Annotated in this window: 56 protein-coding genes and 1 pseudogene (1 of these 57 cut by a window edge); 35 read left to right on the top strand and 22 right to left on the bottom strand. The window is 63.0% G+C overall.

The features are described from left to right. Positions 1–345, top strand: partial view of an exopolysaccharide biosynthesis protein gene (locus CYJ07_RS12530; protein ID WP_104204046.1) — the 3' portion only. 279 nt of this gene lie to the left of the window's left edge; 345 of the gene's 624 nt are visible here — the last part of the coding sequence; its start codon lies off the left edge, out of view; the stop codon is at positions 343–345. A 10-nt stretch (positions 346–355) separates the two neighbouring features. Continuing rightward, a complete protein-coding gene (locus tag CYJ07_RS12525; protein ID WP_104204045.1) occupies positions 356–1,303 on the top strand; it encodes a threonine ammonia-lyase in 948 nt (315 codons plus the stop codon). Between the two features lie 13 nt (positions 1,304–1,316). Here CYJ07_RS12525 and CYJ07_RS12520 read toward each other — a convergent pair whose 3' ends face one another. After that, positions 1,317–1,919 (bottom strand): LysE family translocator, encoded by a 603-nt coding sequence (locus CYJ07_RS12520; protein ID WP_104204044.1) that lies wholly within the window; start codon positions 1,917–1,919, stop codon positions 1,317–1,319. Between the two features lie 98 nt (positions 1,920–2,017). Between CYJ07_RS12520 and CYJ07_RS12515 the strand changes: the two genes are divergently transcribed. Beyond that, positions 2,018–3,415 (top strand): aminotransferase-like domain-containing protein, encoded by a 1,398-nt coding sequence (locus tag CYJ07_RS12515; RefSeq protein ID WP_104204043.1) that lies wholly within the window; start codon positions 2,018–2,020, stop codon positions 3,413–3,415. A gap of 25 nt (positions 3,416–3,440) precedes the next feature. Here CYJ07_RS12515 and CYJ07_RS12510 read toward each other — a convergent pair whose 3' ends face one another. Continuing rightward, positions 3,441–4,487, bottom strand: a complete 1,047-nt coding sequence (locus tag CYJ07_RS12510; protein WP_104204042.1) for a GlxA family transcriptional regulator — start codon at positions 4,485–4,487, stop codon at positions 3,441–3,443. Positions 4,488–4,584: 97 nt separating this feature from the next. Between CYJ07_RS12510 and CYJ07_RS12505 the strand changes: the two genes are divergently transcribed. Continuing rightward, complete coding sequence (locus CYJ07_RS12505; protein ID WP_104204041.1) at positions 4,585–5,664, top strand: methyltransferase domain-containing protein; 1,080 nt, start codon at positions 4,585–4,587, stop codon at positions 5,662–5,664. 277 nt (positions 5,665–5,941) lie between these two features. Beyond that, a complete protein-coding gene (locus CYJ07_RS12500) occupies positions 5,942–6,391 on the top strand; it encodes a RidA family protein (protein ID WP_104204040.1) in 450 nt (149 codons plus the stop codon). A gap of 34 nt (positions 6,392–6,425) precedes the next feature. Here the strand turns inward: CYJ07_RS12500 and gntR are convergent, their stop codons facing one another. The 7 genes from gntR to CYJ07_RS12465 all read right to left on the bottom strand — a co-directional run bounded on the left by gntR (position 6,426) and on the right by CYJ07_RS12465 (position 13,538). Then, complete coding sequence (gene gntR / locus CYJ07_RS12495; protein WP_104204039.1) at positions 6,426–7,421, bottom strand: gluconate operon transcriptional repressor GntR; 996 nt, start codon at positions 7,419–7,421, stop codon at positions 6,426–6,428. Between the two features lie 115 nt (positions 7,422–7,536). Continuing rightward, the gene (locus CYJ07_RS12490) at positions 7,537–8,019 is read right to left on the bottom strand and encodes a gluconokinase (RefSeq protein ID WP_104204038.1); all 483 of its coding nucleotides are present in this window, start codon (positions 8,017–8,019) and stop codon (positions 7,537–7,539) included. A 44-nt stretch (positions 8,020–8,063) separates the two neighbouring features. Continuing rightward, the gene (locus CYJ07_RS12485) at positions 8,064–9,347 is read right to left on the bottom strand and encodes a TRAP transporter large permease (RefSeq protein ID WP_104204037.1); all 1,284 of its coding nucleotides are present in this window, start codon (positions 9,345–9,347) and stop codon (positions 8,064–8,066) included. A gap of 2 nt (positions 9,348–9,349) precedes the next feature. Continuing rightward, the gene (locus CYJ07_RS12480) at positions 9,350–9,940 is read right to left on the bottom strand and encodes a TRAP transporter small permease (protein ID WP_104204036.1); all 591 of its coding nucleotides are present in this window, start codon (positions 9,938–9,940) and stop codon (positions 9,350–9,352) included. A 61-nt stretch (positions 9,941–10,001) separates the two neighbouring features. Further along, positions 10,002–11,078, bottom strand: a complete 1,077-nt coding sequence (locus tag CYJ07_RS12475; protein WP_104204035.1) for a TRAP transporter substrate-binding protein — start codon at positions 11,076–11,078, stop codon at positions 10,002–10,004. A 190-nt stretch (positions 11,079–11,268) separates the two neighbouring features. Next, on the bottom strand, positions 11,269–12,282 hold the full coding sequence (locus CYJ07_RS12470; RefSeq protein ID WP_197038353.1) for a serine hydrolase: 1,014 nt from the start codon (positions 12,280–12,282) through the stop codon (positions 11,269–11,271). Positions 12,283–12,434: 152 nt separating this feature from the next. Next, the gene (locus CYJ07_RS12465; protein WP_104204033.1) at positions 12,435–13,538 is read right to left on the bottom strand and encodes a heparan-alpha-glucosaminide N-acetyltransferase domain-containing protein; all 1,104 of its coding nucleotides are present in this window, start codon (positions 13,536–13,538) and stop codon (positions 12,435–12,437) included. A gap of 214 nt (positions 13,539–13,752) precedes the next feature. Here CYJ07_RS12465 and CYJ07_RS12460 point away from each other — a divergent pair, with 214 nt between their 5' ends. Next, positions 13,753–14,823 (top strand): C45 family autoproteolytic acyltransferase/hydrolase, encoded by a 1,071-nt coding sequence (locus CYJ07_RS12460; protein ID WP_104204032.1) that lies wholly within the window; start codon positions 13,753–13,755, stop codon positions 14,821–14,823. On the opposite strand, the gene CYJ07_RS12455 is transcribed toward CYJ07_RS12460, so the two are convergent. Then, positions 14,820–15,350 carry a hypothetical protein gene (locus tag CYJ07_RS12455; RefSeq protein WP_156085501.1) on the bottom strand — a complete coding sequence of 177 codons (531 nt, stop codon included), beginning with the start codon at positions 15,348–15,350 and terminating at the stop codon, positions 14,820–14,822. The two genes, CYJ07_RS12460 and CYJ07_RS12455, sit on opposite strands and share 4 nt — an antisense overlap. Between CYJ07_RS12455 and CYJ07_RS12450 the strand changes: the two genes are divergently transcribed. Next, positions 15,328–16,452 (top strand): site-2 protease family protein, encoded by a 1,125-nt coding sequence (locus CYJ07_RS12450; protein WP_104204030.1) that lies wholly within the window; start codon positions 15,328–15,330, stop codon positions 16,450–16,452. The genes CYJ07_RS12455 and CYJ07_RS12450 overlap by 23 nt on opposite strands. Before the next feature lie 9 nt (positions 16,453–16,461). On the opposite strand, the gene CYJ07_RS12445 is transcribed toward CYJ07_RS12450, so the two are convergent. The 5 genes from CYJ07_RS12445 to trxC all read right to left on the bottom strand — a co-directional run bounded on the left by CYJ07_RS12445 (position 16,462) and on the right by trxC (position 21,470). Continuing rightward, a complete protein-coding gene (locus tag CYJ07_RS12445) occupies positions 16,462–18,375 on the bottom strand; it encodes a diguanylate cyclase (RefSeq protein ID WP_269320547.1) in 1,914 nt (637 codons plus the stop codon). A gap of 337 nt (positions 18,376–18,712) precedes the next feature. Further along, positions 18,713–19,924: a methyltransferase gene (locus CYJ07_RS12440; RefSeq protein ID WP_104204028.1), complete on the bottom strand. Its 1,212-nt coding sequence runs from the start codon at positions 19,922–19,924 to the stop codon at positions 18,713–18,715. Continuing rightward, the gene (locus CYJ07_RS12435) at positions 19,896–20,429 is read right to left on the bottom strand and encodes a hypothetical protein (RefSeq protein WP_104204027.1); all 534 of its coding nucleotides are present in this window, start codon (positions 20,427–20,429) and stop codon (positions 19,896–19,898) included. The genes CYJ07_RS12440 and CYJ07_RS12435 overlap by 29 nt, the downstream gene beginning before the upstream one ends. Before the next feature lie 65 nt (positions 20,430–20,494). Further along, positions 20,495–20,965 carry a GFA family protein gene (locus CYJ07_RS12430; RefSeq protein ID WP_104204026.1) on the bottom strand — a complete coding sequence of 157 codons (471 nt, stop codon included), beginning with the start codon at positions 20,963–20,965 and terminating at the stop codon, positions 20,495–20,497. Positions 20,966–21,029: 64 nt separating this feature from the next. Next, positions 21,030–21,470: a thioredoxin TrxC gene (trxC, locus tag CYJ07_RS12425; RefSeq protein ID WP_104204025.1), complete on the bottom strand. Its 441-nt coding sequence runs from the start codon at positions 21,468–21,470 to the stop codon at positions 21,030–21,032. Positions 21,471–21,648: 178 nt separating this feature from the next. On the opposite strand from trxC, the gene CYJ07_RS12420 reads away from it, so the two are divergent. The 9 genes from CYJ07_RS12420 (at position 21,649) to yejK (ending at position 29,492) form a co-directional block, all read left to right on the top strand. Continuing rightward, the gene (locus tag CYJ07_RS12420) at positions 21,649–22,281 is read left to right on the top strand and encodes a glutathione S-transferase N-terminal domain-containing protein (RefSeq protein ID WP_104204024.1); all 633 of its coding nucleotides are present in this window, start codon (positions 21,649–21,651) and stop codon (positions 22,279–22,281) included. A 23-nt stretch (positions 22,282–22,304) separates the two neighbouring features. Then, on the top strand, positions 22,305–22,718 hold the full coding sequence (locus tag CYJ07_RS12415; RefSeq protein ID WP_104204023.1) for a gamma-glutamylcyclotransferase family protein: 414 nt from the start codon (positions 22,305–22,307) through the stop codon (positions 22,716–22,718). 33 nt (positions 22,719–22,751) lie between these two features. Beyond that, positions 22,752–23,072, top strand: coding sequence for a hypothetical protein (locus CYJ07_RS12410; RefSeq protein WP_104204022.1), 321 nt, complete (start codon positions 22,752–22,754; stop codon positions 23,070–23,072). Positions 23,073–23,139: 67 nt separating this feature from the next. Next, on the top strand, positions 23,140–23,418 hold the full coding sequence (locus tag CYJ07_RS12405) for a peptidylprolyl isomerase (RefSeq protein WP_104204021.1): 279 nt from the start codon (positions 23,140–23,142) through the stop codon (positions 23,416–23,418). Positions 23,419–23,546: 128 nt separating this feature from the next. Next, positions 23,547–25,010, top strand: coding sequence for an Nramp family divalent metal transporter (locus CYJ07_RS12400; protein WP_197038351.1), 1,464 nt, complete (start codon positions 23,547–23,549; stop codon positions 25,008–25,010). Between the two features lie 73 nt (positions 25,011–25,083). After that, positions 25,084–26,085, top strand: coding sequence for an ABC transporter ATP-binding protein (locus CYJ07_RS12395; RefSeq protein ID WP_231489627.1), 1,002 nt, complete (start codon positions 25,084–25,086; stop codon positions 26,083–26,085). After that, positions 26,082–26,843: an ABC transporter permease gene (locus CYJ07_RS12390; RefSeq protein WP_104204020.1), complete on the top strand. Its 762-nt coding sequence runs from the start codon at positions 26,082–26,084 to the stop codon at positions 26,841–26,843. The genes CYJ07_RS12395 and CYJ07_RS12390 overlap by 4 nt, the downstream gene beginning before the upstream one ends. A gap of 328 nt (positions 26,844–27,171) precedes the next feature. Continuing rightward, positions 27,172–28,383: a GGDEF domain-containing protein gene (locus tag CYJ07_RS12385; RefSeq protein ID WP_104204019.1), complete on the top strand. Its 1,212-nt coding sequence runs from the start codon at positions 27,172–27,174 to the stop codon at positions 28,381–28,383. 98 nt (positions 28,384–28,481) lie between these two features. Further along, positions 28,482–29,492 (top strand): nucleoid-associated protein YejK, encoded by a 1,011-nt coding sequence (gene yejK, locus CYJ07_RS12380; RefSeq protein WP_104204018.1) that lies wholly within the window; start codon positions 28,482–28,484, stop codon positions 29,490–29,492. Positions 29,493–29,506: 14 nt separating this feature from the next. Here yejK and CYJ07_RS12375 read toward each other — a convergent pair whose 3' ends face one another. After that, entirely contained in the window at positions 29,507–30,232 is a 726-nt protein-coding gene (locus tag CYJ07_RS12375; RefSeq protein WP_104204017.1) for a glutamine amidotransferase, read from the bottom strand. A 220-nt stretch (positions 30,233–30,452) separates the two neighbouring features. Here CYJ07_RS12375 and CYJ07_RS12370 point away from each other — a divergent pair, with 220 nt between their 5' ends. Further along, entirely contained in the window at positions 30,453–32,927 is a 2,475-nt protein-coding gene (locus CYJ07_RS12370; protein WP_104204016.1) for an NAD-dependent epimerase/dehydratase family protein, read from the top strand. A 99-nt stretch (positions 32,928–33,026) separates the two neighbouring features. Further along, complete coding sequence (locus tag CYJ07_RS12365; protein WP_104204015.1) at positions 33,027–34,802, top strand: ABC transporter transmembrane domain-containing protein; 1,776 nt, start codon at positions 33,027–33,029, stop codon at positions 34,800–34,802. Positions 34,803–34,951: 149 nt separating this feature from the next. Here the strand turns inward: CYJ07_RS12365 and CYJ07_RS12360 are convergent, their stop codons facing one another. Beyond that, positions 34,952–35,923, bottom strand: a complete 972-nt coding sequence (locus CYJ07_RS12360) for a YbgA family protein (RefSeq protein WP_269320544.1) — start codon at positions 35,921–35,923, stop codon at positions 34,952–34,954. Between the two features lie 134 nt (positions 35,924–36,057). Next, entirely contained in the window at positions 36,058–37,077 is a 1,020-nt protein-coding gene (locus tag CYJ07_RS12355) for a potassium channel family protein (RefSeq protein ID WP_104204013.1), read from the bottom strand. A 303-nt stretch (positions 37,078–37,380) separates the two neighbouring features. On the opposite strand from CYJ07_RS12355, the gene CYJ07_RS20900 reads away from it, so the two are divergent. After that, positions 37,381–37,740, top strand: a complete 360-nt coding sequence (locus tag CYJ07_RS20900; protein WP_104204012.1) for a con-10 family general stress protein — start codon at positions 37,381–37,383, stop codon at positions 37,738–37,740. Positions 37,741–37,937: 197 nt separating this feature from the next. On the opposite strand, the gene CYJ07_RS12345 is transcribed toward CYJ07_RS20900, so the two are convergent. Together CYJ07_RS12345 and CYJ07_RS12340 are read right to left on the bottom strand one after the other, a co-directional pair. Then, positions 37,938–38,933 (bottom strand): patatin-like phospholipase family protein, encoded by a 996-nt coding sequence (locus tag CYJ07_RS12345; protein ID WP_104204011.1) that lies wholly within the window; start codon positions 38,931–38,933, stop codon positions 37,938–37,940. Between the two features lie 650 nt (positions 38,934–39,583). Further along, positions 39,584–39,865: a DUF503 domain-containing protein gene (locus CYJ07_RS12340; RefSeq protein WP_104204010.1), complete on the bottom strand. Its 282-nt coding sequence runs from the start codon at positions 39,863–39,865 to the stop codon at positions 39,584–39,586. Here CYJ07_RS12340 and CYJ07_RS20315 point away from each other — a divergent pair. Together CYJ07_RS20315 and nhaD are read left to right on the top strand one after the other, a co-directional pair. Further along, positions 39,860–40,033 carry a hypothetical protein gene (locus tag CYJ07_RS20315; protein ID WP_156085499.1) on the top strand — a complete coding sequence of 58 codons (174 nt, stop codon included), beginning with the start codon at positions 39,860–39,862 and terminating at the stop codon, positions 40,031–40,033. The genes CYJ07_RS12340 and CYJ07_RS20315 overlap by 6 nt on opposite strands. A gap of 74 nt (positions 40,034–40,107) precedes the next feature. Then, entirely contained in the window at positions 40,108–41,586 is a 1,479-nt protein-coding gene (gene nhaD / locus CYJ07_RS12335) for a sodium:proton antiporter NhaD (RefSeq protein ID WP_104204009.1), read from the top strand. Positions 41,587–41,751: 165 nt separating this feature from the next. Here nhaD and CYJ07_RS12330 read toward each other — a convergent pair whose 3' ends face one another. After that, positions 41,752–42,513 (bottom strand): metallophosphoesterase, encoded by a 762-nt coding sequence (locus CYJ07_RS12330; RefSeq protein ID WP_104204008.1) that lies wholly within the window; start codon positions 42,511–42,513, stop codon positions 41,752–41,754. A gap of 45 nt (positions 42,514–42,558) precedes the next feature. Further along, positions 42,559–43,029 carry an SRPBCC family protein gene (locus CYJ07_RS12325; RefSeq protein ID WP_104204007.1) on the bottom strand — a complete coding sequence of 157 codons (471 nt, stop codon included), beginning with the start codon at positions 43,027–43,029 and terminating at the stop codon, positions 42,559–42,561. 181 nt (positions 43,030–43,210) lie between these two features. On the opposite strand from CYJ07_RS12325, the gene CYJ07_RS12320 reads away from it, so the two are divergent. The 14 genes and pseudogenes from CYJ07_RS12320 to CYJ07_RS12250 form a co-directional block, all read left to right on the top strand. Beyond that, entirely contained in the window at positions 43,211–43,786 is a 576-nt protein-coding gene (locus CYJ07_RS12320; protein WP_104204006.1) for a hemerythrin domain-containing protein, read from the top strand. Positions 43,787–44,025: 239 nt separating this feature from the next. Then, positions 44,026–44,844 (top strand): DUF1206 domain-containing protein, encoded by an 819-nt coding sequence (locus CYJ07_RS12315; protein ID WP_104204005.1) that lies wholly within the window; start codon positions 44,026–44,028, stop codon positions 44,842–44,844. 125 nt (positions 44,845–44,969) lie between these two features. Then, positions 44,970–45,851 carry an NAD(P)-dependent oxidoreductase gene (locus tag CYJ07_RS12310; protein ID WP_104204004.1) on the top strand — a complete coding sequence of 294 codons (882 nt, stop codon included), beginning with the start codon at positions 44,970–44,972 and terminating at the stop codon, positions 45,849–45,851. 187 nt (positions 45,852–46,038) lie between these two features. Continuing rightward, positions 46,039–46,893, top strand: a complete 855-nt coding sequence (locus tag CYJ07_RS12300; protein ID WP_104204003.1) for an AAA family ATPase — start codon at positions 46,039–46,041, stop codon at positions 46,891–46,893. A 3-nt stretch (positions 46,894–46,896) separates the two neighbouring features. Further along, complete coding sequence (locus tag CYJ07_RS12295; RefSeq protein ID WP_104204002.1) at positions 46,897–48,078, top strand: vWA domain-containing protein; 1,182 nt, start codon at positions 46,897–46,899, stop codon at positions 48,076–48,078. A gap of 222 nt (positions 48,079–48,300) precedes the next feature. After that, the gene (locus tag CYJ07_RS12290; RefSeq protein WP_104204001.1) at positions 48,301–48,942 is read left to right on the top strand and encodes a hypothetical protein; all 642 of its coding nucleotides are present in this window, start codon (positions 48,301–48,303) and stop codon (positions 48,940–48,942) included. Then, positions 48,939–49,697: a DUF3307 domain-containing protein gene (locus tag CYJ07_RS12285; protein ID WP_104204000.1), complete on the top strand. Its 759-nt coding sequence runs from the start codon at positions 48,939–48,941 to the stop codon at positions 49,695–49,697. Before CYJ07_RS12290 ends, CYJ07_RS12285 begins: the two co-directional genes overlap by 4 nt. Before the next feature lie 2 nt (positions 49,698–49,699). Next, positions 49,700–50,614: an N-acetylmuramoyl-L-alanine amidase gene (locus CYJ07_RS12280; RefSeq protein ID WP_104203999.1), complete on the top strand. Its 915-nt coding sequence runs from the start codon at positions 49,700–49,702 to the stop codon at positions 50,612–50,614. Positions 50,615–50,814: 200 nt separating this feature from the next. After that, positions 50,815–51,732, top strand: coding sequence for a dihydrodipicolinate synthase family protein (locus CYJ07_RS12275; protein WP_104203998.1), 918 nt, complete (start codon positions 50,815–50,817; stop codon positions 51,730–51,732). Then, on the top strand, positions 51,714–52,742 hold the full coding sequence (locus tag CYJ07_RS12270; RefSeq protein WP_231489626.1) for a Bug family tripartite tricarboxylate transporter substrate binding protein: 1,029 nt from the start codon (positions 51,714–51,716) through the stop codon (positions 52,740–52,742). Before CYJ07_RS12275 ends, CYJ07_RS12270 begins: the two co-directional genes overlap by 19 nt. Positions 52,743–52,792: 50 nt before the next feature. Next, the gene (locus CYJ07_RS12265; RefSeq protein ID WP_104203996.1) at positions 52,793–53,269 is read left to right on the top strand and encodes a tripartite tricarboxylate transporter TctB family protein; all 477 of its coding nucleotides are present in this window, start codon (positions 52,793–52,795) and stop codon (positions 53,267–53,269) included. A gap of 2 nt (positions 53,270–53,271) precedes the next feature. Then, complete coding sequence (locus CYJ07_RS12260) at positions 53,272–54,813, top strand: tripartite tricarboxylate transporter permease (protein WP_104203995.1); 1,542 nt, start codon at positions 53,272–53,274, stop codon at positions 54,811–54,813. Then, positions 54,810–55,538 (top strand): FadR/GntR family transcriptional regulator, encoded by a 729-nt coding sequence (locus tag CYJ07_RS12255; protein ID WP_104203994.1) that lies wholly within the window; start codon positions 54,810–54,812, stop codon positions 55,536–55,538. Before CYJ07_RS12260 ends, CYJ07_RS12255 begins: the two co-directional genes overlap by 4 nt. A 35-nt stretch (positions 55,539–55,573) precedes the next feature. Then, positions 55,574–55,756, top strand: a pseudogene (locus CYJ07_RS12250) (aldehyde dehydrogenase (NADP(+))); the annotation flags it as partial.

Genomic DNA, 55,756 nt, shown 5'->3' with positions numbered 1-55,756 from the left:
ACCTTCTGGCTGCCGCGCTGGCTGTGCAATCGCACGCTGCCCAGCGACAAGGTACACAAGGGACTGAAGTGGATGTATCGGCCCGCCGAGTGGGTCGACCGCCTGCTGCATCCGCGCATCACCTTCATGACCGGCAACCTCGGCATGCAGCTCTCCGCCTTGGCCTGCGTGATCATTGCCCTGGCCATGCCGCCCATGGAGTTCATCCCTTTTTCCGTCAACATTGCCGGCGTCGCCCTGACCCTGTTCGGCCTGTCGTTCATGGCCCGCGACGGATTGCTGGCCATCCTGGCGTTCGCCATCACCGGTCTGTCGCTGGCCGTCGTGCTGATCAATTTCCTGTAGGAGGCCCGTCATGCTCCAGCTCGAACAGCTTCAACAGGCACAGCGCCTTATCGCCGATACCCTGTCGCCAACGCCACTGGTCCTCGATCACGGTCTATCCGACCGCCTGGGACGCCGCGTGTGGCTCAAGGCTGAGCTGTTTCAGCGCACCGGTTCGTTCAAGCCGCGCGGCGGCCTGCACTGGGTGCGCACTGCGAGTCGTGAGGAACTTGCCGGTGGACTGGGTGCCGTGTCGGCCGGCAACCATGCCCTGGGGCTGGCCTGGGCGGCACGTCAGGCCGATGTACCGGTGACCATCGTGATGCCCGAGAACGCCAGCGCATTCAAGGTGGAGGGCAGCCGTGCCCTGGGCGCCGAGGTGATTCTTCACGGCGATATCAACGCCGCCTGGGAATTGATGCATCGATTGGTCGAGGAGCGCGGCCTGACGCTGGTTCATCCCTACGATGACGAGCGCATCATCGCCGGCCAGGGTACGGTGGGGTTGGAGATACTGGAACAGGCGCCGGAGGCGTCGGCGATTCTGTGTCCGGTGGGGGGCGGCGGACTGATCGCAGGCATCGGAGTGGCGGCTTCGGCGCTACGCCCGGAGATGGCCGTGATCGGCGTGGAGCCGGCGGGAGCTGCCAGCATGGCGCACGCCTGGTTGCATGGAGAGCCGGCGCGGCTGGAGCGGGTCGAAACCCGCGCCAAGAGCCTGGGCGCAGCCTTGGTCGGCGAACTCACCTATCCCCTGTGCCGAGCCCACACCCGGGAGTTGGTGGCCGTGGACGAGGATGCCATCCGGCTCGCCATGCGCCATCTGGTGTACCAGGCCAAGCTGGCGGCGGAGCCGGGCGCAGCCGTGGGCGTGGCCGCTCTGATGGAAGAGTTCGCCGTGCTGCCGCCGGAGGGCGATATCGTGGTGGTGATCACCGGCGGCAACATGAGCCGGGAAGAGCTGCAGGAGTGCCTCTAGCCGACGCAGCGGATCAACCCAGTATGAAAACTACGCAGGCCGCGGTGAGCCCACCCATCACACCATTGAAAATACGCCAGGCCCGTGGCGTACGTAACCAGCGGCCGATGGCCATGCCGAACCCCGCCCACAGGGCGATGCAGGGCAGCGCCACGAGTTCGGCGAACCCTGCCAACAGCAGGGCGTTGACTACGGTGTCGCCGCCCTCGGGCAGAAAGCCGGCCATCAGCGCCAGGCCCATGACCCATGCCTTGGGGTTGGCGAACTGGAAGGCGGCGGCCTGCCAGAAATTCAACGGCCTTCCCTCGCCCCGGTGTCTCAGGTCGGGCGGCGGCGCCGTGGCGATCTTCCACGCCAGGTAAAGCAGATAGGCGCTACCGAGTATACGCAGGGTCATCTGTACCGCGGGGTAGCGTTCGAAGATCAGTCCCAGCCCCAGGGCGATACCGGCGAACAACAAGAAACAGCCCCCCAAGATGCCGAAGATATGCGGCAAGGTGCGCAGGAAGCCATAGTTGGCGCCCGATGCCGTGAGCATTACGTTGTTCGGTCCCGGGGTGATGGTCATCGTGATCATGTAGAGGGCCGCCGGCCCGAGGAACGCCAGAGCTTCCATGTATTTGTACCCATACAATTTCGTCAGCTTAATTGAATTGCTCGCCCACCACCCAGCATAATGAGCGGATATCCAGCGTCAAAGGTTTTATTGTCACCATGACAATTTGGGTTCCTCAACTCGCTGAGAGCGGTATTCGCTACCGCAATCTGGCCGAAGCCATTGCCGATGCGATACGTCGCGGCGAGCTTGCACCCGGTGCAAAACTGCCGCCTCAGCGTCGCCTGGCCGACCGTCTCCAGGTGACGGTGGGCACCGTGACACGAGCCTACGCCGAGGCCGAGCGTCAGGGTTGGGTGGTCGCTCGGGTCGGTAGCGGTACTTACGTTCGGGGAGCTGAGACTTCCTCGGGCCAGGACTTCCTCGCCAGCCGCCCCGTCGAAGCCGGCATCGTCGACCTCAGCCTGAGCTTGCCGCCACCACATCCCATGCGCGCCGCCACGCTGGGGCGCGTGTTGCGAGAGATGGCGGACAACGATCTCGTCCTGCAGCGCGCGGTGGAGTACCAGTCGGATCGTGGTGTCGCCGTCCATCGCGAGCAGCTCGCCGCCTGGATGACCGAGCTCGGCATGCCGGCCGATGCCGAAGCGCTGCTGGTTACCCAAGGCGGTCAGCACGGCATCAGCCTGGCGCTGCAGGCGCTGGTGCGACCTGGCGAGCGCATCGCCGCCGATGTGCTCACCTACCCGGGGCTGATCAGCGCTGCGCGTCAGGCCCACCTGAAGGTGCTGGGCATACCGATGGACGACCAGGGAATGGACATGGATGCCCTCGCTCGGCTGTGCGCGCAACAGCAGCCACCGCGCCTGATCTATGTCACGCCCGATCAGAACAATCCGACCGGTACCCCGCTGAGCGAAAGCCGGCGCGAGCGTTTGGTAGCCCTAGCACGTCAGTACGACTTCTGGATCGTCGAGGATGGGGTGCAGTACCTGCCCAAGGCGGAACGCGGCACGCCGATCTATCGCCTGGCACCGGAACGCACCCTGTTCATCTTCAGCACTTCAAAGGTGCTGGCGGGGGGATTGCGCATCGGCACCCTTTTAGCCCCCGGCATGACGCGCGAACGCCTGGGAGCAACGCTGCGCGCTCAGAACTGGATGGTGCCGCCGTTGATGGTCGAGGCGGTCTGCCGCTGGGTATCCAGCGATGACAGTCGTGTCCTGCTGGACTGGCTGATCCAGGAATTGGGGGAACGTCAGAAGATGGCCCGTGACTATCTGGCCGGCTACGCAGTGAGCGGCCGGGCGCATGGCAACAACCTGTGGCTGCCATTACCCGAGGGGCTGCGCAGCGCCGAGCTGCTGGAGGCTCTGGCGCGGCGCGACATCTTGGTGTCCAGCGCTGAGCCATTCTGCGTGGGCAGCGAGCCGGCACCGCAGGCGCTGCGCCTGTGCCTCAGCGCCGCTCCCTCACGCGAGGCACTGGCTCGCGCGCTGGAAACCGTCGCCGAACTGCTTGCCGAACCCCCGGCCACGCCCTGGCGCACGCTTTAGAGCAGGCTAGCCAGACACGATTGGGCTACGTCAGCGAAGAGGACAGTCGCAGCCGGAGTCCACGGAAACGGCGGCGATACTTGCTCGGCGTGAGCCCCACTCGACGCGCGAAGAGTTCGCGAAAAAAGCTGGAATCGGCGTAGCCGACCTGCTCGGCGATCGCCTCGATGGGATCGTCGTCCTGCTCGAGACACTGCTTCGCTTCCTCCAACCGCAACGTCTGGACATAGTCCAGGGGCGTCATTCCGGTGGCTGCCTTGAAGCGCCGCTTGAAGGAGCGCTCGGTCAGGCCGCTGACCTTGACCATTCCCGAGACTGGCGAGGGTATGTCGTAGTGCTGCGCGACCCAAACCTGGCAGCGCGCAATGCAGGCATCCTCGGCCTGGCGCATGCGGCTCAATACTGCGAAGGGTTGCTGTCCATCGTGATGCCAGTCGATGAGATGCACGCGTGCGAGGCGCATCGCCTCGTCGGTTCCGACCAAGCGAGCCACCAGGTAGAGCGTCAAATCGAACCAGCTGGTGCCTCCGCCCGCCATGATCAGGCGCTGCCCTTCTCCGCTGGCGACCAGAATGCGATGAGGATGGACCTTTACCTGCGGGTAACGTCGCGCTAGCGCATCGCAATAGGCCCAGTGAGTGGTGGCCTCCTGCCCGTCCAGCAATCCCGCCTCGGCCAGCAGCATGGCGCCGGTACAGGCTGCGGCCAGCAGCGCTCCCCGAGCCTGACAGTCACGCAGCCAGGTAATCTCCGCCGTATAGCGGTCCGTCAGCGATTCCTCGGGCGCGATGAACAGATCGGGAATGCAGGCTGCGGTTGGCAGCGGGCACGCCGCCAAGCTGGAATCGGGCTGGATCCAGGCGCCGTTGGGCGCGCGGAAGCCTTTACCCGTCTTCGATACGATCAACGGGCGCAGCAGTGGCTCGCCCATGCGTCCGTGAATGAGCAGGTTCCAATCCCGCCCGGCCGAACCGAACAGATCGAACATGCCGTACAGCGTCGAGGCGGTAGCCTCCGGCGTAGCCAGCAGAGCGATTGTCAGCGGTGCCTGTTGGGTATCGAGGATACTCATGGCACGAACCCCCTGATCACGGCACAAGACCCTTTCGTTGTGACGACCACCCGGTCGTAACGTTCTTCTTGCACACCCGATCACAAGGAGAATACTCATGTGCCATGTTCATCAACTCACCCCCGTTGACACCGAAGCCTTCGAGACGCGTCTGGTTCATGCCCTCAACGAGGCGGGGGCGCTGCTGCTCACCGCCCTCGGTTACCGTACCGGACTGTTCGAAGCCCTGGCCGGACAGCCGCCCATGACCAGCCGGACGCTGGCCGAGCACGCCGGTCTCGAGGAGCGTTACGTGCGCGAATGGCTTGGCGGCATGCTCGTCGCCGGCTTTCTGGAATCCGATCCCGACGCCGGCACCTATTGGCTACCGGATGCCCATGCCGAACTGCTGACCGATGCCGGCCCAGCCAACCTGGCGGTCTATTCGCAGTTTATCTCCATTCTGGCCAGCGTGGAGGACGATGTGGTGCGCTGCTTCCGCGAGGGAGGCGGCGTACCCTATTCACGTTACCCCCGCTTCCAGGAGGTGATGGCCAGCGATAGCGCGCAGACGGTGCTACCGGCCCTTTTCGACGCCATACTGCCACTAGCCCAAGGCTTGCCCGAACGGCTCGAGCGTGGCATTCGCGTGCTCGATTGTGCCTGCGGTCGGGGCCGGGCGCTCATCGCCATGGCCGAGCGCTACCCGGCCAGCCACTTCGTTGGCTACGACCTCTCGGAGGAAGCCATCGCCTGGGCGCGGCGGGAAACCGAGAAAGCCGGACTGGGCAACGTGAACTTCGAAGAGCGCGACCTGAGCGATTTCGATATCAACGCCGAACCCGACGCTTTCGACTTGGTCACTACCTTTGATGGCATCCACGACCAGGCGCGTCCACGCAGTCTGCTCAAAGGCATCCACCGCACCCTGGCACCAGGCGGGGTCTATCTGGTGCAAGATATTCATGCATCGAGCCATCATCATCTCGACCGGGAGCATCCGTTCGGCACCATGCTGTATGCCGTGTCGGTCAGCCACTGCATGACCGTCTCACTGGCCCAGGGTGGCGAAGGGCTGGGAACCATGTGGGGGCGCGAGCGGGCGCTGGCCTATCTGGAGGAAGCGGGGTTCCGCGACATCGAGGTCCACCAGCTGGAGCATGACATCCAGAACGACTACTTTGTCTGCCACGCCTGATGAGCCTAGGCGAAGGCAGGCCGCCGCCGCCTGCCTTCGCCCTCAACGTCGCAGCTCGGCTTCGGTGTAATAGCGACCATGCCCTCTTCGTCGGTGGTAATCCTCCAGAGTCCCACCTGGCTATCGCTAGCGCGATATTCATGGCATGACCGGCGTTGGTCTGTCCGTCGAGCCGTGCGCCTACCATCGATCAATGATCAAACGAAGGCAAGCGGGCTTGCGCCGCCGGGTTCAAGCTACACAATGAAAGGCAACGCCACCTCTCGGATGCTCACGTATGCCTCGCTTCCTCAACGACCCCACCCTAGCCATACCGGTATTCCCCGGCAGCCATATCGTCCTGGATGGCCACTACGTTTTCATCTCGGGATTGACGGTGACCGACATCCAGGGCGGCGAGGCGGTATTGGGCGACATTGCCGAGGAGGCCCGCTGGGTGATGCGCCGGCTGTCGCGCATGCTGGAATACGCGGGAGCCTCGATGGCCGACGTGGTTCGAGTCGACATCCACCTGACCAACCTGGACACTATCCACACCATGGATGCGGCCTACGCCGAATTCTTCGAGAATCACAGCTATCCGGCCCGCACCTGCACCGAGTCGCCTCGTCTGAGCGGGGGCGCCAACGTGGAGATTACGCTGATGGCGCGACAGCCCGAGCGGGCAATCGCCGACAGCGCGAACGCGCAAGGTGAAGAATCGCAGGAGGACGAGGATAAGGCCTAGCCGGCAGGCCCATCTCGGGGTTACGCAGGCGTGGCTAGAGCGTCATACCGGGCTCGATTTCGTAGCCCATGTCGATGATCTTCTGTCCGAGCGTCTTGCCCTGGATGCGCGCCAGCAGTTCGCTGGCCGCGCGCTCGCCAATGGACTCGCGCGGCGTGACCACGCTGGCCAGCCGCGGCATCATCACCTGCCCCACATCGTGACCGTGGAAACCGGCGATGGCCATCCGTTCAGGTACGCGAATGCCGCGCCGCAGGCACTCGAAATAGGCGCCGATGGCGACATCGTCATTGGTGCAGAAGATCCCGTCGGTCTCGGGGTGCTGCGCCAGGATCTCATCGAGCAGCCTCGCCCCCACGCTATACGAGGAACGCTGCGTGCTCTGTAGTGTGAGCGGTGTCAGGTCGTGCTCCTTCATGGCCTGCCGGTAGCCCTGCTCGCGCTGGAGCGTGCGCGAGTCCAGGCGAACCGCCAGGTAGGCGATGCGACGCCGGCCATAGCGGATCATCTCGCTGACCATGTCGTATGCGGCGCGCGCATTGTCGTAACCCACAGCCTGATGCAGCGGCGGTGTCAGCGAGTCCATGATCTCGATGGTGGGGATGCCCGCGGTATCCAGCATGCGGCGGGTGCGCTGGGTATGCTGGCTGTCGGAGAGGATCAATCCGTCGACGTTGTACGACAGCAGCGAGGCTAGGCTGCGCTCCTCGAGCTCCTTGTTGTAGCCGTAGTGCGAGAGCATCAGATGATAGCCGGCCGGTTGGGTGACTTTCTCGATGCCCACCAGCACGTCGGCAAAGACCTGGTTGGTCAGCGACGGCACCAGCACGCCGATGGAGTGGCTGGTTGCGCGCGAAAGCAGGTCGGGGGCGCGGTTGGGGATGTAGCCGATCTGCTCCGCCACGGCGAAGATGCGCTCGCGCAGGCCCTCCGAGACAGTGGACGGATCTCGCAGGCAGCGGCTCACGGTCATCTTGGTCGCCCCGACCCGATCGGCGATATCCTGCAATGTCGGCCGTTTCTTTTTCACGCTACCCCGCTTCCCAGTGGTCTGACTCGCTCCGCGCCGTCATGACGCCAGGCGGTGCCCGGCGTCAGCATACCCGAATCGCTGCGCCCGGCGCCGCCAACTCGCGCCACCGCACTCAGCGAGGTGTCAGCGATGCCACGAACGCCTCGGCGATGGCTTCGGGGGCGTCGGCGATGTTCAGCCTGACGGCCTCGTCGCTTCCGGGCTCTTCCAGATCGCGCAGTTGACTGTCGAGCATCGCCTCGCCGCGGAAGAAATGCGCTTCGCGAGTCATCAGGCGTTGCATCAGTTGCTCGCGGCTACCTTCGAGGAACAGGAAGCGCAGTGCGGGGTCGCCGCGTCGCAGCAGGTCGCGATAGCGCCGCTTCAGCGCCGAGCAGGCCAGCACCAGCGAGGCGTCGCGACGGCGGTAGGCGGCGATATGCTCAGCCAGGGTCTCCAGCCACTCACGTCGATCGTCGTCGTCGAGCGGGATGCCGTTCGCCATCTTGGCGATGTTGGCCGGCGGGTGGTAATCGTCGCCGTCGATGTAGGCGACCCCCAGACGCTCGGCCAGGCACGCGCCGATACAGGACTTGCCCGAGCCCGACACCCCCATCACCACGATCCGGACTGTGCCTTCTTTCACGGAACCTCCGCTCGTCAGTTGCCGCGTACGGCGGCCAGATCGGGCAGCCAGGTTACGAGACCTGGAAAGGCGATCAGCACAAACAACACCACCAGCAGGGCGCCGTAGTACGGCAGCATGGCCCGTACCAGCTGCTCCATGGTGACCCGGCCCACGCCGCAGCCGACATAGAGACAGGTGCCCACCGGTGGAGTCAGCAGACCGATACCGAGGATGAAGGCCATCAGCACACCGAAATAGACCGGGTCGACGCCCACCGAAGTGACGATCGGCGTCAGCATCGGCGCCATGATCACCATCGCCGGGGTCAGGTCCATCACGAAGCCCACCAACAGCAGCAGGCCGGCCACGATCAGCAGCAGCAGGAACGGCTCCTGGGTGATCGCCTGTACCTGACGTACCAGCGTCTGCGGGACCATATTGATGGTCAGGAACCAGGCGATGACGGTGGCGAACGCCAGCAGCAACAGCACCATGCCGGTCAGTCGCGCGGTGCGGATCAGCATGCCCCACAGCTCACGCGGGTGGAATTCACGGTAGACCGTCAACGAAATGAACAATGAATACAGCAGCGCGGCCACGGCGGCCTCGGTGGCGGTGAACACCCCACCGAGGATGCCGCCTATCACGATCACCGGCAGCACCAGGGCCAGCCAGGCCGCCTTGAAGGCCTCCCACAGCCGACCAAGCTCGAACTTGCGGGTCTGTCCGGCGTGCTCGATGCTGGCCATGATGAAGGTAGTCACCATCAGCGCGAAGCCGATCAGAAGCCCCGGCACGATGCCGGCAATGAACAGGCGGCTGATCGAGGTCTCGGTGACGATGCCGAACAGGATCAGCGGGATCGACGGCGGGATGATGATGCCGATGACCGATGAAACGGTATTGATTGCGGTGGCATGAGGCGCCGAATAGCCCTGCTGTTTCATCGAGGGAATCATCATCGCGCCGGTGGCAGCGGTGTCGGCCACCGCCGAGCCGCTGATGCCGCCGAAGAACATCGATCCGGTGATCGCTACCTGGCCCAGTCCCCCGCGCATGAAACCTACCAGTGCCCCGGCGAGTTCCATCAGGCGGCGGGCAATACCGCCGTGGCTCATCACCTCACCCACCAGGATGAAGAAAGGGATCGCCAGCAGCGGGAAATTGTTGACGCCTCGAATCGACTGCTCGATCAGAATCGATAGCGGGATGTCCGAGAGGACGGCCATCACCACGGCCGCAATGCCAAGGCCAAAGGCGATGGGCAGCCCGATGATGATGGAGGCGAACAGGATGGCAAGGAAAATCCAAAGCATGGTCAGTCTCCCGCTTGCCGGACGGCGGCGTGGGGGTCACGGATGAAACGCAGGCACAGCCAAGCGCGCCAGATCGCCACCGCGACGATGAACAGCGAACACAGCACCAGGGAGACGTTGATCAGGTTCCACGGCACGCCGAGGATGGCGGTACGGCCGGTCGAGCGCGACATCACCAGGTAGCCTCCCCAGACTATGATGCCCATCAGGGAGGCGATGATCAGGTGCTGGATCAGGAACAGGACATAGGCGGCCCGCGGCTTGAGCCGGCGCACCAGGAAATCCACGGCGATATGTTCGTAGCGGGCGAAGGCCGCCGCGGCACCGATGAAGATCAGCCAGATGAACAGCATGCGTGCCAGTTCATCGGCCCAGGGCAGCGAGCGGTTGAATATCGAGCGACCGATGACGTTGGCCGAGACGGAAACGATCAGGGCCACCAGAATCGCCGCGATCAGATGTTCCATGGCCACGGTCAGCCAGCGAAAGGCCGCTGGCCCACGACGGCCCTCGATGTCGAGCTCCAGCGGTTCACGACTGGGGTCGTCGAGATAAACGCCGGGATCGGCCGGAGGTTGGTTGGGCGTGGTCATGCAGCGCTCCGTGCAGGGCAAGGGGAAGCCCCTGCCCTGCCAAGTCGGTCGAAGGAAAGGATTACTGGCTGGAGGTGGACTCGACGATTTCCTGGATCTCGGCGATCAGGTCCTCACCGATACGCGGCGCCCACTCGTCATAGACAGGCTGCACGGCTTCCTGGAAGGCGGCGATCTGCTCGTCGTCGAGACGCGTGATCTGCATGCCCTTCTCTTCGAGCTGCTCGCGCGACCAGTCGTCGTATTCGGTGGCCAGTTGGATCTCGTACTCGGCGGACTTGCGCGCCGCATCCTGCACCAGCTCCTGATATTCCGGCGCCAGACGCTCCCAGGTGCGCTCGGAGATCATCAGGATGAACGGCGTGTAGACGTGGCGGGTCTCGGAGCCGTAATCCTGCACTTCATGGAAGTTGGAGGTCAGGATGGTGCTCCACGGGTTCTCCTGGCCGTCGACAACGCCCTGCTCCATGGCAGAGAACAGCTCACCGAACGCCATCGGCGTGGGGTTGGCCCCCAGCGTTTCCCAGATCGACAGGTGCACCGGGTTTTCCATGGTGCGGATGGTGAGACCGCTGACATCCAAGCCGGCAACGTCCTCGGGCGACTCGACGGGGCGCGCGCTGTTGGTGAGCTGGCGGTAGCCGTTCTCGGAGAAGGCCAGGGCCTTGATGCCGGAGCCCTCGAAGCCATCGAGCATGCGCTGGGCGGTGTCGCTCTGCATGACGGCGATGGCCGCATCGCGATTGGGCAGCAGGAACGGCAGATCGAACGCCGCCAGCTCCTCGACATAAGTGGTGGCGGGTGAGCTGGAAGGATAGGTCATGTCCAGTGACCCGGTCTGGAGCATCTCCATCATCTGCACGTCATCGCCCAACTGGCTGTTGGGGAAGATATCGACACTGATGCGCCCTTCGGTGCGCTGGTCGAGGATATCGGCGAAGTACTTGACGGAAAGGTACTGCGGCGAACTCTCGGCCAGGCCGATCCCCATGCGCAGGGTGTGGCTGCCGTGATCCTCCAGCACATCGCCTTCGATGTCGGGCGGATCGGAGAGATCCGGGGTCTGGGCATGAGCGAGGCCCAGAGTCAGTGTGGCCGCACCGGCTAGCGTGAGGGTGTTGCGCCAGAATAGGTTCATGGCGGACTCCATTGGATTTATCGTTGTGAATTTACGCTTCATCGCAATATCCCGAGTGGCGCAGCGGAGGCCCTCGGGTTCGAACGCCGGCCTCATTGTTACCGGTAACATTCGATGTAGAAAAGGCTAGCCACCCTCGTTACGGCTGTCAACGCGTATCAACCGCGCAGCCGTTAGACGTTCGTCGCAATCACCTTGCGGCTTGGCGAGCAGGCGCGAACACGCCAGCCTCGCGTATGGCACGCCCCACGGCCGCCAGCATCTGCTCGTTGCGGGCCAGGTCGAACTCGCCGCGCACGCAAGCCACGATCACCACTCGGCGTGCTTCGTCGTCCTGGCCATGCGTGGCGATGCCCGCATCGCAGGCACGCCGATGCTGGGTACCGGTCTTGTGGGTGAGACGAACGTCGCGACCCAGCCCCGCCTTCAGGCGACGCTCGCCGCTGGTCGTGCGTGCCATCATCGTCAACAGCTCGGCGGTGGCGTCCGGCCCGAGCGCCCTGCCCTCGGCAAGAGCAGTGAACATGTCGCCGACGGCATCGAGCCGGCCGCTGTTGAGGTCGGTGGCGTAATATCGGTTAAAGGCCTCGTCAAGGCTCGACAGGTGCAGGTTCGCCGGCGCCAGCCCAAGCCTCTGCTGCAACCAGCCCAGCCGGGCGACCTCACCGTTGCGCTTGCGCAGCTCGATGAAGTCCATGCCATTCAGCGCAAAGGCATCCGGATGCAGGTTGGCATAGGCGTGGCGGCGCACATCGACCAGCGTGGTGATCGGCCCCACTCCGCCAGAGGGAGCCAACTGCCGTGCCCTGCGGTTGACATTTTCCAACCCCAGATAGCGAATCAGCATGTCGGTGGCAGTGTTGTCGCTGACGATCAGCATCGATTCGAGCAGCTGTCGCAGCGTCAATTCACTTCCCGGTGGTGCCCAGTTAGTGGCACCTGCGCCGTCGACGTAATCGCTTTGGCGCAGTTCGAGGCGCTCGCTCAGCGTCGTCTCACCCGCCTCGACCCGGGCCATCAGCTCGATGGCGACCGGTACCTTGATCATCGAAGCCAGGTACCAGAACTCATCGTCGTGCCAGCCGAAGCGGGCGCCGCTCTCGAGATCGCGGACATGAACGCCCAGTTCGCCACCGAAGCCGGCCTCGAGCAGCGCCAGCCGGGCCTGCAGACGATCTCCCCAGGCCGGCTCGATGCGTGTCACTGCGCGCTCGGTCCAGTCCAGTTCGGCACTTGCCGGTATCGGTAGTGCCAGACACAGGAGCCATGCGCTTAGCAGGCATTGCACGGGACCACACGGCCGTCGCCCATGCCACAGCCCATTCATAACGCTACTCTTTTTCCGTTTCAGTTCCATCATGAGTGTGCACGAAACCAGCGAATGAAAGCGATCCAGCCTGCGGTGAGGGGGATCAGCGCAACGCCGATACCCAGCACCTGCGGATAGCTGTAGACCTGCCAGGCCTCCATCAGCAAGCGCAGCCCCATGAAGATCACCACAATGTGGAAGATGAAGGCGCGCAGCGCATCGCTGCCGATCACCGTGATTGGGCGCAGCCAGGCGGCGGCGCGCCCGCCCCCCAATAGGCACAATGCCAGGATCACCAGCGCACCACCGACGCTGAACAGCATGAACGGCGCCTCGGGCGGGTGCTTGCCGACGTTCCATGCCACGGCCATCAGCGCCTCGTCGAATGTCGTCGTCGCCAACACCAGCGCCACGAAGCCCGCCAGCAGTGCCGCCCCCGCGCCGGCAAGCCCGAGCACCAGACGCTGACGGCTGTCGACATCGCCGTACCAGCGCAGCACGCCCTCGCCGATCAGCAGCCCCAGCATGACCAACGGTAATCGTGCCAACTGGCCCCAAGTGTAGTGGTCGGCATCCTCCACCAGGATCGCCTTGAGCGGCTCGATGCCCCAGAAATGGAAGTGGCGTTCCAGCGCGACCGACAGCGCGCCCACCGCCACGGGCAACACCAGCCGCGACCACAGCGGCATACGACGCCACAAGGGCAATACCCATGGCAGCCACAGCAGCGCCAAGGCGTAGAAGCCCAGGATCTCGACCCAGATAGGAAAGCGCTGGTAGAGCAGCGCGGCGACGATGTCCTCGCGGGGAAAGATCGGCAGCATCTCGACCACGGTCAGCGCCTTGTACCAGAACATCACCTCGAGCCCACGCAGCATGAGCTTGAGCCGGCGACGGGGCCAGTCCGGGGTTCCCGCCTTGGGCAGGAAGGCAACCGCCAGGGCAATGCCGAAGACCAGGATGAACAGCGACGAGGAAAACTTGGTCACCAGATGAATCGGCACCATGCCCCAGTCGGGCACTTCGGAGAGCCCCAGCAGTCCGCTTATTGCGTGACTGAGGATCATCAGCGCGATGGCGATACCACGGGCCAGGTCGATGGCTTCGACCCGGGCTCCCTGGGACGGCAGCACCGGCCGCTGTGCAAGCATGCTCACTTGGCTATCCCTCGCACGTCATCGACCTCCTGTCTCGCCCCGCCAGGCACGGGATCGCCTGGTCAGGATGCGGGCATGGACAAGCCCTGTCCATAGCACCAATATGGCCAGGCGATACGCCGCGATCCTCTATCGCCGTCTCTACGAGCGATGATCGGGTCGTGACGCGGCGAGCGAACGGCACGAAGCCATAGAGGGGGATACCTTCATGCAGCACCGAGCGACGCGTGGTGCCTCGCCCGATGGCTGGGTCACTTTTCGCGGCGACCCGTTCTCTCTCGGCGTGGCCGCCGGCCGATACGGACGCCGTGCGGTGCATGCCAAGCTGCTCGGAAGCACACAGTGGCAGATCGCCACGGACAAAAAACATGACGCGGCCTTAGCGCGGCTACTGGCCGCGACCAAGCGCCTCCATCCCGCCCTGCTGGAAGAGCTCCGTGGCCTTGCCGAAGGGCTCGAGCTACCCTTTCGCGAAGTGTTCGCCTGGAACTGTCGTGGCGATCTGCTCGCCTCGACCGACGATGGCTGTACCACGGTGCAACTGCCCGGAGCGCCGGCCTGCCTGGCACACAACGAAGATGGCCTGCCCGAGTTCGACGGCGACATGTTCCTGGCCAGGTTGATACCCGATCGGGAGCCGGCGCTGATGGCCTGCTGCTACCCGGGCTCGCTGCCCGGCCATACCTTCGCGCTGACCCGGCACGGTATCGTTCAGACGGTGAACAACCTGCGCCTGACGGCGGTTCGCCCGGAGATCCCGCGCATGGTATTGAGCCGGGCGCTGCTTGGCCAACCCACCATCGAGGCTGCCCTGGCGCTGCTTCGCGAGGCACCCGCCAGCGGCGGGTTTCATTTCAGTCTGGCGCAGCCCGGTGATACCTACATCCATTCGATCGAGATCGGCGCCGGCGAAATATCCCACCGGGCCCTGACCCGGCCGGCACTGCATGCCAACCATGCCCTGCATCACCGGTGGGGGAGGAATCATCAGATCGTGACGCCATCGTCGTGCGCTCGCCAGCGACGCGGCGACGCCCTGCTTGCGGCGGGCGAACACGACCCGCTGACGATCCTGGGCGACAGTGGTGACGGTGGACTGCCGATCCTGCGGCGCGAACCCGACGACCCGGACGATGAGAACACCCTGGCCACAGCGGTCTTCCACCTGGACGCCGAAGATGTCAGTTGGCAGGTACGTTTCCCCGGTCGCTCGCAGGCGATCTCGGGCACATTGAGTGGCCTGTTCGGCGATCCCGGGCTTGGCCCGGGCTCCGCTTAGCCTTGCCCCGGGGGAGGTGCAAGCGTCGTGGCGGACGCTCCCGATCCGTCTTCTTGCAAAGCGACACCCGCACTGTCCAGCGGAAGCGCCGCTTGTCGAATGGCCGTTTCCGGCATGTATAACAGAAGCCAGTAGGCGCACAGCAGGGCCATCAGCAGGAGCAGCAGCCACGAGGCCAGCACGCCCATCAGCAGCCTTCGCGCCCTGCCGCGCCTCGTCTCGGCATCACGGGCCTGGATCACCTGGGCGTCGATGCGGGGTCGGTGATGCCATTTCCGACCATGATTCGTTGCCTCTCGCCATCCCTCATCCATGACCTCCCCCTCCTGAACGTCCCGTTCGCTTCTCTTCCCGTGCCTGCGCATCGAGTCATCCCGGCTCGTTGGCGTACCACTAGCATAGGGGCAGTGACCCGCGCTGAACAGGCCGAAGGCAGGTTCGGCTTCGCTGGCGCCATCGGCCGCGAATGCACACACTGGAACGACAACCGGAGTGAGGAGCGTCATGTTCAAGTCCGTATTGGTCATCGGTCATTTCCGCGGCATTCGTCTGGAAGTCCACATCAGTTGGCTCATCATCTTCGTACTCTTGCTCTCCACGATGAGCTCCGGTTTTCAGCGTCAGCACCCCGACTGGACGATGACCACCGCGGTGCTCACGGCGTTGGTCACTTCACTGCTGTTCTTCGCTTCGATCGTCGCCCACGAATTGGGACATAGCCTGGTCGCCATTCGCCGAGGCGTGCCGGTCAATGCGATTACCCTGTTCATCTTCGGCGGGGTGGCGCAGATGACCCGCGACCCGGACAAGGCCAACGACGAATTCTGGATCGCCATTGCCGGCCCCGCGGTGAGCCTGATCCTGGCGGCAGCCTTCGGCCTGCTCGCGGCACTTAACGGCGAAGGCCCGGCACCGGTTCCCGTGGCCCTGGGCTGGCTGGCCACGATCAACCTGGCCATCGCCATCTTCAACATGATCCCCGGCTTCCCGCTGGACGGTGGGCGCGTGCTGCGCGCTGCGGTGTGGAAGGCCACCGGCGACCTGCGCAAGGGCAATGCCGCGGCCTATGCCAGCGGCCGCCTGGTCGCCTACGGCCTGTTCGGCCTGGCGCTGTGGAACATGCTGCTGGCGGGAAATCTGGCCGGTGGGCTCTGGATCATGCTGATCGCCTGGTTCCTGCTTAACATGACCCAGGCGCAGGAGAACCAGTTCCTGCTGCGAGATCGCCTCTCTGGCGTGCGCGCGCAAGACCTGGCAGACACCGATGTGCCGCTGGTTAACGCCCGAAGCGCTGTCGAAACGTGGTTACAGCGCGATGTGCTGCCCTCCGGACGGCGCGCCTTTCTCGTCGGCGACGCTGCCGACCGGATCGAAGGCCTGGTCTCGTTGAGCGATACACGCAAGGTGCCCCAGGCGCAGTGGGCCGATACCACGGTCGGCGAAATCATGACCCCGGCAGAACGTCTGCACCATGTCGCGCCCCACGCCCGGGTCGACGAGGTGATGCAGCTCGTCAACCAACACAACCTCAACCAGGTGCCGGTAATGGAAGGAGGTCGTGTCAGCGGCTGGATCGACCGGCAGCGATTGCTGCGTACCATCGAGATACACCTGCAAGTGAAGCGTTGAAGCGGCCGCTCAGCCGTCGACGGGCCGCTCGGCCGAGCAGACTTGATTGCGTCCGGCCCCCTTGGCCCGATAGAGCGCTCCGTCGAGGCGCTTGTAGCATCGCTCCTCCGGCTCGTCGGGGGCGAGTTCGGCGACGCCGAAGCTACTGGTCAGGCTCGGCACCGGTGCGAAGTCCTTGCGTTCGATTGCCACACGCAAGCGCTCGGCCAGGGCCACCGCTCCGTCCAGCGCGGTATCCGGCAACAGCAACATGAACTCCTCCCCGCCCCACCGTGCCAATACGTCCACTTCCCTCAGGATCTCCCGGCAGAGCGCTACCAGGTGACGCAGCACATCGTCGCCAACGCTATGGCCATAGGTGTCATTGACGCGCTTGAAGTGGTCGACGTCGAACATGACCAGGCTCAGCGGTGACGGAGTGCGCCTGACCCGCTGTCGCTCGCCTTTCAACAGTTCGAGGAAGCGGTTGCGATTGACCGCCCCGGTCAACGGATCGTGCCCGGCGAGATGCTCGAGTTCATGCTGGTAGCGCTTGCTCTCGCTGATATCGCGCATGATGGTGGCGATGCTGTCCAACTCGCCGTTCTCGCGTCGACGAACCACGATGAGATGCGAGATCGGCACTTCACCCGCCCCGCTCCGCAGAGCGGTCTCGGCGTACCAGTGGCCGTGCGCCAAGGCGTAGGGAATGCCCTCCTCCTCGATGCGTCGCCGCGCCCATTCAGGGTGGGCCACTGCCATCGCTTCGGGCAGGGACTCGGGCAGCTCGCCCAGCATGTCGCGTCCCGCTCGGTTGAGGTAGACCATCCGCCGCCCGGCGTCGGCAATGGAGACGATATCGGGCGATGCATCGAGCAGGTGGATCAGCCTGTCCTGGGTGGCCTGCGCCGCGTTGCGCGCGGTCACGTCCTCGATGATACCGTTGAAGGTTTTCGTGCCATCCGGATCGATCTGCCGCCGCACCGTGACTTCCGCGTGAATCAGATGCCCCTTGAGCGAGCGCAGCCGCAGCGGGCGACGCGTCACGCCCGCGTCGCGCTGGATATCATGGCTGAAGAACTTGCGTTGTTCGGGACAGTCGTACAGCGCTGCCAGATCGGTTTCAAGCAGCGCCTGTCGGGAGTCGGCCTCGAAGATCCTCTCCATTGCCGGGTTGACCGTGATGAAGCGAGCCTTGCGTCCCGACGTGCTGCGGTAGACCCCCACCGGCAGGTTCTGGAACAGTTCATGATAATTCTCGAGCTGGGCGTAGTAGCGCTTCTCGTGAGTGACATCCACGACGATCGAGTGCAGGTACTGCCTGCCATCGACCCGCACCGGCCCCGAGTAGACGTGCACGTCACGTTTCTCGCCACAGGCGGTACGGTGGCGAAATTCGAAGAACAACTGTTGGCAAGCCTCTGCCCTGGCCATGCGCTCGCGGATCTCGGCCGGGCTGAGACAATTGATCTCGGCAATGTTCATCTGCCTGATTACCGCCACGGGATAGCCATAGAATGCGGCGGCCGATGCGTTGGCATCCACGATGCGGCCGGTTTCGGGGTCGAGCAGCAGTTTGACGGCCGGGTTGGTATCGAACATTTGCCGGTAAAGTGGCTCATGCGGCAGCACCGGGGCCGTATGCGTCATCAACGTCACCTGGACGGCTGATTGTCCCGCCCAGTCGATGCGCTGCGAGCGCACCTCGATGAACGTTCCGCCCGGAATTGCCAGCCTGTCGGACGCTTCGGCAAGTCGCCCCTGCAGCAGCGCCTCCCAGTGGTCTGCGAGCGTCACGCCCAACCCCTCGGGCAGCCACTGCGTCAGGCGCAGTGGCGCTGCGGCCTCGGCCAGGCCGAGATAGCGATACGCGGCTCGATTGGCATACAGGAATTCTCCCTGCGCCCGCACTATCAATACCGGCACCGGCATATCCCGGACCAAAGATTGGAAGGAACCTAGCCGTGCCGCATCGTTTGTATCGTTCAAGTCGTGCGCCCCTGCGTAACGACGCCGGGCCGGCCGGCATCATGGCTGCCATGAGCACGCGCTATCGCTCTGGCGCCTTTATGGGAACCACCGTCAATGCCTGAGCGCGTCACAGCGCTACACGTTGCTCGGGGACTCGCCCTACCCGGCGTCGTCTCCATGCTCCGTGCGATTCGTGCCATGACCGCACTGCGGCCTGTTCAGCATTCCTTCTCGTTGTCATTAAAAGATCGACATTCTATTTCGATTACCGACTTCCATCGTGCGTTCTGTCGTGCGCACCGAGCCCAGCTTATTCCTTGTAAGCATTCAGTAACAAGTTTCTCGGTGTCAGCTCCGGCGCGCAGAAGACGCCCAATTCCGTTCGAAAGCCCGCCTCTTCCATGCGACATTGGCGATCCAGCGCCAGCCAGACCTCGAGCGGGCGACGAAACGAGTGACGCACCAGTTCCAGACGCGTCACTTCGGCCTGCCGTCGCCATCCCTCCTGTTCGTAACGCTCCCACGCCACGTCTGCGGACAGGGGCATTGCCTTGCGCGCGGCCGCCCAACGGCAGAACGCTTCGAAGCTTTCAGGCAGCCGACCATAGGCCAGGCTCGGCACCGGCAGATAGGCATCGACACCGCGAAGTTGCCGCTGTAAGGCATCGAAGCCTAGACGCCAAGCGTTGGCCCGCTCGCGGCTGCGACGCACCCCTGATGGTGCGGTCACGGTTTCCTGCACCGCCAGGGCGAGATCGTCGCGCGAAAAAGACAGCGCATGCCCGGCACTCAGCGATGCCCCACGCTGCGAGAGCGGTCGGTAGGTCGCATCCCGGGTGCGTTGATAGCAGCATGGCGCCAGCGTGATCGCGCTGCCCTTGGCCGCGGCCAGCTCGAGCAAACGCAAATGCAGGTCGCCACAGGCATGCAGTGCCGCCACGTGTGTGCGCGGCCCCAGCCAGCGGGCCGCATCGGGTGCCAGCACGTCCTGCTCCTGCATCTGCAGCGCCACGCCCTGGGCGGCCGCCATCCGGCGACCCTCCTCACACAGCGAAGGTTGCCACTCCAGGCCAGTCGCCTCGATGCCATGCCGGCGTGCCAGCGCACGCGACAGATGTCCTTTGCCCGCGCACCACTCCACTACGCTCACGCCGGGCGTCAGTCGCAAATGCCGCGTGAAAGCCTCGATCTGGCGCCACTTGCGCCCGCCGACATGCCGCCCCCAGGCATCGGGCAGCGTCGGGCCATCGCCTTCCAGGAGAGGGAGATCCACCAGTTCGGCGAGCTCCTGGATCGGCAACCAGTGACCTAGCGGCGAATTCCGCCATGGGTCGGCCTGTAGCCGTTCCACCTCGTATTCGCTCAGGCCGAGCAAGCACTCGGCGAGGTCGGGATAGCGCTCGCGCCAGGGTAACTGTCGATGCATGAACGGCAAGGGCCGCCAGAGCGCCTGCCATTCGGCCAGGCACTCGGTCAGACGACGAAAACGGGAGTCAGTATTCGATTCTTGATGCTTCGGCATCGAACGCCACCGAAATATCAATGCCTTCGTCGAGCGTCGGCGCGTCCTCCAGAGATTTCTGCAGGGCCAGGGTACCTTCCAATCGGCCGGCAACCCGCGCCGCGGTGCCTTCGACGTTGAACGCTTCCAGCATCAGCTGGACGTCGCCACCGTCCGAGGTGAATACCGGCGGCATCGGGGACGTGCCGATCGGATGCAACACATCGAAGGCTGTGACCTCGCCATCGGCCAGCGTGATGCTGAGCGAGAGCGAATCCAGAGACTCGACCCTATCCGGTTCGACGAACCCGGTGAGGTCGATCGTGTAGCTCTCGCCCAGATCGGTGAAGGTAGCATGGGAGTCGGCTCCCTGGCGCAGGATGTACCACTCGCGCTCTTCACCGTCGAGTAGGCCCCTGATATGACCGGCGAGCTCGAACTCCTCGGGCGTCTCGGCCATGAGCGGCATGGCGGCCAGCAGCATTACCGCACCCAGCCATTGCGGCGCCCTTCCGGTATCGAACATGGAGTCCCCCTGCGTTTTCGGTGCGCAAGCTGCGCCACCTAGCGGTCATTCTCGGGGTCGGCCGGCTACCTGACAAGGCCCAGCCGCTCGTGCCATTCCGCCAGGCTCTCCTGCGGATAGTGCTCGAAGCACTGATCGTGCGGCCCGACCTGAGGCTCGACCCAGTTGGCCTTGCTGTCGAGCAGCAGGTGGACCCGCTCCGGGGGTACCGGCAGAGGCGTGTCGATGGCCGAGGCGAAGGGATGGACCAGCTCCGGCCAGTGCGGATCGTAGACCCACAGGGCGCTGCCGCAACGCGAGCAAAAGTGGCGCTCGCCCGGGCTCTCCTCACCCTCGATCAACGCATGATAGATCGCTATCTGCTCGACACCTTCGACGCTCAACGTCTCGTAGCGACCGCCGAGATTGATGGCATACCCACCGCCTCCCGCCGTCTTGCGACAGATGGAGCAGTAACAGCGCTGATAGGGATAAGGATGCGGCGACTCCACCCGGAAGCGCACCGCACCACAGTGGCAGGAACCTTCGAGCAGCATGATGTCCCTCTCGATCAGGTTAAGGCTTTTCTTCAGCGTAGTGCCTGTTGTGCCCCCCGGCCTGCTAGTCGAGCAGGTGCGGTTGGAGCCATTGGCGCAGCTGGGCGCCCTGCAGCAAGCCCGGTTGGCGCGCGAGCTCCCGCCCCTCGCGGAACACGATCAGCGTGGGAATACTACGGATACCGAACTGCCCCGCCAGGCCGGGCTCGGCCTCTGTATCGAGCTTGGCGAAGCGCATTCTCGGTTCCAGTTCGCGTGCCGCCTCGGCAAAGGTCGGCGCCATGGCTTTGCACGGCCCGCACCAGTTGGCCCAGAAATCGACAACGACCGGCAACTCGCTGCGCTCGACCAAGGCACGGAAATTGCCGCCGGTCAGCTCCACCGGTTCGCCGTTGAACAAAGCCTGCTTGCACTTGCCGCAACGTGGCCCGTCGAGCAGGCGAGCCTGGCTGACGCGATTGACGGTGCCACAGCGGGGGCAGCCGAGAATCAGGGAATCGGACATGACGAAGGGCTCCCATTGCCTGGAAACTACGGAAGATCGTCCTAAGATGGCGCCTATGCCGAAGGGCATCAAGCGGCCTGCCCGCCCGGCCTGCTATCGCCTGGTCAGCATTACGCTCGCAAGCAACGAAATGCTAAGGTCGGGACATGGAAACCGGTTTCGACGAAAGGAAATTGCGATGATCGATCTATGGACCTGGACCACACCCAACGGCCGCAAGGTGTCGATCCTGCTCGAAGAGCTCGGCCTGCCTTACCGCGTTCATCCGGTGGACATTACCCAAGGCGAGCAGTTTGCTCCCGCGTTTCTCGAGATCAGCCCCAATAACAAGATCCCCGCCATCCGCGATGACGAAACCGGCATGATGCTGATGGAGTCCGGAGCGATCATGATCTACCTGGCCGAGAAGACCGGGCGCTTCCTGCCCACCGAGCCGGAAGGCCGCTATCGCACCCTGGAGTGGTTGATGTGGCAAATGGGCGGCGCGGGCCCCATGCTCGGCCAGGCCCACCATTTCCTGCAGTTCAACCCGGGCAAGGCACCTTATGCGGAAGAGCGCTTCCACCAAGAGGCTCAGCGTCTCTATGACGTGCTGGATACGCGGCTGGCCGGCCAGGATTACGTTGCGGGCGCCGAATATACCATCGCCGACATGGCCATCTGGCCGTGGGTGTCGCGCTACGCATGGCAGCGCATCGAGCTCGATCGTTACCCCCACGTGGAACGCTGGTATGTCGCGATTGCCGAGCGACCGGCGGTACAGCGCGGCTACCATTGCCCCAACAAGGTCAACGAAATCCCGCTGCCTTGACAAACCGGGAGACCGAGCGAGCCATGACGTCACCCGCCACTGCCGTTACCCGTACCTCCCTGGTAGCCGTCTACGGAACCCTGAAGCGCGGCCTGCGTAACCATTATTGGCTCGAGGGCGCCGATTTCGTGGGTGTGGATCGTCTGGACACGATCACGCTCTACGACCTGGGGCACTGCCCCGCCGCCAAGACCGAACGCTCCCGAGGTGTCGAAGTGGAGGTATACCGCGTTACCGCGCAGATACTCGGCGAGCTCGACCGGCTGGAGGATTATCGTATCCGCACCCCACGAGCCGGCATGTACGACCGTATTCTTCAGCGCACCGCCTACGGCACCGCTTGGCTCTATCTCTACAATCACGACGTCAGGGGCTGCCCGGCACAGCACGAGGGCGGCTGGCTGCCCGCTAGGCAGGAGCGGCGGGGTCATGTATAACGCCGCCACAGCCAACCTCGAGGAGATGACACCATGGGGCGTCTACTAGCCCTTGTCCTGATCGCCGGACTCGCCTATGGCGGCCTTTACATCTATTACGGCGTGGTGGTGGAGGATGCGATCAAGGCACAACTCGATCGTCGTGGACTGACTGCCGTGGAGGTGGAGCAAATCGATTACGGTTTCATGGCACCGTTGAGCAATGAAGCGACGATTTCCGCCGAGCTCGACTATCGCGGCGCCGAAGCCACCGTCAGCGTGCGTCTCGAGGGTCATCCGGTGTTCTCGGAGAGCGTGCGCATCGAGCTGGAAGGACTGCAGGCGTTGCGGCTGCGCTTCGGGGCGAGCGAGTAAGCCGTCCCGGATCGACGTGATATGATGCCGACCTTCTTCCCCATTCCGACAGCGACAGGAGCACATCATGGCCCGGGCAACCGCACGGCATATTCTGGTAGACAGCGAAGCGCAATGCGAGGCCCTCAAGGCCGAGATTGAGGGCGGCCGCGACTTCGCCGAGGTGGCACGCGAACACTCTTCCTGCCCCTCCGGCCGCCAGGGCGGCGACTTGGGCAGCTTCGGCCCGGGACAGATGGTTCGCGAATTCGACGAAGTGGTGTTTACCGGCGAGCTGAACAAGGTGCACGGCCCGGTGAAGACCCAGTTCGGCTATCATCTTCTCGAGATTACCAGCCGCAGCTGATCCACGCCGCAATGCGATCACCGACGCCGCCGTGCCCGCCACGGCGGCGTTTTCGTGCGGGCATGTCTTGAGACGAAAACTGGGCCTGCTACCTTGTAGCCACCAAACTAGCGATAGGGAGGTATCGCGTGACAAGGAAGCCAACGGAGCAGGACGCTCACTTTCGTTCGGAAGTTCCCCGCCCGCCGCACGGCAAGCGGCGCTTCAAGTGGTACGGCCCCGGCCTGCTATGGATGCTCTCGGCGGTCGGTACCGGTTCGATCCTCTTCACTCCCCGCGTGGCCTCGGCCTACGAGTACCAGCTGCTGTGGATGTTGCTGCTGGTGGTGCTGTTCATGTGGGTGATGATCCGCGAGATGGCCCGTTACTCGATCGTCAGCGGCCATACCATGCTGGAGGGAATGCATACGCTGAAAGGCCCGCGGGACTGGGCGGTATGGGTGATCTTCGTGCCGCAGCTGCTAGCGGCGGCGATCGGTATCGCCGGGTTGGCCGCGGTGGTGGGCAGTGCACTCGGCGAGTTCCTGCCGGGAGCGAATACCCTCTACGCCATTGCCATGGTCATTCTCTCCACCCTGTTTACCGCTACCGGTCGCTACTCGCTGATCGAGACGTTCAGTCGCGTAATGGCGCTGGCGTTGATGATCATGGCCATCGTCACCGCATTCATCGTCTTCCCCGGGTTCGGGAAGGTCGCCCAGGGCCTGACCTTCGGCTGGCCCGACGAACCCGACCTCTATGTCATCCTGCCTTGGGTGGGTACCATTCTGGCCGGCTCCATGGGCATCGTGTGGTTCGGCTACTGGACCGCCACACGCGGTTTCGGCGGCGGTCTGCAGGGCCGCGAGCCCGATGACGAGCAGCCCGAATCGTCGCGCCGGGAGCTTGAGGGCAGCGAGAGCAGCTCCTGGGAGACCCGCCTGTCCCATACCCAAGGCTGGATCCGCACCATGTCGGTCACCGCCGCCATCGGAGTCGTCGGCGGGCTTATCGTGATCTTCTCGTTCATGGTGCTGGGGGCCGAACTGCTGGCGCCCGAGGGCATCATGCCCGAAGGACCGGAGGTCGCGGTGGATCTCACCAACATCTTCTCGGACGTGTGGGGCGAGGTCGGTCGCTACGTCCTGCTCGCGGCCATCGTGATCGCCCTGGGCGGCAGCATACTTGCCAACCAGGACGGCTGGGGGCGCAGCTTCGCCGACATGACCCTGATCGTGACGCGCAGCCGTCGCGAGTCGGGTCATCCGACCCCGCTGCTCAAATGGCTGGATGCGCTCGACCGGCGCCTGCCGTGGCCGCTGTTCGAGCGCCGCTGGCTCAAGCGGCTCTATATCGTCAGCGTCACCGGCGTGGCGCCGCTGGTCATCCTTATGCTGTTCAGCGATCCGGTGCAGGTGATGTCCGTCTCGGGGATCATTGCGGCCGCCCACACGCCGTTCATCGCAATGGCGGCGCTGTACGTCAACCGCACGCGGCTGCCGCCCGCCCTGCGCCCCGGCCTGGCCGCCAGCGTCACGATGGGTATTGCCGGCCTGTTCTACCTGGGGTTCGCCGTGCTCTATCTGCTCAACATGGCGGGAGTGGTGGGCTGAGAATGCGCACCGAGCGCCGGCACGCGTTAGGATAGGGGCTGTTGGTTCGCCCTCTCAGCACACGGGACACCTCATGACCCTATCAGCCCCTTCCCCGCTCACCCTGGCGGGGCACGACGTCAGCGGCGGCGCCGCCGAATCCGGCACGCCGGTCATCCAGGTCGAGACGCTGTCGAAGATCTACGGCGACGGCTTCCAGGCGTTGAAGGAGGTCGACCTGACGATTCGCCGCGGCGAGATCTTCGCCCTGCTCGGCCCCAACGGGGCCGGCAAGACCACGCTGATCAGTGTGATCTGCGGTCTGGTGAACGCCAGCAGCGGTCGCGTGCTGGTCGACGGCCACGACAACGTGAGCCAGTATCGCCAGGCGCGCGAGCGTATCGGCCTGGTGCCCCAGGAGCTGACCAACGAAGCCTTCACCACGGTGTGGGATACGGTCAGTTTCAGCCGGGGCCTGTTCGGCAAGCCCAAGGACCCCGCACATATCGAGAACGTGCTGCGCGCATTGACCTTGTGGGACAAGCGCGACAATCGCCTGCTGGAACTCTCCGGCGGCATGAAGCGCCGCGTCCTGATCGCCAAGGCGCTGTCGCACCAGCCCCAGGTGCTGTTCCTCGATGAACCCACGGCCGGGGTCGACGTGGAGCTGCGCCGTGAGATGTGGGAGGTGGTGCGGGGCCTGCGCGACCAGGGCGTGACGATCATCCTCACCACTCACTACATCGAGGAGGCCGAGGAGATGGCCGACCGTATCGGTGTGATCCGCCGCGGCGAACTGGTACTGGTGGAGGAGAAGACTGCGTTGATGCGACAGCTCGGGCGCAAGGAGCTGACCCTGCATCTGGCGACGCCACTGGATGGCGTGCCCGCCGCCCTGGCCGGCCACGACCTGGAACTGGCGGAGGATGGTCACGCACTGGTGTATACCTACGATGTCACGCGCCTGGATGAGGGAACCGGCATTGCCGGTCTGCTGGCCGACCTGGAGGCGACCGGCATACGCGTCAAGGATCTGCATACACGGCAGAGTTCGCTGGAGGAGATCTTCGTCAACCTGGTCAGGGGGAGTGCATGAATTTGCAGTCGGTCAAGACCATCTACCTGGCCGAAATGGCCCGCAGCCTGCGCACGGTTTTGCAGAGCATCGTCTCGCCGGTAGTCTCCACCTCGCTCTACTTCGTGGTGTTCGGCGCCGCCATCGGCTCGCGCATCAGCGAGGTCGATGGGGTGAGTTACGGTGCCTTCATCGTCCCCGGGCTGATCATGTTGATGCTGCTGACCCAGAGCGTCTCAACCGCCTCTTTCGGCATCTTCTTTCCGCGCTTTTCCGGCTCGATCTACGAGATTCTCTCGGCGCCGATCTCCTATCTCGAGATCGTGCTCGGCTTCGTTGGCGCCGCGGCAACGAAGTCGGTCATCCTGGGGCTGATCGTGCTCGCCACCGCGCGCCTGTTTGTACCCTTCTCGATCGCGCATCCATTTATCATGCTGCTGTTCCTGGTGCTCACCGCGCTGACCTTCAGTCTGCTCGGCTTCATCATCGGCATCTGGGCCGACGGCTTCGAGAAGCTGCAACTGGTGCCGCTGCTGATCGTCACGCCGCTCACCTTCCTCGGTGGCACCTTCTACTCCATCGATATGCTGCCGCCCTTCTGGCAGGCGCTAACGCTGCTCAACCCGGTGGTCTATCTGGTCAGCGGATTTCGCTGGAGCTTCTATGGCAGTGGTGACGTCAGCATCTGGGCCAGCCTGGGCACCATCGCGCTGTTTCTGGGTGTCGCCCTGGCGGTGATCAACTGGATATTCAAGACCGGTTATCGGCTCAAGCCCTGAGCCGGTAGCATGACGACGGCCAGCGACAGGAAGCGTCATGAGAGAGGGAGCGAGTTTTCGTACATGTTGAGCCGATACTGGCGCGATTCGATTTTGCTAGCCATTATCGGGAATGGGGAATGTTTAGACTCGTATGGCTGCGGAGGTTAAATATCCGCATGGCAAGCCCATGTTACGTACCTGCGATTTTAACCAATACTGCAAGCGCATGTTGCGTAAGGATAAAAGCGCCTCCGAGCGGTCCTGGGGAGAGCGCGCATAAGAACGAACGAGTGACGGCACCGTAGGATCCTTGTTGCGCCGGTGCCTTCCTGGCAAGGGACATATCATGACGTCTGGGACGATAGCTTCGCTCGACTGGCGCATCGAGTTCCGCGACCCGGTGCAGGAAACCCTTTATCGTGACGCCATGCGAGCGCAGGACGAACAGCAGCTGCGTCATGCCCTGTGGCTGATCACCGTCGTCTTGCTCGCCTTCTGTGCTGCCGATCAAGCTCTTCTGAGATCTGGCAACGCCCTGTTGACGCTCTGGTTTATTCGCGGGGCCATCGCCCTGAGCTGCATGGTCCTCGCGCTCGCCATGGCCAGCCGCCGAGTGCGGTCGCACCTACCGATCCTGGTCAATACGCTCTTCTTCCTGGGCATCAGCGGCCTGCTGCTGACCCTCCCCCTTAACCCCGGCAGCACCGAACTGCATATATCCACCATGTTGGCAGCGAGCACCGCCATCTATCTTCTGGTGCCCAATCGATTGCCGTGGACGCTGGCCTGGAATGCCTATCTGGCAGCCGGCTTCGTGACGGTCATGACGCTGTGGAGCCCGCTCACGCCCGGCATGCTGGCAATCAGCTTGCTACTGCTGGGCTTCGTCAACCTGACGGGTGGGCTCGCCCTCATTCGGATCAACCGGTTGCAGCGATGGCAGTTCGCCTTGTGGATGGAAGAACACGAGCTCAACCGCAAGCTGCAGAGCGAGATCGAGGAACGGCGCCTGCTCGAAGCCCAGTTGCGTCACCTGGCCAGCACCGATCCGCTCACCGGTATCGCCAATCGGCGCCGCTTCTTCGAACTGGCCGAGCGGGAGCTGAGTCGCGCCCAGCGCGAGCAGAGTCCATTGGCTATCTGCATGGTCGACATCGACCTGTTCAAGTCACTCAACGACCACCACGGACATGCCGTTGGCGACCTGGTACTGACCACCGTGGCGGCTTGCTGCGCCTCGGTGCTGCGCGAGACGGATATCATCGGCCGCTATGGGGGCGAAGAATTCGTCATTGCCCTGCCCCAAGCCGATCACGATACGGCGCTACAGATTGCCGAGCGTCTGCGCGCCAAAGTCACCTCGCTGCGACTGCCCATGTTGAATGCCGACGCGCACCTTTCCGTTACGGTGGGGATTAGCCAGGTCGAGCCCGGCGAAACTCGGCTCGAACCCGCCCTGCAGCGAGCCGACGAAGCGCTCTACAGCGGCAAGGCGCGCGGTCGAAACTGCGTGATGGTGGCCGGCGACGCGCCGTCACCGCTCGCCGCACAAGCCTGAGTTGCGTGTCGCATGGGTTGAACTCGAAGGTCTAGCCGGTATCATCGCTTCCTCGCCCTGCGCAAGTCCCCTGCCCGCTCCCTCATAGCGAAGACACCATGCCGATCCAGCACAGCATCATTCATCGTATCGACAAGGCTTCGAGCGATCAGCCGGCCGCCCTGCACGCGGCGAGCTCCGAGCTGCCTGGCTCGGACAGGATGGAGGACCTGTTGGCCGCCTTTCACGATGCCTACCACGGCAAGACCAAGGCCTGGGGCCATTTCCGAACGAGAGACGACGGCGAAACCCAAGTCGGATTCGTGCAGGCGTTGGAAAATTACCTGGAGGGGCACAGCGATTTCGTCACCTTCTCACGAGACGTCGCCGGACGTCTGCTGCCTCTCGTCGACGCTCATCTCTCGCTATCGGGGCATCTATTGTTCGTCGACTACCAACAGGGCGATACCCGATACCTGAGCCTGGCGCTACTGCACCATCGTGAAGGCTTCGGCATCGCACCGTCGCTCGAACCGGTACCCGCGCCTCAGCTCAACCTGGCGCGCATGAGCCTGGCCTCACGCCTCAACCTGACGCAATGGCGCGATGGCGCCGCCTCTCGCCACTACCTCTCCTGGGTTCACGATCGCGGCGGCAGGAAACTCGCCGAAGAGATGGCCGAGCTGATGGGCGCCACCGAGGGCATCGACGCCACGGGTGAAACACGCACCCTGCTCAAGGCGTTCAGCGATTACGTAGAGCAGGAGGACTTGCCGGAAGAGGAGAGCCGAGAGAAGACCGAAGCACTGATCGATTATGCCAACGACCAGGCCCGGCGTGGCGAACCGATCACGCTGGAGGAGCTCTCGGAACTACTCGACGAGCAGCAGCCCAAGGCGTTCTACGAGCATATTCGTAACGCCGATTACGGGCTCTCTCCCGAGATCCCCCCCGACAAGCGCACCCTGCGGCAGTTCCGCCGTTTCACCGGACGCGCCGGTGGCGTGTCGATCAGCTTCGATTCCCACCTGCTCGGCTCGAGCATCGAGTACGACGAAACCCAGGATCGACTGATCATCAAGCAAGTCCCCAAGCAGCTCAGGGAACAGCTCAAGCAACGCCAAAGTTAGCCCTGGGCCCAGGGCTACTCGATGCCTTGGGCTGCCTCTGCCGCTGCCAGCCATTCGCGGAAGACCTGTTGGCCACGCTGCTTGAGCCCCGGGCCGAAGCGTTTCGCCTGCTCGCGCAGCGCCACCGGATCCACCTCGGCGGCAGCCAGTTCGGCGGCATGGCCGATCAGCCATGGCTCGATATGCGCCGGGTCGACTTCGAGGTGGAACTGCAGGCCGAGCACATGCTTGCCCACGGCGAAGGCCTGGTGCGCACAGGGGTGGCTGTAAGCCAGCCGGGTCGCTCCGGGTGGCGTCTCGAACATGTCCCCATGCCAGTGAAGCACCGTGTCGGGATTACCGATATGGCGCAGCGGGCCTTCCTGTCCTTCGCGAGTCAGGCTGAGGTCGGCGAAGCCGATCTCTTTCTCCGGCATGGGGAAGACCCGGCCACCCAAGGCGCGTGCGATCAGCTGTGCTCCCAGGCAGATACCCAGCAGCGGGCGACCCGAGTCGAGCCGGTGCCGAATGGCGTCCAGCTCTGCGGCGAGGAAGGGGTACATGGCCTCGTCGTTGGCGCCGATCGGCGCGCCGAGAATCACCATCAATTCGGGGCTGTCGACATCAAGCGCCTCGAGGGCATCGGACCCCAGCAGGCCCGGATCGAGGTAGCGAATGCGGTAGCCGAACTCCTCGAGAACCGGTTCGAAGATACCCAGATCCTCGAAGGCGATATGGCGAATGGCAACGGCACTCTTCATCTAGCGGAAACTCCCTTTTCATCGTAACGGCACGATACCGACAATACGCAAGCACTCCGATACCTGACGCTACATTATCGCAGCGCGATTTACCTATTGTTGTACAGAGCATGGCACAAGGCGACAAGTCGTGTTTGCCGTATCGCCCCCAACCCGACTAGCTTGAACCAGTGCCATGCATCGTGATGCGTCTTAATGGAGTTCGGAGGGAACCCTAGCCATGCCAGACAAGGATGCGGCTATCCAGGAGAGACCGCTGGTTGTGATCACGGGAGCCTCGGGCGGCGTAGGAACGGCCCTGACCCGTAGCCTCAATCGCGATTATCGGATAATCGCTCTCGACAGGAACAAGGCGGAGGAAGCCGACGAGAGCTACGAGTTCGACCTCACCGATATCGACTCGATCAAGCAGGCGCTTGAGCAAGTAGCCGAACGTCACGGCCGCGATATCGCTGCCGTGGTTCACCTCGCCGCCTACTTCGACTTCACCGGCGAGGAGTCGCCTCTGTACGAGAAGGTCAACGAACAGGGCACGAAGAACCTGCTCGAGGCTTTGAAAAGCGTAAACGTTGAGCGCTTCATCTATTCCAGCACCATGCTGGTTCACGAACCCCAGGTACCGGGGCGCAGGGTCACCGAGGAGACGCCGATCGCGCCCACCTGGGCCTACCCCAAGTCGAAGGCGAAAACCGAAGCGGTGATCCGCGAGCATGCCACCATGCCCTATACGCTGCTGCGCCTGGCCGGCATGTACGACGAGAAAACCAGCGTGCCCACGCTGTCGCACCAGATCGCGCGCATCTACGAACACACCTTCAAGAGTCATTTCTACTCCGGCAATACCAATGCCGGCCAGGCGTGCGTGCACAAGGAGGACATGATCGACGCCTTCCGGCGCACCATCGATCGGCGTCGAGAGCTGCCGCGGGAGAACGAGATCCTCATTGGCGAGGAGCACGCCGTCAGCTACGAAGCGCTGCAGAATCGCTTGGGCGAGCTGATTCACGGCAAGAAGAAGTGGAAGACGGTGGTGATGCCCAAACCGCTGGCCAAGACCGGCGCCCTGCTCGAGGAGAAGAGCGAGCCGCTCGTCCCCGACGATTTCGACAAGGGCGAGAAACCCTTCATCCGGCCGTTCATGATCGATATGGCCGATGATCACTACGAGCTCGACATCCGCCGCGCCCGCGAACAGCTCGGCTGGGAACCGCGCCACGAGGTCTTCGACACGCTCGAAGCCATGGTGGACAATCTGCTGAAGGACCCGCACGGCTGGTATCAGGCCAACGGCATCACCCCACCCGACTGGGTCGAGGAAGCCGAGGAGAAGGGGCAGAATCCCGAGCGCGTGCTGGAACGGTACCAGGCCCACAGCCAGCGGCAGCACTTCCAGTTCCTGTGGGCGCACTTCTTCAATATCGCTCTCGGGATATGGCTGATCGTCTCGCCACCGACCTTGGGCTATGAAGGAGGCATGGCCTATAGCGATATCGGCGCCGGGCTGCTGCTCGCCATCTTCGGCGCCATCTCGCTGTCGCGGCAGCATGCCTGGGCACGCTGGGTATGCGCCGGCATCGGCCTGTGGGTGATGTTCGCTCCGTTGGTGTTCTGGAGCGAGAGCGCGGCGGCCTACCTCAACGGTACCATCGTCGGCACCTTGGCCATCGCTTTCTCTGCCCTGGTGCGACCGACGCCAGGCATGTCGCCCGCGGCGGCGATGACCGGCCCCACCACTCCCCCCGGCTGGAACAACAATCCCTCGAGCTGGTTCCAGCGCATGCCGATCATCGCCCTGGCCCTGGTCGGCTTCTTCGTCTCGCGCTATCTGGCCGCTTATCAGCTCGGGCATATCGATGCCGTGTGGGATCCGTTCTTCGACGGTACCCGCAGCGGACTCAACGGCACCGAGGACATCATCACCTCCTCGGCCTCCGAGGCGTGGCCGGTACCGGATGCGGGGCTCGGCGGCATCGTCTACATGCTGGAGATCCTGCTCGGCTTTATCGGCGCCGCCAACCGCTGGCGCACCATGCCCTGGATCGTCGCTTCGTTCGGCGTACTGATCGTACCGCTGGGGGTCGTGTCGGTGACCTTCATCATCATCCAGCCGATCCTGATCGGCACCTGGTGCACGCTGTGTCTGCTGCAGGCCGGCGCGATGCTGCTGCAGATCGCCTATGCCTTCAACGAATTCGTCGCCACCGGGGAGTTTCTCAGGCGTCGCCATCGGGCCGGCGCGCCGGTGCTCAAGATCTTCTTCACCGGCGACACCGACGAAGGCCCCAACGAAGGCGTCGAGGAGAACTTCCAGCGCAAGCCGCAGGCCGTTATCGGCGATGCGCTGTCCACCGGTGTGAATCTGCCCTGGAACCTGGCGCTGTGCCTGCTGATAGGCGCCTGGCTGATGTTCACGCGCGTAACCTTCGGTGCCGAAGGTACCCTGGCCAACTGGGATCATCTGATCGGCGCGCTGATCATCACCGTCACGGTGGTCGCCATGGCCGAATCGGCGCGCCCGGCACGCTGGGTGTTGATTCCGCTCGGCAGCGTACTGTTCTTTACGCCGTTCCTGCACGGCGCCGATACACTCGCCCTGGTCAACAGCCTGGCCTGCGGCGCTGCGGTGATCGCACTCAGCCTGCGCCGAGGACCGATCCACGGCGAGTATGGACGCTGGAGCCGACTTCTGGTCTGACAGCTCAGCCAGACGCCTCCCTGGAGGCGTCTGGCGACATGCAGCGCCGGGGTGGCACTGGTATCGTGTCGTCACGTCTACTCTCCTCGGAACGCTTTCATGTCGCCACGCCCCGATCCGCGTGTCCTGCTGCGGCTGCTCAAGCTGCTTGCACCCTATCGCGCCCGCCTGGCAATCGCCGCCGTGGCCCTGCTCATGGCGTCCGCCAGCGTGCTGGCACTGGGCCAGGGGCTACGCCTGGTCATCGACCAGGGCTTCCTGGCCGAGAATCCCACCCGGCTCAACCAGACGCTCTTCCTGATGCTGCTTGTCGTCAGCGTGCTGGCCGCCGCCTCGGCGCTGCGCTACTACCTGGTGAGCTGGATCGGCGAGCGGCTGGCGGCCGACCTGCGGCGGCAAGTCTTCGACCACCTGCTCGAGCTGGAACCGGCGTTCTTCGAGAGCGCCATACACCGCGATCGCGGCGCCGCCGAGATCGCCTCACGCTTGACCGCCGATACCAGCGTGCTGCAGACCCTGTTCGGCTCCTCGATATCCTTGGCGCTGCGCAATCTGGTGCTGTTGCTCGGCGCCGTAGCGCTGATGCTGGTGACCCAGCCCTGGCTCTCGGCATTGGTGCTGACCGGCATTCCCGCCACGGTATTGCCGATCCTGTGGTTTGGCCGTCGCGTGCGCCGCCTCTCGCGACACAGCCAGGATCGAGTCGCCGAACTCGGCCGCTACGCCAGCGAAGCCCTGGATGGCATTCGCACCGTGCAGGCCTTCACCCATGAGCCGATCGATCGGCGCGACTACGGCGAGCGCGTCGAGCAGGCGTTTGCCACCGCCGTGACCCGTACCCATCAGCGCGCCTGGCTCACCGGTGCGGCCATGCTGGCGATATTCGCCGCGGTGGGGCTGATGCTATGGCAAGGAGGCCAGGCGGTATTGGAAGGCGAGATGAGCGCCGGCGAGCTTTCGGCCTTCGTGTTCTACGCCGTGCTTGCCGCCGGTGCCGTGGCGACCCTGGCCGAGGTGGCAGGCGACGTGCAGCGGGCCGCGGGCGCCGCCGAGCGGCTGCTGGAGTTGATCGATGCCGAGCCCGGCATACGCCCGCCGGAGCGGCCGATGCCCCTTCCCTCGCCGCTATACGGTGAAATCCGCCTGGAGGGTGTGAGCTTTGCCTACCCCGGCCGAAACGCCCCCGCCCTCGAGGCGCTCGACCTGTGGATCCGCCCCGGCGAGCGTATCGCCCTGGTGGGGCCGTCCGGAGCCGGCAAGAGTACGCTGCTGGGCCTTTTGCTGCGCTTCCACGACCCCGACCATGGGCGAGTCACCCTCGACGGCATCGACCTGCGCGATCTCGACCCACGCCAGCTGCGCGCCGCGATGGGATTAGTAGCGCAGGAGCCGGTTCTGTTCACCGGCACGGTGGCCGACAACCTTCGGTACGGTGCACCGGACGCCTCGCTTGACGCACTGCGCACCGCCGCCGATGACGCCAATGCCCTCGGATTCATCGAAGCGCTGCCCCACGGCTTCGACACCTCGCTGGGCCCAGGTGCCGTGCAGCTCTCGGGCGGCCAACGGCAACGCTTGGCGATCGCCCGGGCGTTGCTCAAGGATCCACGGGTATTGCTGCTCGACGAAGCCACCAGCGCGCTCGACGCCGAGAGCGAACGCCTGGTTCAGCAGGCACTCGACCGCCTGATGGCGGGGCGCACCAGTCTGGTCATCGCACACCGCCTGGCCACGGTGACTGCCGCCGACCGCCTGCTGGTGTTCGACGAGGGCCAACTGGTGGCCGCGGGGCGACACGAGGACCTGCTCAAGGCCAGCCCACTCTACCGCCACCTGGCGAACCTGCAATTCGGCCGGCACCGGGTGGAGGCATGAGCGAACGCAGCCCTGCAAAACTCTGATGCAGGCGTAGCGAGCGACGACCAGACCAGGTGAGACTAGGCGCAAAAGCGCAGTTCACCAAAATGAGCATGGTAAGGTGGTTGCAACAACGCCTGGCCCAGCGCCGTCGCTTGCTGTGTTTTTCATATGGTGTTACGCAGAGCCAGCTCGTACGGATGCGGATCCAGATACGTCTGCTGGCGGATATAGTCCGAACCATGGCGCTTCACGTAGTGATTGATCAGCCGCAGCGGCACCACCAGATTCACGTGGCCCAGGCGGTACTCCTCCACCGCCTGCAGCAGGTCCTGCTTGACCTCGCTGTCCAACGCCTGTTTCAGGTAGCCCAGCACGTGCATCAGTGCGTTGGTATGGGTCTTGCGCGTGGCCGGGCGAGACAGCGCCTGCATGAAGCGGCGCAGATAGTGCGCCTTGGCCGCCTCCAGCGGCTGGGCATGCGCCCCGCTGCCCAGGAAGTGGCCCAGTTCGCGGTAGGCTTCCACGTGGTGGGCCATCAGCAGGTACTTTTGGCGGCTGTGAAACTGGATCAGGGCATGGTAGTCGGGCTCATTCTCGACGCTGCGCTTCCAGTCGTCGAAGGCGAACACGCGGGTGATGAAATTCTCACGCAGCACGGCGTCGCTCATGCGCCCCTCCTCCTCCAGCGGCAGTTCGGGGAAGAGTTCGCGCATTACCCGCACGAAGATGCCGGAGTCGGCATGGCTGGGCATGCCGTGCTCGTGGTAGACCTTGACCCGTTCGAGTCCGCAGCTCGGCGAACCCTTCATCAGGATGAAACCGCGCAGGTGACGATGCCGCGCGACGAAAGCCTGGCCGACTTCCTCGAGCCGCTCGCTGACGTCGAGCTCCGGGTTGACCGTGCCGACCACCCGCGGCGGTTCGCCGGGGGCGCCGACAAGACGAATCGGCTCACGTGGCACGCCCAGCCCCGCCTCGAGTTCGGGGCAGAAGGGTTCGAAGGCGAAACACTCCTGTAGCACCTCCAGGCAGTAGCGGGAGCGCTTGTGCCCACCGTTGTAGCGTACCTGCTCGCCCATCAGGCAGGCACTTATGCCCACGGGGATCGCGTCGCCGGCGGGTGTCGTTTGAGCCAAACCCAGGCCTCCGCATACGGTTCAATAGCCTCTATTATTGCCCGACAGTCGCTCCCCGTCCGCCTACCGACATCAGGCCGACCCTTCATGGCGTTGCAACCCACTCGTCGGGATCGGAGTCGTGCGCGAGAATGTCATTGCCCTCTCATGCCGGTACCGCCCTGCCAAACCGTCTCCCAGCACCAGCCATCCTTCTCGACATAGGCATGCCATACGTGCTGATTATCCAACCCTTCGAGATAACGCCGTATCTCCGTCGGGTCACGGGAAAACGTCCGATGCCTAGGCAGCCAGGCCGGCTCGATCATGGGCAAGTGCTCCGAGCGATGAACGAAATTCTGGTCCAGCACGACCAGGAAGCTTTCGAGCGCGTAAAGGGTCGTTTTCAGCTTGAATCGCACCGAAGATTCCAATGACGGCGAGGCGTGACAAATGATCGTCAATGCCTGGTAGAGCTTGCACAGGGCTACGGGGAGCGCCCGGTCGGGCCGAACCTCGTGATAATAGTGCAATACCGGATAGGCAAGATGCTGTTGCCCCAAGCTGACGATGGTGGGTTTCAGATCGTCGACTTGGCTGGCCAACTCCGCGAAGTCGCCGTCCTCCCCTTGTTGACGCACGATCGCCTCGGGGGTATCGCCAAGCGTATGGATCAAGATAGCCAACTGCCGCTTCTGCACCACGGCGGATACGAGGGAGAGAAAATAAGTCACCGCCAGCGTCAGCAGAAAAAAACCGTTTGCCGCCACGACCACCGAGAGCACCTGCCACTTGCTGCCGCCGGGCACGAAATCGCCGTACCCCAGCGTAGTGAGGGTGTAGCCGATGAAGTAGAGCCGTTCCGTGGGGTTGGCGAAAGTGCCCGAATCGGGATGGAACACCGCTTGCGGATAGCTATTGAAGACCAGCCACCAGCCAAGCCAGGCCAGGCCCACCCACACCAGTATCAGCGTTACCGTACTCCACGGACCGACGCTCGCCAGCAATCCGTGCAGCCGATAGCGGCGATGCAGCCGCAGGGCGGGATACCAGGCCAGCTGACAGAGCACGTGGGTAATGGGTCCCGATTTCGATCCCGTCAGCGTGGTCTGGACGGCGTCGTAAATCACCAGCCCCACCAGCAGGAAGCCGCTCAAGGCGATAAAGAGAGACATGGCTTGTTCCCTAGCCGTTTCGATGAGTTCCTGCTCCTACCCTAGCCGGATGTGGCAGCCGATCCAATGGCCCAGAAGGGTTTCGGTATTTCGCCCGTGCCGCTTGTTCGTAATTGATGCCCGCATTGAGCAATCCTGCATTAGAAAATCCAACTATTCGTTTCATTAAGAAACCTTAATTTCCTTGATGCCACGTTGGTCTCTACCTACGTTTAATCGTGATGGCAGAAGCCAGCAGTGCCGGAAAGCCGGTATAAGGAAATACGAAATCGCTGAAATAGCTAACGGGAAGGAGTTCTGACAATGGCACAGCGCAATCAGAATCCAGGTAATTTCGCCAACGATCCGAAGAAGGCCTCCGAAGCCGGCCAGAAGGGTGGACACGAGAGCAGCGGCAACTTTGCCAATGACCCACAGCGTGCCTCCCAGGCCGGTCAAAAAGGCGGTCACGAGAGCGGTGGCAACTTCGCCAACGATCCGCAGCGTGCCTCCGAAGCCGGCAAGAAAGGCGGCCACGAGAGCGGCGGCAATTTCGCCAACGACCCGCAGCGCGCCTCCGAAGCCGGCCAGAAAGGTGGCCACGAGAGCGGCGGCAACTTCGCCAATGACCCGCAGAAGGCCTCCGAAGCCGGCCGCAAGGGCGGCAAGAACCAAGGCCGCTAATCGGCTCTGGTCGCAAACGGCACGGCGACTCTCGGATCGCAGCTGACACCGCGCCAGGAAGGCATAGCAATAAAGGACAAGGATGTCCGTCAAGGATGACATAAGCGCCACGGAAGAAGCGACGCTGCACAAGAAGCCGTCTAAGGTCCGTTTCGACAGATAAGCGACAAGGCTGCCATCTCATGGCAGCCTTTTTCTTATTTCTTATTTCCCGTCGTCTCGGACTCGCTCTGCTTCTCGTTCAGTGCGCGCTCGGCATCCTGCTCACCCTGTTCGAGCAGATAAGCGAGGCGATCCGCCCCCCAGTCCATTAGCCACAGCGATGCCTCCTCGCCAGGATGAGGCGCCCGGCGTATGCGGGTCAGCCGTAGCGAAGGGTAACGCTCGGTCGCCTCCTCGGCCTCGTCATCGCTACGTGCGCCCAGGAACAGCCGCCGGAAATGATCGAGGCTCTGGCCGAAACCGCTCGGCATGCCCGCACTGCGTTTGAACAGCTCAACGGTGATGACATGCAGCCGCTGATCCGGCTCCTCCCCCAGCAAACGCCGTAAAGCGGGCAGTAGCAGCCCCTGATGCCAGACATCACCGTCCCAGTAAGCCCTCCCTGCGTGCCTTCCCGGCTGGAACAACAACGGAATGGCGCTGCTGGCTCCAAGCATGGTGGGCACGATAGGCTGATCGGCGCTATCGAACCAGGCCGGGGTCGCCGCCTCGATATCAATGGCGCGAATCATCAGGCGCGGTGACGCTGCTTCTTTTGGACTGTACTCCTCGGCATAGCGACGCGTGGTCTCGACCAGGCTACGGTTGTCGTATCCCGCCATGGCGGGATACCACGTCAGCCCGGCGAGAAACCCGCCGGGCACGCCATGAAAGACAGGCGGATTGCCCCACGTCAGCCCCGTCAGGGTAGCATTCAAGCGCCAGCTGAGCGTCTCGGGAAACGGGAGGAAGGGCACCGAAGGCTGTGCGACTTCACGCCAGAATCGCTCCAGCGTGCCCAGCCCGCTATCCGGCTGGTGATGATGTGCGGCTATGAGAAAACCGTTCACCGCTCCGATCGAGGCCCCGACGATGACCGTGCGACGCAAGACCTCAGCGCCATAGTGCCGAACCAGCGTCCGATAGACACCGCACTGGTAAGCACCCAATGCCCCGCCGCCGTTGAGCACGAGCAAGATTCTCTCCTGCATTTCACCTCCTTGTGAAAGCTTGTCGTTTGTCGCGCTGCCGTCACGATCAGCGCCGCCTTCCAAAGGTAGTCCATGGGTTCGGATGTTGGCCCCTATCCCACGAAGGTCGAGTTGCGGCGACGCGCGGGATTGCTCACCCTGTCGCAACAACAAAGGCCCTGCAGGGGCCAGGTGGAGCACGCCAGCTCATTCGGTAAATCGCCCGCTATCCTGTTCGAATAGCACCCCAAGCGAATGCCGCACCAACAATCACAGAACGCTTGTCAGCCAAGGCCTGCAAGAAAAACAGCAACAGGCTTTATCTTTCCTTGCGAGAAGCTTAACGGCCCCGCCAGGTAAGCCAATAAAAAAGGTCCCCCGAAGGGGACCAGGTGGAGCACGCCAGCTCACTCGGGTTATCGCCGGCCAGTCGAGCGGCCATGGCGACTTGATCGGGAGACGGTGGTCGGCTTCCTGCCGTCACCGTTTGTCCTGTCTATTGCGATTACCGCGCCAATTTTCTTTTTTACCTTTTATATCAAATGGCTAGCATATTTCCTCGCCATCCGACACCAATAGCCCCTTACCCTCGCCCCGCCGTCCTTGCACCAGTGCAGCGCAATCGAGCCTCCCATGCCTTCTCTTGATGCACTGCAGTAACGAATGGAGCATCACAGAAACTCTCGTGTCGCCTCCATCACCCGCCCGTCCACCGTACGCTGCATCTTGTCCTCGATCTCGCTACACAGGGATTCCACCTTCGGCTGCTGGGTGCCGACCACCACGAAGGTCCATTCGCTCGATTCCAGTCGATCCTGATCACCACTCTCGCAGACCGACACCGCCGGGTTACGTCCATAGCGTTCATGCAGCCCACCTATGCGTTGACGCTTCTCTTTCAACGAAGCGCAGCCTGGCAGCGAAAGGCGCATGGTCAGGATGGCGATATGCATGCTGAAGCCTCCTATCTTCGATTGGATTCCGAAGCCATTTCGCAGACGAGGAAAAGCCTCTACAAGCTACCATATCGTCACGTTTTCGAGGCCACGACACAGGACGGCGGCACGGTCGATGAAGGCTCGCCGCCTTATGCCGAACTGGCATGGGGCAAGGTTAACTGAGCGATACCGCAGCGCAACACGGCATGATATATAGGCGGTGTTTTCTCCCCCGTTCCTCCTCAGGAAATACCACCATGTCAATCGGCTGTCATGCCACTGCCCGGTCGCGGTTCCTCCGCCGGCCAGGCGCCCTGCTGCTCATCCCTCTGCTCGGACTCGCCAGCCCGCTGGCGCAGGCCGCCACCGGACCGCTCGTTCTGACGAACTCGCTGGTCGGTTTCATCGCCGTTGCGCTTTTCGTGCTCGCCTACGCCCTGGTGATGGCCGAAGAAAAGATTCACATGCGCAAGTCCAAGCCGGTGCTGGTCGCCGCCGGCCTCATCTGGTTTCTGATCGGCTGGGTTTACGTACAGGCCGGCATGCCCGACGAGGCGGAGCATGCCTTCCGCGAGACCCTGCTCGAATTCGCCGAGTTGATGCTGTTCCTGCTGGTGGCGATGACCTACATCAACGCCATGGAGGAGCGCCGCGTGTTCGATGCCCTGCGCGCCTGGATGGTGCGCAAGGGCTTCAGCTATCGCCAGTTGTTCTGGCTGACCGGAGGCCTGGCGTTCGTGATCTCGCCGGTGGCCGACAACCTGACCACCGCCATGCTGATGTGCGCCGTGGTGATCAAGGTCGCCGAGGGCGACAAGCGCTTCATCAACCTGGCCTGTATCAACATCGTGGTGGCAGCCAATGCCGGCGGTGCCTTCAGCCCTTTCGGCGACATCACCACACTGATGGTGTGGCAGGCCGGTATGCTGAAGTTCTACGAATTTTTCGCCCTGCTGGTGCCTTCGCTGGTCAACTTCCTGGTGCCGGCGGTGGCCATGAGCCTGTTCATCGGCAACCGTACGCCTGCGGGAATCGAGGAGGAGGTGGATCTCAAGCGCGGCGCACGGCGTATCATCGCCCTGTTCCTGCTCACCGTAGCCACCGCCGTGGCCTGCCACACCCTGCTACATCTGCCACCGGTGCTGGGCATGATGACCGGCCTTGGCTACCTGCAGTTCTTTGGCTACTACCTGCGCCGCACCCTGCCCCGGTCGCTTGAGCGCAAGCGCGAGCACTACACACGCAGCGGTGACGAACGCCGGCTGGCCCAGCTCGGCAGCGTGGTTCCGTTCGACGTGTTCAATCGCGTGGCGCGGGCCGAGTGGGACACCCTGCTGTTCTTCTACGGCGTAGTGATGTGCGTCGGTGGCCTGGGTTTCCTGGGCTACCTGGGCCTGGTATCGGAACTGCTCTACGGCTGGGACGCCACCTGGGCCAACATTGCGCTGGGCCTGGTTTCAGCGGTGGTGGACAACATCCCCGTGATGTTCGCGGTGCTGACCATGCAGCCCGAGATGTCCCACGGCGATTGGCTGCTGATCACGCTCACAGCCGGCGTGGGCGGTAGCCTGCTCTCCATCGGCTCCGCCGCTGGCGTCGCGCTGATGGGCCAGGCACGCGGCTACTACACCTTCGCGGGGCATCTGCGCTGGGCACCGGTGATCGCCCTGGGGTACGTGGCCAGTATTCTCGTCCACCTGTGGATCAACGCCGACAGCTTCCACGTCTTCAGCTGAGATTCGACAGACAGATGCCCGGCGCCAGCGATGGCGCCGGGCATCGCAGTTTGCCATGTCTCTATCGCCTCTCAGGCCACTCCTGATAGGTCGACAGCCCCTCGTAGTCCAGCCAGGGCGAGTCATGCGAGGACCCATCGTATCGATACGCTTCGACTCTCTTTATCAGATTTCGATGACTAAGTCCGGCGCGAACAGCGGTGGTTCGAACTCGCTCGGATAGCCGCCGGGGTTGGCCACCACTCGAGTCCCGGCCACCTCCAGATCCACCGGTTCATGAACGTGACCGTGTATCCAGAGGTCCACGCGTCCCATCCATCCCGGCAGATGCGAGGCAAAGGCCGGCGACAATGCATCGCCTCGATAGCGCGGCGGGATGCAGGCTGCCAGCGGGGCATGATGGCTGATCACTACCCGCGGACCGGCGATTGGCTGGGCCAGTTCAGCCTCGAGCCAGGCCAGAGCCTCGGCATGCAGCCGCCGGCTCTCCCGCGGGCTGAAAGTTCCTCCTTCCGGCTGCTCGATGATGCTGAAATCCGGCATCAGCACGATCGCCTTACGTTCGGTGAGCGCGGCGTCATGGTCGGGCTCTTCAGCGTAGAGAGCGAAGTCGGTCCACAGCGTGGTGCCGTGAAAGCGCACGCCACCGAGCGTCAGCGAACGGTTGTCGAGCAGGTGAATGCCGAGCCGCTCGGCTTCGGTGGCCAGTTCCCGGCGTAGCGCCGGCATGCGGGTGCCATAGAATTCGTGGTTGCCCGGCACGTAGAGGATCGACTGGCCGGCAAAGCGCTCCGCCGCCCAGGCCAGCCCCTTCGTCTCGCGGTGAATGTCTCCGGCGAGGATTACCGCGTCCGCCGTCACCTCAGGCAGTTCGCGGTTCTCGTCGAAATGTTCCAGGTGCAGGTCGGAAAGCACCCTGAGTCGCATATCGCCCCTCCGATTCGCAGGTCTGCTGGTATGCCAGAACCTCCATCAATAAGACGACTGGCGAAAACGCTCCAGGATGAAGGGCCAACCCCAGTCGGACGCCATGCCATCGCGGTATTCAGCCGCGCCCTCTCCATGCCGCCGGAAGTCGCGATGCTCAATGGTCAGCCGAGTGGCCTCCGGCCCTTCAGCGCTGAACCGCACCTCCACCGTGCTGGCGTGTTCCGGATTGGGCTGTGGTACACGATTCGGGCCGATCTGCCAGGCAAGCACCAACCGTTCGGGCGGCTCCCAGACCACTACGCGCCCCCAGTCCACCTGAAACCCGTAAGGGCCTTCTTCGGTACATCGCCCGCCCTCCTTCGGCTCGATGCCGATCGTCTTCAGTGCCGACTGCGACCAGGTGTACTCCTTCGGCCACCAGTCGGCGAACAGTTCGGTGAACAAATGAAACGCCTGGCGCCGCGACAGGGGCACAACGGTCTCGTGGAATGTTGCGTCAGTGTACTCATCCATCTTGGCAGCTCCTGTCGACACTTACGGCAAGCTCCGTTCTGTATAGATCACCGCACTGCGTCACGTCACGTCACGTCACGTCACGTCGAAAGCATCGCCACGCTTGGCTATCAGGACGGCGCGGTACTATGGTGAAGATTCCTACATTCGCTTAGGCGAAGTGACTCAAAGGAGGAGTCTCATGAGCGAACATCCCAGGAGCGGATCGGTTGCGGATGTGGTCGACATTCTCACCATCGACCATCGCGAGATGGAGGAATTGCTCGGCCGGATCCAGCATACGCCGGAACCCGACCAGCGCCGCGAGCTGACCGATACGCTGATAGCGGAAGTGATGCGCCATGCCGTCGCCGAGGAGATGCACGTCTACCCTGTGATGGAGAAGTACGTGCCGAACGGCACCGAGGAGGTGCAGCACGACAAGCAGGAGCATGACGAGATCGTGCAGGTAATGAAGCGGCTGGAGGATGCCGACACCTCCGATCCGGTCTTCATGGACCACGTACGCAAACTGGATGGCCTGCTGCGTCACCACGCCAGCGACGAAGAGGGCGACCAGTTCCCGAAGCTTCGCTCGCACATCCCCGGCGAGCAGCTCGTCGACATGGGCAGGAAAGTGGAGACCGCCAAGCAGGTGGCCCCGACCCGCCCTCACCCCAGCGCGCCTCACTCCGAACTCTTCCACAAGACTATCGGCCCCGGTGTGGGCATGATCGACCGCCTGCGCGACAAGCTCAGCGGACGCACGACGGGCTGATAGCGTGACACGTACCTGCCAGGCCCCCGCTTTCGACGGGGCCTTGGCATTTCGCCCTTCGCTTTCTCCCGGCCTGCCCATCTGCCGAGGTGGCTTAGCGTGCATGCCATTGGTGCTAAAAGTCCGAGCTTCTACCAATTTGAACATGCCGCCCGCACCGCGCCGGGAGAAGCCGCCGAACTGCTAGAGTGAATGTTGGGCAATCGTCTATCGATGCCATGCTCAGCCAGGAGGAGTTCATGACGGACAGCACCACCACCCCCGATGGCGGGGACGCCCTCACCCTGCTCGCTCGCTGGGGTTACGCGGCCCGCGGAGTCGTGTATCTCCTGATCGGCGGCCTTGCCGCTCTGGCGGCGTTTGGTCAAGGCGGCCAAACCACCGACAGCCGCGGCGCACTGGAAAGTTTGATGACCGCCCCATGGGGCAACCTGCTCCTTGGTATAATCTGCGTGGGCCTCTTGGGGTACGCCATTTGGCGCTGCACCCAGGCCATCAAGGACACCGACCGCCACGGCACCGATGCCAAGGGGATGGCTATCCGGGCGGGCCTGCTGGTGAGTGCGATCACACATACTCTGCTTGCGATATTTGCCGCCAGCCTGATCTTCACGATAGGTGGCAGCTCAGGCGGTTCAGGTGGAGGGTCGGAAGGCCTGGCCAGTTGGTTGATGCAGCAGCCCTATGGTAGATGGCTGGTCGGCGCCGTGGGCCTGGCCATCATAGGCGCCGGGATTGCCCATGGCATCAAGGGCTGTAAGACCCAATTCGATCGCCACTTCGACATGCCGCCGCGGACCCAGCACTGGGCCTACCCCATCTGCCGCTTCGGCCTCGTGATTCGCGGCCTGGTTTTCCTGATTATCGGTTCATTCTTCATCATCGCCGCTTATCAGTTTGACCCCGACCAGGCGGGTGGGCTTTCCGAAGTGTTCAATACGCTGCGCAGCCAATCGTTCGGCCAATGGCTCCTGGCGCTGGTTGCGATCGGCTTGTTCGCTTTCGGTCTCTACAGCCTTCTGGAGGCCATCTACCGTCGCGTGAATCCGTCCGCCTAACGATGTTCGTTAGGCTCGCTCTCTCTTTGTTGTGGTGGCTGGCGGAGTACTGGTATTGATGGAAAACCCTTCCATCGCGCATTCTAGGAGACTCCCGCTTCGCACCGCTCAATGGAGAGAACGACATGACACAGCCCCGCCTTGGCTTCATCGGCATTGGACTGATGGGCGATCCCATGGCGCGTCGCCTGCTGGCTGCCGGCTTTGCCGTGACCGTATGGAACCGCACCGTGGAGAAGACCAACGCGCTGCGCGATGCCGGCGCCACGGTTGCCGACTCCATCGGCGAGCTGGTGGAAGGCGTGGACGTGGTGATGCTGTGCCTGGCCAACACCGCCGTGGTGGAGAGCGTGGTATTCGGCGAGGGCGGCGTGTCGGCCCACGGACGCAAGGCGCAGCGGCTGATCGATTTATCCAGCAGCGATCCGGCAGCAACGCGGGGCTTTGCCGAACGACTGGAAAAAGAGAGTGGCATGCGCTGGGTGGATGCGCCGGTGTCCGGCGGCGTGGCGGGGGCCGAAGCGGGCAGCCTCGCCATCATGTGCGGCGGCACGGAAGCGGACATCGAGGCCGTGCGCCCCATGCTCACCCCGCTCTCGGCGCGGGTCACGCACATGGGTCCGGTGGGCGCGGGCCAGGTGACCAAGGTGTGCAACCAGATGATCGTCGGCTGCCAGGCGGCGGTAATCGCCGAGATGGTGGCCTTGGCCGAGGCCAGCGGCGTGGACGCCAGCCGCCTGACCGAGGCGCTGGCCGGCGGCTTTGCCGATTCGCGACCGTTCCAGATCCTCACCCCGCGCATGGCGGCGAGCGAGTACTCCAGCCCGGCCTGGCATCTTCGCACCCTGCTTAAGGATCTCGACATGGCCATGGCGCAGAGTCAGCGCATCGGCAGTGCCACGCCCATGAGCGGACTGGCCGCTCAGCTGATGCGGGCCCACGTGAGCCATGGTCACGCCGAGCACGACCCGGCCACGCTGGTGGAGGCCTACCGTCGCAAGGAATGAAGGCAGCCTACCTGCTCTCCGATGCGGCGGGCTTCGTGACGGAGCTGAACTGCGTGTTGGACGGGGGAATGACGCGCAAGATGATCTATGCGGAGTGACCGGCGACTCGCCCAGGTTTGTCCCCAACCCCGCCCTTCCGTACACTTGTTTGACTTCCCCACACGACGCTAATCGCCGAGGCACGACCATGGCTTTCGATTCGACCTCTACCTATGTAGCTACCGATGCCTTGAAGCAGGCGGTAAACGCCGCCGTGACTCTCGAGCGCCCGCTGCTGATCAAGGGCGAGCCGGGCACCGGCAAGACCCTGCTGGCAGAGGAGCTGGCAAGCTCGCTGGGCACCCGGCTGATCACTTGGCATATCAAGTCCACTACCAAGGCGGCCCAGGGCCTGTACGAGTACGACGCGGTGAGTCGACTGCGCGACTCCCAGCTCGGCGTCGAGGGCGTGGAGAACGTCGAGAACTACATCAAACCCGGCAAGCTGTGGGAGGCCTTCACCGCCGACGAGCGGGTGGTGCTGCTGATCGACGAGATCGACAAGGCCGACATCGAATTCCCCAACGATCTGCTCCAGGAGCTGGATCGCATGGAATTCCACGTTTACGAGACCGGCGAGACCATCATCGCCAAGCATCGGCCGATTATCGTCATCACCTCGAACAACGAGAAGGAGCTGCCCGATGCCTTCCTGCGCCGCTGCTTCTTTCACTACATCGAGTTTCCCGATCGCGAGACCATGCAGGCGATCGTCGACGTGCACTTCCCCGACATCGCGCCGAAGCTGGTCAGCGAGGCGCTGGAAGTATTCTTCGACCTGCGCCAGGCCCCGGGTCTGAAGAAGAAGCCCTCCACCTCGGAGCTGGTCGACTGGCTAAGGCTCCTGATGAGCGACGAACTCGCCCGCGAAGCGCTCTACCACCGCGACCCGGTGAAGGCGATCCCGCCGCTGGCAGGCGCCCTGGTCAAGAACGAGCAGGATACCCAGCTGCTTGAACGGCTGGCTTTCATGATGCGTCGCCAGGGCAACCAGAGGCGCTGAGACATGTTCATCGGCCTGTTCGAAACCCTCAAGCGCGCCGGCGTCCCGGTGTCGCTACGCGAACTGCTAGACCTGCACGCGGTGGTGGAGCGCGGCGTGGTGTTCGCCGACATGGAGGCGTTCTATCAGGTGGCGCGCACCGTGATGGTCAAGGACGAGCGCCATTTCGACCGCTTCGATCGTGCCTTCGCCGCCTGGTTCGACGGCCTGGAGAATCTCGATGCCGCCATTGAGGCGCTGATTCCCGATGACTGGCTGCGTCGAGAGTTCGAGAAGCAGCTCAGCGAGGAGGAAAAAGCCAAGATCGAGTCGCTGGGCGGTCTCGAGAAACTGATCGAGACCTTCAAGAAGCGCCTCGAGGAGCAGAAGGCGCGCCATGCCGGCGGTAACAAGTGGATCGGCACCGGTGGCACCAGCCCCTTCGGCGCCTACGGTTACAATCCCGAGGGTATCCGCATCGGGCAGGAGGGCTCGCGCCATCGCCGTGCGATCAAGGTGTGGGACGAGCGCCGCTTCCGCGATTATGACGATACGCTCGAACTCGGTACGCGCAACATCAAGATGGCGCTGCGCCGGTTGCGCAAGTTCGCCCGCCAGGGCGCGGCCGAGGAGTTCGATGTCGACGCCACCATTCGCGATACCGCACGCGATGCCGGTCTGCTCAATGTGCGCATGCGTCCCGAGCGACACAACGCGGTAAAGGTGCTGCTCTTCCTCGACGTGGGCGGCTCCATGGACGATCACATCTGCGTCTGCGAGGAGCTGTTCTCCGCCGCCCGATCGGAGTTCAAGCACCTGGAACACTACTACTTCCACAACTGCCTGTACGAAGGCGTGTGGCGCGACAACTTGAGGCGTGGCAACGAACGCATCCCTACCATGGACCTGCTGCACACCTACGGTTCGGATTACCAGGTCGTGATCGTTGGCGATGCGGCCATGTCGCCGTATGAGATTACACACCCCGGCGGCAGCGTCGAGCATTTCAACGACGAGGCCGGCGCGGTCTGGCTCAAGCGTCTGGTCGACAAGTTCCATCGCCTAGCGTGGCTCAATCCTATGCCGCCACGTGCCTGGGAGTATACCCACTCCACCCAACTGATCCGTCAGTTGATCGACGACCGAATGTATCCGATGACACTGGAGGGGTTGGAGAACGCCATGCGTGAGCTGGCGCGCGGATAGAAGCGCTCGGACCGGTTTCGATAGCCCTGCGACCGCTTGCCCATCCCCGGACGGCTCTCTATACTGTATGTATATACATGCTTTTGTATGAAGCCACGTCCTTCATATGACCAGTCAAGTGTCGATAGCGGGCAGAGTCGCTATAGCCCTTTTTGGCTATTAACTTGAAAAATAACCCTTAAGGGCTATTATCCTTCCATCATCTCCATGCAGAACAAGCCTATGGTGCAGCGCATTGCCGTACTCACGGGCGACCTTGTCGATTCCCGCAAGGCCAGCGACCCGAAACGACTCTTCAAGGCGCTCGATAACGCCATCGAAGCGATCACCGATCGCTACGGCGGCCAAGGCGAGCGGTACCGTGGTGACGGCTTTCAGATAGCCCTGCCCGACCCCGCGACTGCCCTGCCCGCAGCAGTGCTGTTGCGGGCGGCATTGATTCGCCATTCGGAGGAGAGTCAGCGCTGGGACGCCCGCATCGCTGTCGCCATCGGCAAGGATCGTTGGCAACCCGAACAGCGGGTGACCGAAGCCAGCGGCGAGGTATTCGTGCGCTCCGGTCAGGCGCTGGATGCCATGAGCGAAGGCTCCTCCCACCTGTGTCTCGAGCTGGCCGAGGATACCGAGAGCGAGTGCCTGGCCCTGCTGACCCGCTTCGTCGACGATCTGATCGACGGCTGGTCGCACTACGCCGCCGAGACTGTCTACCTGAGCCTGTGGTACGAGGAATCCCAGCAAGCGCTCGCCAAGCGGCTCGGGATCAGCCAGCCCAGCGTGCATAAGCGGTTGCGGGCCGCACGCTGGTCACTACTCGACGACTACCTCCGCTATCTCGGTCAACGATTCAAGGACGACCCACGATGAACGCAGATCTCTCGCTGCTGCTGGGGCTGGTGCTGGTCCATCTGCTCGGCGACTTCGCCTTGCAGCCAAGACGCTGGGTCGAAGCCCGCTATGCGCGCAAGGTGCGTTCTCCCCAGCTCTACCTGCACGCGGCGCTACATGGCGGCTTGGCCTTTACGGTGCTGGGGGCGGCCACCTTTCCCCTGCCATCCGATACTCCCCTGTTCATGATGCTGGGAGGCGCGGTTGCCGTGGGTGTGAGCCATACATTGATCGATCTCGGCAAGTCCTATCTGTCGCCGGCAAGGCTGCGCTGGTTCATGCTCGATCAAGCACTGCACCTGCTGGTGTTGTTGGGTGTCTGGCTGGCCTGGCTGGGCAACTTGCAGCCGTTGGTGACGTTCTGGCAATGGTTGTTCACCCCGCCGGTGCTCGGCATCGTCGTCGCGTATCTGGTCGTCACCCGTCCGCTGTCGATTGTCATCGCCCTGGTCATACAACGCTGGAGTGCCGAAATCGACAACCCGGGCACACTGATAGCTGCCGGGGCACGTATCGGCATGGCCGAACGCGTACTGGTACTAACCCTGGTGCTGCTCGACCAACTGACCGCCATCGGCTTCCTTCTCGCCGCCAAGTCGGTGCTGCGCTTCGGTGAACTACGCGGCGCACAGGATCGCAAGCTGACCGAATACGTGCTCATGGGCACCCTGCTCAGCGTCTCGACCGCCATGGTGATCGGCTTGCTGATACGGCTCGTGGCGGAGGGGAGCTGACCATGCCTCAACGCTGGATCACCTTGATGGGCACGGCACTAGCGGGCGCCTGGCTGGTCGGTTGCGCCTCGCCCACGTTCGAGGCTCGCCAGGGTTACGGCGTCGAGCATCGCTTCACCTCGCCTTCGCACAACAGCCGCGTTCGCCACCTGGTGCTGCACTACACCGACGTAAACGAAACCGAGTCGCTGGCGGTACTCACCGGTCCGCATGTCAGTGCCCACTACGTGCTGCCGCTGCCGCCACGGGAGCAGCGCGGCCAACCACTGGTCTATCAGCTTGTCGACGAATCGCGTCGTGCCTGGCACGCCGGCGCCAGCACCTGGAAGGGCCGCCCCAACATCAATGACACCTCGATCGGCATCGAGATCGTCAATACCGGACCTGACCGACCCTACGCCGAGGTGGAACAGCTACTGGAGACACACACCGAGGCCGCCGTGGAAGTGAACTGGGCGCCTTACCCGGACGAGCAGATCGATGCGCTAATCGCGCTGTCGCGGGACATCATCGAGCGCCACAGCATCCACCCTACCGATGTGGTAGCGCATTCCGATATCGCGCCGATGCGAAAGATCGACCCGGGCCCTCGGTTTCCCTGGCGCAAGCTACATGAAGCGGGTATCGGTGTGTGGCCCGACGAAGAACGGGTAGTAACGCTCGAGGCGCACTTCCGCAGAAGCCCTTTGTCGGTGGCGAAACTGCAGGAGGGACTCGAGAGCTGGGGCTATCCGATCGACATCACCGGCGAGCTCGATCAGCAGACCCGCTCGGTGCTGCGCGCCTTCCAGATGCGCTTTCGCCCCGCCGACTACCGCGGCCACCCGGATGCCGAGACCATGGCGATCCTCTGGGGGCTGCTGGAAACGTATCGCCCCGAACAGCGCCCCTGGCTCCCTGCTGATTCACCTCGCTGACATGTTAGCTAACTTGTAAATATGTAATAAGACCAAAGCATAATACGATTTGCTTATTTTGCTGATTTTATGGATTTTTTTATTTTTTCTCTCTTTAAGCTAATTAAAATTTGTTTGACAACTTTGCAAATCAAACAATAGCCTTCCTGTACGCCTAGTGACGATTCATCGCACCGCACCTACAGGAAGGAGAAACAACGATGATCACCACAGCGTCCCGTTCGCGGGTCGAGCAAGCCCTCGAGGGGGTTTCGGGTGTCCATGTGACCCCATATCTGCCCAACGGTCGCATCAATGACGCCCTGCTACGTCAGGTCGTGAACGATATTGCCCACGCAGGTGTTCATAATATCGTCAGCGGAGGCAATACCGGTGAGTTCTACTCCCTCACGCCCGACGAAATTACGCATGCTTATCGAATTGCCGTGGATGCAGCCGCCGGGCGCAGCCTGGTCACCGCCGGGGTAGGGCGCAGTCTCCATGAAGCAATGAGGCTGAGCCAGGCAGCCGAGGAGGCCGGCGTTGATGCCATCATGATTCACCAGCCGCCGGATCCCTTTGCCTCCCCACGCATGCTTGTCCAGTACGTTCGTGACATCAGTCGCGAGACCGGCCTGCCGATTATCGCCTACGCGCGCAATGCCGGGCTGACGCCGTCCGATTTTGCTCGTCTGGCCGAGATCGAGAGCGTGGTGGCCATCAAGTACGCAGTTCCCGACCCGCTTCGCATGGCTGAATGCATGCGGGCCACGCAAGGCTCCTCTCTGAAATGGATATGCGGCTTGGCAGAAAGCTGGGCACTCCCCTTCTACGCCTATGGTGCCCGCGGCTTCACTTCAGGTCTGGTAAATATCAACGCCGCCCTTTCCATGCGCTTTCACCAGGCGTTGGAGAATAGCGACTGGAAACAAGCCAGGCAGTTGGTTGCCGCCATCGCAGATTTCGAAGACATGCGCACCCTTGAGCAGAACGGTACCAATGTCACTGTCGTCAAGGAGGCCATGCGACTGGTCGGACAGGATGTCGGTTTTGTGCGCCCACCCGGCGTCGACCGACTGAATACGCCCCAGGTGGAGCGCCTGGCGAGCATTCTTGAGGAATGGAAGCAACAACACTGAATCGGCAGTTCATCGCTGCACAACAACAAAAGTGGAGAAATCCCATGCCAACTCATGCCATCAAGAAAGGTCTCATCAGTACCCTGGCCGCACTGACGCTAGTCTCCTCCGTGGCTGCCGAGGACTTCCCCACCCGTGACATCCGCCTCATCGTGCCATGGTCAGCAGGTGGAGGCACCGATGGTATATCGCGCAAGATCAGCAATCTTGCCGAAGAACAACTTCCGGTCTCGATCTATGCCGAGAATATCAGCGGCGCGGTCAGCGCTACCGGCTTGACCCAGATGATGCGGGCGCGTCCCGATGGGCACACCTTGAGCGTACTAACCTATGACAGCGTCATCACCGTGCCGCGCTCTCAGCTGGTCCCGGGCTATTCACTCGACAAGATGAAACCGATCGCCCGCATTACCCAGGAAGCCGATGCTATTGTGGTCTCGAAGCGTTCCGGCTTCACCAGCTTCGAGGAGTTGATCGAAGCGGCCAAGGCCAAGCCGGGCTCGGTGCGAATCGGCGTGATGCCAGAGGGATCAGGCCCCTACCTGGCCGCGCGTCGCCTCGAGGAAATGACCGGAGCCAGCTTCAACATCATTACCTACCCGGGTGCCGCGGCAGCCGAATCAGAAGCCCTGCTATCCGGCGAGATCGATGCGGCCATCGCCAGCTTGGGCGATTTCGCCGGTCTGATCGACTCTGGCGATCTTCTTGGCGTGGTGGAGTTCTCGTCAGAGCAGAACCCCTCCTACCCGGACGTGCCTCCCATTAGCGACCTGGGCATGAATCTCGAATCGGGCAGTTTCATCATACTGGTTGCCCCGGCGAACACGCCCGATGAAGCCATTCAGACCCTTGAAACCGCTTATCACGAAGCCTTCGCTAGCGATGAGTTCCAGGAATGGGTAGCGCAGGTCGGCGTCACCCCGAGCTGGCTCGGCTCCGAGGAGGTGGATGAGTGGATGGAAGCCAGGCAGGCGGAAACCTTTGCGCTTATGGACGAACTTGACCTCTGACCACAGATACGGCCCTTGGCATTCCGAGGGCCCTTTCGAGGTAACTTACCATGTCGACGCATAACAGCTTGAAGCGACGAGGCGCCTCCTTGGCGTTCCCCTTGCTCCTGTGCAGCGTATCCATCGTCTATCTGATTTCTGCCATGCTACTTGATTCACCTATCAGTAATGGCCGCCCGAGCGCCTCATTCTTTCCCCTCGTAGTGGGCAGCGTGTCGCTGGCGCTAGCGGTCACACTACTGGTCCGTGCCCTGTCAGCGACTAGCGATGTTCACCAAACGAATACTCCAGCGCGCGGTCGGTCCCGCCCCATACTGGTCATGGTCGCCACGCTGGCTTATATCCTTGCATTCACGACGCTCGGCTATTTCTTGGCCTCAGCAGTGTATGTGCTCGCCATCATTCTGCTGTTCTCCGACTTCAGCCGACTGCTCGGCAAGATAACGATTGCCGTCTCCCTCACACTGCTCGGCTACCTGCTGTTCGAGCAGATCTTCCGTGTGCGCCTTCCGACACTCTGGGGATGATCATGGACTTCATTGCTCTGGTTCTTGGCAGCTTCACTCAGTTGCTTGACCCCGTTACCCTCCTATATGTGGTGGCTGGCTTCCTCATCGGCACCGTTTTCGCTGCGATTCCGGGTTTGACCGCCACCCTGGCTCTGGCCTTATTACTCCCCCTTACTTATACCTTGGACATCAGCACCGCGCTGATGGCCTGTGCCAGCATCTATATGGCCGGCATGTGCGGCGGCAGCATAACCGCTACCACGATCAACATTCCCGGCGCCCCCTCGTCGATGATGACTGCGCTGGAGGGCTATCCCATGCAGCAGCGCGGCCAAGGTGCCCTGGCCCTGGGTCACGCCTCCTTTGCCTCCATGGTCGGTGGCGGCATCGGCGCTATCCTGCTGATAGTATTGGCCCCGTTCGTGGCCAAGGCTTCGCTGTTGGTGCAAACGGCGGGCAAATTCTCGTTGATCGCCTTTGCTCTGATCGTCATCGTCATCGCCCAGCGAGATCGAATCGTCAAATCCGCCATGGCAGCCTGCCTGGGGCTGATGCTCGCTACCATCGGACTTGATACCATGCTGCCGGTGGCACGTTTCACCTTCGGTATGGAGGGATTGACGGCAGGCATCGACCTGATGCCGGTCATCATCGGCACCTTTGCTATCAGTGAGCTGCTGATACAGGCCAGTTCGATCGCTGAGCATCGCCGCCTGCGCCAAGAGCTTCAACGATCGCAGACCATACGGCGTCGCGACTTCCTTCCGCCCCTCTCGGCGATACGAGAGATTGGTCTGTGGTGCTACCTCAAGTCTTCTCTGATCGGCTACTCGGTAGGCACCCTGCCTGGGGCGGGCGGCTCCATGGGCAGTTTTCTAGCTTATGCAGAAGCCGTGCGTACCTCCAAGTATCCCGAGCGCTTCGGCAAAGGCAATCCTGAGGGCATTGCCGCTTCGGAGAGCGCCAACAATGCCGTCTGCGGCGGTGCGCTGGTGCCCATGCTTACCTTCGGCATCCCGGGGGATCCGATCACGGCTATCGTCCTGGGCGTACTGATCATCAATGGTATCCAGCCGGGACCGCAACTTATGACCGATCAGGCCGGCCTGATAGCTCCCATGTTAGCTTCGCTGCTGTTCAGCGCACTGGTGCTGATACCGCTGACGCTTTTCCTGATCGGCCCCTATTTCATTCGTATCGTCTCGATCCGCAAGGACATGCTTTACGGCGCCATCGCCCTGCTCGCTGTCGTCGGCAGCTACGTCGCCACCTATTCGGCTTACCAGATGGGTCTGACCCTAGCTCTGGGCATACTCGCTTATTTCCTGCGTCACTATGGCTATCCCGTCGTCGCCCTACTGCTCGGCTTCATTCTTGGACCGAATCTGGAAGAATTTCTGCGCCGGGCCCTAGCGCTCTCCAACGGCAACCCGTTGGTATTCATCACTAGCCTGGACAGTCTCTTCTTCATCCTATTGACTGTCTTCTTCGTTTATTTCCTTGCCATCAGAAAGACCATGCAGCCTGCAGCAGTTGGCGAGTCAGGTCGGATAGCCAAATGAATCGCAACAAGAACAAGGTTCTGGAACCCTCTCCCAGAAAGGAAAAGCTTGCCGATCAGCTTTACGGCAAGCTTATGCAGGCCATCATCAACGGTAACTTCGAGAAAGGCGAGAAGCTGCCGTCAGAGCATCGTATCTGCGAGCATTACTCAGTATCGCGACCGGTAGTACGAGAAGCGCTCATGCGGCTGCAGGCGGATGGCATCGTCGTTTCTCGCCAAGGGTCCGGCAGCTATATCCAGCGCATCCCACCAGCGGGCCTGACTCAGTATGCCGACGCATCCGATATTGCGATGCTGCTGAAGAGCTACGAAGTGCGCATGGCCATAGAGTGCGAGGCTTGTGCCCTGGCCGCAGTGAGGCGCAGCGAGGAGCAGCTCGCCCAACTGCGTCAGGCTCTGGAGGGCATGAAGGAAGATTTCACCCAAGGCCGCATCGCCAGCCAGGCGGACTTCAACTTTCATATGGTAATCGCCGAAGCCACTGGCAATGACATGTTTCCTCAAATTCTCGAGTCGATACATATCGATATCGAGAAAGCCATGACCATGGCACTGAGCATTACCAAGAGCGCCAGTCAGGAACGTATCGATCGGGTACTGGGCGAGCATCGCATGATCTATGAATCGATCGAGCAGAACGATGCCGAAGGTGCCCGCCTCGCCATGCGACACCATATCAATCGAGTCCGAAAGCGTGTCACGGACAACTTGAGCGATACCTGACCCGGTTACAGCCTTGGACACAAGGAGCCAATGAAATGCCAATCAATGGCACGATGCTGATCGGCCGGGAGGCCGTCAGCGGCAGTTCCAAGCCCATCCATGCCGTCAACCCCGCCACCGGCGAGACCCTCGAGCCCACCTACGTCGGCGGTACCCGCGCCGAGGTCGAGCGCGCCTGTGAGCTCGCCGAGACGGCCTTTGCCACCTACCGCGAGACC

The sequence above is a fragment of the Billgrantia saliphila genome (genome assembly GCF_002930105.1).
Lineage (GTDB): Bacteria > Pseudomonadota > Gammaproteobacteria > Pseudomonadales > Halomonadaceae > Halomonas > Halomonas saliphila.
This window is presented reverse-complemented; position numbering and strand designations above follow the sequence as displayed.

Excerpts from the sequence above, each read along its gene's own strand:
- CYJ07_RS12525 (WP_104204045.1), top strand. The coding sequence starts at position 356 with ATGCTCCAGCTCGAACAGCTTCAACAGGCACAGCGCCTTATCGCCGAT.
- CYJ07_RS12520 (WP_104204044.1), bottom strand. The coding sequence starts at position 1,919 with ATGGAAGCTCTGGCGTTCCTCGGGCCGGCGGCCCTCTACATGATCACG.
- CYJ07_RS12515 (WP_104204043.1), top strand. The coding sequence starts at position 2,018 with ATGACAATTTGGGTTCCTCAACTCGCTGAGAGCGGTATTCGCTACCGC.
- CYJ07_RS12510 (WP_104204042.1), bottom strand. The coding sequence starts at position 4,487 with ATGAGTATCCTCGATACCCAACAGGCACCGCTGACAATCGCTCTGCTG.
- CYJ07_RS12505 (WP_104204041.1), top strand. The coding sequence starts at position 4,585 with ATGTGCCATGTTCATCAACTCACCCCCGTTGACACCGAAGCCTTCGAG.
- CYJ07_RS12500 (WP_104204040.1), top strand. The coding sequence starts at position 5,942 with ATGCCTCGCTTCCTCAACGACCCCACCCTAGCCATACCGGTATTCCCC.
- CYJ07_RS12490 (WP_104204038.1), bottom strand. The coding sequence starts at position 8,019 with ATGGGGGTGTCGGGCTCGGGCAAGTCCTGTATCGGCGCGTGCCTGGCC.
- CYJ07_RS12485 (WP_104204037.1), bottom strand. The coding sequence starts at position 9,347 with ATGCTTTGGATTTTCCTTGCCATCCTGTTCGCCTCCATCATCATCGGG.
- CYJ07_RS12480 (WP_104204036.1), bottom strand. The coding sequence starts at position 9,940 with ATGACCACGCCCAACCAACCTCCGGCCGATCCCGGCGTTTATCTCGAC.
- CYJ07_RS12475 (WP_104204035.1), bottom strand. The coding sequence starts at position 11,078 with ATGAACCTATTCTGGCGCAACACCCTCACGCTAGCCGGTGCGGCCACA.
- CYJ07_RS12465 (WP_104204033.1), bottom strand. The coding sequence starts at position 13,538 with ATGCTTGCACAGCGGCCGGTGCTGCCGTCCCAGGGAGCCCGGGTCGAA.
- CYJ07_RS12460 (WP_104204032.1), top strand. The coding sequence starts at position 13,753 with ATGCAGCACCGAGCGACGCGTGGTGCCTCGCCCGATGGCTGGGTCACT.
- CYJ07_RS12450 (WP_104204030.1), top strand. The coding sequence starts at position 15,328 with ATGTTCAAGTCCGTATTGGTCATCGGTCATTTCCGCGGCATTCGTCTG.
- CYJ07_RS12455 (WP_156085501.1), bottom strand. The coding sequence starts at position 15,350 with ATGACCAATACGGACTTGAACATGACGCTCCTCACTCCGGTTGTCGTT.
- CYJ07_RS12440 (WP_104204028.1), bottom strand. The coding sequence starts at position 19,924 with ATGCCGAAGCATCAAGAATCGAATACTGACTCCCGTTTTCGTCGTCTG.
- CYJ07_RS12435 (WP_104204027.1), bottom strand. The coding sequence starts at position 20,429 with ATGTTCGATACCGGAAGGGCGCCGCAATGGCTGGGTGCGGTAATGCTG.
- CYJ07_RS12430 (WP_104204026.1), bottom strand. The coding sequence starts at position 20,965 with ATGCTGCTCGAAGGTTCCTGCCACTGTGGTGCGGTGCGCTTCCGGGTG.
- trxC (WP_104204025.1), bottom strand. The coding sequence starts at position 21,470 with ATGTCCGATTCCCTGATTCTCGGCTGCCCCCGCTGTGGCACCGTCAAT.
- CYJ07_RS12420 (WP_104204024.1), top strand. The coding sequence starts at position 21,649 with ATGATCGATCTATGGACCTGGACCACACCCAACGGCCGCAAGGTGTCG.
- CYJ07_RS12415 (WP_104204023.1), top strand. The coding sequence starts at position 22,305 with ATGACGTCACCCGCCACTGCCGTTACCCGTACCTCCCTGGTAGCCGTC.
- CYJ07_RS12410 (WP_104204022.1), top strand. The coding sequence starts at position 22,752 with ATGGGGCGTCTACTAGCCCTTGTCCTGATCGCCGGACTCGCCTATGGC.
- CYJ07_RS12405 (WP_104204021.1), top strand. The coding sequence starts at position 23,140 with ATGGCCCGGGCAACCGCACGGCATATTCTGGTAGACAGCGAAGCGCAA.
- CYJ07_RS12395 (WP_231489627.1), top strand. The coding sequence starts at position 25,084 with ATGACCCTATCAGCCCCTTCCCCGCTCACCCTGGCGGGGCACGACGTC.
- CYJ07_RS12390 (WP_104204020.1), top strand. The coding sequence starts at position 26,082 with ATGAATTTGCAGTCGGTCAAGACCATCTACCTGGCCGAAATGGCCCGC.
- CYJ07_RS12385 (WP_104204019.1), top strand. The coding sequence starts at position 27,172 with ATGACGTCTGGGACGATAGCTTCGCTCGACTGGCGCATCGAGTTCCGC.
- yejK (WP_104204018.1), top strand. The coding sequence starts at position 28,482 with ATGCCGATCCAGCACAGCATCATTCATCGTATCGACAAGGCTTCGAGC.
- CYJ07_RS12375 (WP_104204017.1), bottom strand. The coding sequence starts at position 30,232 with ATGAAGAGTGCCGTTGCCATTCGCCATATCGCCTTCGAGGATCTGGGT.
- CYJ07_RS12370 (WP_104204016.1), top strand. The coding sequence starts at position 30,453 with ATGCCAGACAAGGATGCGGCTATCCAGGAGAGACCGCTGGTTGTGATC.
- CYJ07_RS12365 (WP_104204015.1), top strand. The coding sequence starts at position 33,027 with ATGTCGCCACGCCCCGATCCGCGTGTCCTGCTGCGGCTGCTCAAGCTG.
- CYJ07_RS12355 (WP_104204013.1), bottom strand. The coding sequence starts at position 37,077 with ATGTCTCTCTTTATCGCCTTGAGCGGCTTCCTGCTGGTGGGGCTGGTG.
- CYJ07_RS20900 (WP_104204012.1), top strand. The coding sequence starts at position 37,381 with ATGGCACAGCGCAATCAGAATCCAGGTAATTTCGCCAACGATCCGAAG.
- CYJ07_RS12345 (WP_104204011.1), bottom strand. The coding sequence starts at position 38,933 with ATGCAGGAGAGAATCTTGCTCGTGCTCAACGGCGGCGGGGCATTGGGT.
- CYJ07_RS20315 (WP_156085499.1), top strand. The coding sequence starts at position 39,860 with ATGCATGCTGAAGCCTCCTATCTTCGATTGGATTCCGAAGCCATTTCG.
- CYJ07_RS12340 (WP_104204010.1), bottom strand. The coding sequence starts at position 39,865 with ATGCATATCGCCATCCTGACCATGCGCCTTTCGCTGCCAGGCTGCGCT.
- nhaD (WP_104204009.1), top strand. The coding sequence starts at position 40,108 with ATGTCAATCGGCTGTCATGCCACTGCCCGGTCGCGGTTCCTCCGCCGG.
- CYJ07_RS12330 (WP_104204008.1), bottom strand. The coding sequence starts at position 42,513 with ATGCGACTCAGGGTGCTTTCCGACCTGCACCTGGAACATTTCGACGAG.
- CYJ07_RS12325 (WP_104204007.1), bottom strand. The coding sequence starts at position 43,029 with ATGGATGAGTACACTGACGCAACATTCCACGAGACCGTTGTGCCCCTG.
- CYJ07_RS12320 (WP_104204006.1), top strand. The coding sequence starts at position 43,211 with ATGAGCGAACATCCCAGGAGCGGATCGGTTGCGGATGTGGTCGACATT.
- CYJ07_RS12315 (WP_104204005.1), top strand. The coding sequence starts at position 44,026 with ATGACGGACAGCACCACCACCCCCGATGGCGGGGACGCCCTCACCCTG.
- CYJ07_RS12310 (WP_104204004.1), top strand. The coding sequence starts at position 44,970 with ATGACACAGCCCCGCCTTGGCTTCATCGGCATTGGACTGATGGGCGAT.
- CYJ07_RS12300 (WP_104204003.1), top strand. The coding sequence starts at position 46,039 with ATGGCTTTCGATTCGACCTCTACCTATGTAGCTACCGATGCCTTGAAG.
- CYJ07_RS12295 (WP_104204002.1), top strand. The coding sequence starts at position 46,897 with ATGTTCATCGGCCTGTTCGAAACCCTCAAGCGCGCCGGCGTCCCGGTG.
- CYJ07_RS12290 (WP_104204001.1), top strand. The coding sequence starts at position 48,301 with ATGGTGCAGCGCATTGCCGTACTCACGGGCGACCTTGTCGATTCCCGC.
- CYJ07_RS12285 (WP_104204000.1), top strand. The coding sequence starts at position 48,939 with ATGAACGCAGATCTCTCGCTGCTGCTGGGGCTGGTGCTGGTCCATCTG.
- CYJ07_RS12280 (WP_104203999.1), top strand. The coding sequence starts at position 49,700 with ATGCCTCAACGCTGGATCACCTTGATGGGCACGGCACTAGCGGGCGCC.
- CYJ07_RS12275 (WP_104203998.1), top strand. The coding sequence starts at position 50,815 with ATGATCACCACAGCGTCCCGTTCGCGGGTCGAGCAAGCCCTCGAGGGG.
- CYJ07_RS12270 (WP_231489626.1), top strand. The coding sequence starts at position 51,714 with ATGGAAGCAACAACACTGAATCGGCAGTTCATCGCTGCACAACAACAA.
- CYJ07_RS12265 (WP_104203996.1), top strand. The coding sequence starts at position 52,793 with ATGTCGACGCATAACAGCTTGAAGCGACGAGGCGCCTCCTTGGCGTTC.
- CYJ07_RS12260 (WP_104203995.1), top strand. The coding sequence starts at position 53,272 with ATGGACTTCATTGCTCTGGTTCTTGGCAGCTTCACTCAGTTGCTTGAC.
- CYJ07_RS12255 (WP_104203994.1), top strand. The coding sequence starts at position 54,810 with ATGAATCGCAACAAGAACAAGGTTCTGGAACCCTCTCCCAGAAAGGAA.